The sequence below is a fragment of the Fodinibius sp. GM21 genome, assembly GCF_058386955.1.
Genome location: NZ_JBYEIQ010000004.1, coordinates 1 through 57,671 on the forward strand (window position 1 = coordinate 1; position 57,671 = coordinate 57,671).

Annotated in this window: 53 protein-coding genes and 1 pseudogene; 42 read left to right on the forward strand and 12 right to left on the reverse strand. The window is 38.9% G+C overall.

Annotation, left to right across the window (positions count from 1 at the left end; translation table 11 throughout):
- Both ACT3IB_RS10310 and ACT3IB_RS10315 read left to right on the forward strand, forming a co-directional pair.
- Positions 1-4,342: choice-of-anchor D domain-containing protein (locus ACT3IB_RS10310; protein ID WP_491538932.1), on the forward strand; the 4,342-nt coding region annotated here is incomplete at its 5' end.
- A 19-nt stretch (positions 4,343-4,361) separates the two neighbouring features.
- Complete coding sequence (locus ACT3IB_RS10315; RefSeq protein ID WP_491538933.1) at positions 4,362-5,246, forward strand: InlB B-repeat-containing protein; 885 nt, start codon at positions 4,362-4,364, stop codon at positions 5,244-5,246.
- A gap of 186 nt (positions 5,247-5,432) precedes the next feature.
- Here the strand turns inward: ACT3IB_RS10315 and ACT3IB_RS10320 are convergent, their stop codons facing one another.
- The 4 genes from ACT3IB_RS10320 to ACT3IB_RS10335 form a co-directional block, all read right to left on the reverse strand.
- On the reverse strand, positions 5,433-6,305 hold the full coding sequence (locus ACT3IB_RS10320; protein ID WP_491538934.1) for a HipA domain-containing protein: 873 nt from the start codon (positions 6,303-6,305) through the stop codon (positions 5,433-5,435).
- 56 nt (positions 6,306-6,361) lie between these two features.
- Entirely contained in the window at positions 6,362-6,676 is a 315-nt protein-coding gene (locus tag ACT3IB_RS10325; protein ID WP_491538935.1) for a HipA N-terminal domain-containing protein, read from the reverse strand.
- On the reverse strand, positions 6,669-6,896 hold the full coding sequence (locus ACT3IB_RS10330) for a helix-turn-helix domain-containing protein (RefSeq protein WP_491538936.1): 228 nt from the start codon (positions 6,894-6,896) through the stop codon (positions 6,669-6,671). The genes ACT3IB_RS10325 and ACT3IB_RS10330 overlap by 8 nt, the downstream gene beginning before the upstream one ends.
- A 204-nt stretch (positions 6,897-7,100) precedes the next feature.
- Positions 7,101-7,448 (reverse strand): DUF3024 domain-containing protein, encoded by a 348-nt coding sequence (locus ACT3IB_RS10335; protein ID WP_491538937.1) that lies wholly within the window; start codon positions 7,446-7,448, stop codon positions 7,101-7,103.
- A 406-nt stretch (positions 7,449-7,854) separates the two neighbouring features.
- Here ACT3IB_RS10335 and ACT3IB_RS10340 point away from each other — a divergent pair, with 406 nt between their 5' ends.
- The 6 genes from ACT3IB_RS10340 to ACT3IB_RS10365 all read left to right on the forward strand — a co-directional run bounded on the left by ACT3IB_RS10340 (position 7,855) and on the right by ACT3IB_RS10365 (position 13,148).
- Positions 7,855-8,592, forward strand: a complete 738-nt coding sequence (locus ACT3IB_RS10340) for a hypothetical protein (RefSeq protein WP_491538938.1) — start codon at positions 7,855-7,857, stop codon at positions 8,590-8,592.
- Positions 8,593-9,118: 526 nt separating this feature from the next.
- The gene (locus ACT3IB_RS10345; protein ID WP_491538939.1) at positions 9,119-9,376 is read left to right on the forward strand and encodes a hypothetical protein; all 258 of its coding nucleotides are present in this window, start codon (positions 9,119-9,121) and stop codon (positions 9,374-9,376) included.
- A gap of 5 nt (positions 9,377-9,381) precedes the next feature.
- Complete coding sequence (locus ACT3IB_RS10350; RefSeq protein ID WP_491538940.1) at positions 9,382-10,194, forward strand: replication protein; 813 nt, start codon at positions 9,382-9,384, stop codon at positions 10,192-10,194.
- A gap of 503 nt (positions 10,195-10,697) precedes the next feature.
- Positions 10,698-10,961, forward strand: a complete 264-nt coding sequence (locus ACT3IB_RS10355) for a hypothetical protein (protein ID WP_491538941.1) — start codon at positions 10,698-10,700, stop codon at positions 10,959-10,961.
- 680 nt (positions 10,962-11,641) lie between these two features.
- Positions 11,642-12,619 carry a winged helix-turn-helix domain-containing protein gene (locus tag ACT3IB_RS10360; protein WP_491538942.1) on the forward strand — a complete coding sequence of 326 codons (978 nt, stop codon included), beginning with the start codon at positions 11,642-11,644 and terminating at the stop codon, positions 12,617-12,619.
- The gene (locus tag ACT3IB_RS10365; RefSeq protein WP_491538943.1) at positions 12,612-13,148 is read left to right on the forward strand and encodes a DUF6036 family nucleotidyltransferase; all 537 of its coding nucleotides are present in this window, start codon (positions 12,612-12,614) and stop codon (positions 13,146-13,148) included. Before ACT3IB_RS10360 ends, ACT3IB_RS10365 begins: the two co-directional genes overlap by 8 nt.
- Before the next feature lie 234 nt (positions 13,149-13,382).
- Here ACT3IB_RS10365 and ACT3IB_RS10370 read toward each other — a convergent pair whose 3' ends face one another.
- Positions 13,383-14,597 (reverse strand): ScyD/ScyE family protein, encoded by a 1,215-nt coding sequence (locus tag ACT3IB_RS10370; protein ID WP_491538944.1) that lies wholly within the window; start codon positions 14,595-14,597, stop codon positions 13,383-13,385.
- A 437-nt stretch (positions 14,598-15,034) separates the two neighbouring features.
- Positions 15,035-15,247 (reverse strand): hypothetical protein, encoded by a 213-nt coding sequence (locus tag ACT3IB_RS10375; RefSeq protein WP_491538945.1) that lies wholly within the window; start codon positions 15,245-15,247, stop codon positions 15,035-15,037.
- A gap of 1,135 nt (positions 15,248-16,382) precedes the next feature.
- Between ACT3IB_RS10375 and ACT3IB_RS10380 the strand changes: the two genes are divergently transcribed.
- The 9 genes from ACT3IB_RS10380 to ACT3IB_RS10420 all read left to right on the forward strand — a co-directional run bounded on the left by ACT3IB_RS10380 (position 16,383) and on the right by ACT3IB_RS10420 (position 22,959).
- Entirely contained in the window at positions 16,383-17,891 is a 1,509-nt protein-coding gene (locus ACT3IB_RS10380; RefSeq protein WP_491538946.1) for a hypothetical protein, read from the forward strand.
- 327 nt (positions 17,892-18,218) lie between these two features.
- Complete coding sequence (locus tag ACT3IB_RS10385) at positions 18,219-18,593, forward strand: hypothetical protein (RefSeq protein ID WP_491538947.1); 375 nt, start codon at positions 18,219-18,221, stop codon at positions 18,591-18,593.
- 166 nt (positions 18,594-18,759) lie between these two features.
- Entirely contained in the window at positions 18,760-19,164 is a 405-nt protein-coding gene (locus tag ACT3IB_RS10390; protein ID WP_491538948.1) for a hypothetical protein, read from the forward strand.
- 203 nt (positions 19,165-19,367) lie between these two features.
- The gene (locus ACT3IB_RS10395) at positions 19,368-19,694 is read left to right on the forward strand and encodes a hypothetical protein (RefSeq protein WP_491538949.1); all 327 of its coding nucleotides are present in this window, start codon (positions 19,368-19,370) and stop codon (positions 19,692-19,694) included.
- Positions 19,695-19,839: 145 nt separating this feature from the next.
- A complete protein-coding gene (locus tag ACT3IB_RS10400) occupies positions 19,840-20,244 on the forward strand; it encodes a hypothetical protein (RefSeq protein WP_491538950.1) in 405 nt (134 codons plus the stop codon).
- A 53-nt stretch (positions 20,245-20,297) separates the two neighbouring features.
- Positions 20,298-20,591 (forward strand): hypothetical protein, encoded by a 294-nt coding sequence (locus tag ACT3IB_RS10405; protein WP_491538951.1) that lies wholly within the window; start codon positions 20,298-20,300, stop codon positions 20,589-20,591.
- Positions 20,592-20,776: 185 nt separating this feature from the next.
- On the forward strand, positions 20,777-21,292 hold the full coding sequence (locus tag ACT3IB_RS10410) for a hypothetical protein (RefSeq protein WP_491538952.1): 516 nt from the start codon (positions 20,777-20,779) through the stop codon (positions 21,290-21,292).
- A 303-nt stretch (positions 21,293-21,595) separates the two neighbouring features.
- Complete coding sequence (locus ACT3IB_RS10415) at positions 21,596-22,249, forward strand: outer membrane beta-barrel protein (RefSeq protein ID WP_491538953.1); 654 nt, start codon at positions 21,596-21,598, stop codon at positions 22,247-22,249.
- 44 nt (positions 22,250-22,293) lie between these two features.
- A complete protein-coding gene (locus tag ACT3IB_RS10420) occupies positions 22,294-22,959 on the forward strand; it encodes an outer membrane beta-barrel protein (RefSeq protein ID WP_491538954.1) in 666 nt (221 codons plus the stop codon).
- A gap of 88 nt (positions 22,960-23,047) precedes the next feature.
- Here ACT3IB_RS10420 and ACT3IB_RS10425 read toward each other — a convergent pair whose 3' ends face one another.
- Together ACT3IB_RS10425 and ACT3IB_RS10430 are read right to left on the reverse strand one after the other, a co-directional pair.
- Entirely contained in the window at positions 23,048-23,437 is a 390-nt protein-coding gene (locus ACT3IB_RS10425) for a type II toxin-antitoxin system death-on-curing family toxin (RefSeq protein ID WP_491538955.1), read from the reverse strand.
- Complete coding sequence (locus ACT3IB_RS10430) at positions 23,434-23,655, reverse strand: AbrB/MazE/SpoVT family DNA-binding domain-containing protein (protein ID WP_491538956.1); 222 nt, start codon at positions 23,653-23,655, stop codon at positions 23,434-23,436. Before ACT3IB_RS10430 ends, ACT3IB_RS10425 begins: the two co-directional genes overlap by 4 nt.
- Positions 23,656-24,083: 428 nt before the next feature.
- Here ACT3IB_RS10430 and mntA point away from each other — a divergent pair, with 428 nt between their 5' ends.
- From mntA to ACT3IB_RS10445, 3 genes and pseudogenes are all read left to right on the forward strand, one after another.
- On the forward strand, positions 24,084-24,521 hold the full coding sequence (mntA, locus tag ACT3IB_RS10435) for a type VII toxin-antitoxin system MntA family adenylyltransferase antitoxin (protein WP_491538957.1): 438 nt from the start codon (positions 24,084-24,086) through the stop codon (positions 24,519-24,521).
- A pseudogene (gene hepT, locus ACT3IB_RS10440) lies at positions 24,514-24,918 on the forward strand (type VII toxin-antitoxin system HepT family RNase toxin). Before mntA ends, hepT begins: the two are co-directional and overlap by 8 nt.
- 239 nt (positions 24,919-25,157) lie before the next feature.
- Positions 25,158-25,907 (forward strand): aspartyl/asparaginyl beta-hydroxylase domain-containing protein, encoded by a 750-nt coding sequence (locus ACT3IB_RS10445; protein WP_491538958.1) that lies wholly within the window; start codon positions 25,158-25,160, stop codon positions 25,905-25,907.
- A gap of 1,040 nt (positions 25,908-26,947) precedes the next feature.
- Here ACT3IB_RS10445 and ACT3IB_RS10450 read toward each other — a convergent pair.
- From ACT3IB_RS10450 to ACT3IB_RS10465, 4 genes are all read right to left on the reverse strand, one after another.
- Positions 26,948-28,309 (reverse strand): sulfatase-like hydrolase/transferase, encoded by a 1,362-nt coding sequence (locus ACT3IB_RS10450; RefSeq protein ID WP_491538959.1) that lies wholly within the window; start codon positions 28,307-28,309, stop codon positions 26,948-26,950.
- Between the two features lie 120 nt (positions 28,310-28,429).
- On the reverse strand, positions 28,430-29,245 hold the full coding sequence (locus ACT3IB_RS10455; RefSeq protein ID WP_491538960.1) for a hypothetical protein: 816 nt from the start codon (positions 29,243-29,245) through the stop codon (positions 28,430-28,432).
- A 283-nt stretch (positions 29,246-29,528) separates the two neighbouring features.
- Positions 29,529-29,933 carry a type II toxin-antitoxin system VapC family toxin gene (locus ACT3IB_RS10460; protein ID WP_491538961.1) on the reverse strand — a complete coding sequence of 135 codons (405 nt, stop codon included), beginning with the start codon at positions 29,931-29,933 and terminating at the stop codon, positions 29,529-29,531.
- Entirely contained in the window at positions 29,930-30,169 is a 240-nt protein-coding gene (locus tag ACT3IB_RS10465; protein ID WP_395261959.1) for a FitA-like ribbon-helix-helix domain-containing protein, read from the reverse strand. Before ACT3IB_RS10465 ends, ACT3IB_RS10460 begins: the two co-directional genes overlap by 4 nt.
- Before the next feature lie 924 nt (positions 30,170-31,093).
- Here ACT3IB_RS10465 and ACT3IB_RS10470 point away from each other — a divergent pair.
- From ACT3IB_RS10470 to wecB, 22 genes are all read left to right on the forward strand, one after another.
- Entirely contained in the window at positions 31,094-31,633 is a 540-nt protein-coding gene (locus ACT3IB_RS10470; RefSeq protein ID WP_491538962.1) for a hypothetical protein, read from the forward strand.
- Between the two features lie 67 nt (positions 31,634-31,700).
- Complete coding sequence (locus ACT3IB_RS10475) at positions 31,701-32,660, forward strand: GDP-L-fucose synthase family protein (RefSeq protein ID WP_491538963.1); 960 nt, start codon at positions 31,701-31,703, stop codon at positions 32,658-32,660.
- A 561-nt stretch (positions 32,661-33,221) separates the two neighbouring features.
- Positions 33,222-34,367 carry a GDP-mannose 4,6-dehydratase gene (gmd, locus tag ACT3IB_RS10480; protein ID WP_491538964.1) on the forward strand — a complete coding sequence of 382 codons (1,146 nt, stop codon included), beginning with the start codon at positions 33,222-33,224 and terminating at the stop codon, positions 34,365-34,367.
- Between the two features lie 123 nt (positions 34,368-34,490).
- Positions 34,491-35,441, forward strand: a complete 951-nt coding sequence (locus ACT3IB_RS10485) for a UDP-glucuronic acid decarboxylase family protein (RefSeq protein WP_491538965.1) — start codon at positions 34,491-34,493, stop codon at positions 35,439-35,441.
- On the forward strand, positions 35,434-36,879 hold the full coding sequence (locus ACT3IB_RS10490; RefSeq protein WP_491538966.1) for a flippase: 1,446 nt from the start codon (positions 35,434-35,436) through the stop codon (positions 36,877-36,879). The genes ACT3IB_RS10485 and ACT3IB_RS10490 overlap by 8 nt, the downstream gene beginning before the upstream one ends.
- Positions 36,880-37,204: 325 nt before the next feature.
- Positions 37,205-37,711, forward strand: coding sequence for an FkbM family methyltransferase (locus ACT3IB_RS10495; protein ID WP_491539445.1), 507 nt, complete (start codon positions 37,205-37,207; stop codon positions 37,709-37,711).
- A 103-nt stretch (positions 37,712-37,814) separates the two neighbouring features.
- On the forward strand, positions 37,815-38,501 hold the full coding sequence (locus ACT3IB_RS10500) for a sulfotransferase (RefSeq protein ID WP_491538967.1): 687 nt from the start codon (positions 37,815-37,817) through the stop codon (positions 38,499-38,501).
- 229 nt (positions 38,502-38,730) lie between these two features.
- Positions 38,731-39,657 carry an FkbM family methyltransferase gene (locus ACT3IB_RS10505; protein WP_491538968.1) on the forward strand — a complete coding sequence of 309 codons (927 nt, stop codon included), beginning with the start codon at positions 38,731-38,733 and terminating at the stop codon, positions 39,655-39,657.
- Between the two features lies 1 nt (position 39,658).
- Complete coding sequence (locus ACT3IB_RS10510; protein WP_491538969.1) at positions 39,659-40,762, forward strand: glycosyltransferase family 4 protein; 1,104 nt, start codon at positions 39,659-39,661, stop codon at positions 40,760-40,762.
- 61 nt (positions 40,763-40,823) lie between these two features.
- Positions 40,824-42,218, forward strand: coding sequence for a hypothetical protein (locus tag ACT3IB_RS10515; protein ID WP_491538970.1), 1,395 nt, complete (start codon positions 40,824-40,826; stop codon positions 42,216-42,218).
- A 10-nt stretch (positions 42,219-42,228) separates the two neighbouring features.
- Positions 42,229-42,939: a glycosyltransferase gene (locus ACT3IB_RS10520; RefSeq protein ID WP_491538971.1), complete on the forward strand. Its 711-nt coding sequence runs from the start codon at positions 42,229-42,231 to the stop codon at positions 42,937-42,939.
- Positions 42,936-43,985: a glycosyltransferase family 4 protein gene (locus ACT3IB_RS10525; RefSeq protein ID WP_491538972.1), complete on the forward strand. Its 1,050-nt coding sequence runs from the start codon at positions 42,936-42,938 to the stop codon at positions 43,983-43,985. The genes ACT3IB_RS10520 and ACT3IB_RS10525 overlap by 4 nt, the downstream gene beginning before the upstream one ends.
- Positions 43,986-44,016: 31 nt before the next feature.
- Entirely contained in the window at positions 44,017-45,135 is a 1,119-nt protein-coding gene (locus ACT3IB_RS10530) for a glycosyltransferase family 4 protein (RefSeq protein WP_491538973.1), read from the forward strand.
- A 58-nt stretch (positions 45,136-45,193) separates the two neighbouring features.
- A complete protein-coding gene (locus ACT3IB_RS10535) occupies positions 45,194-46,189 on the forward strand; it encodes a sulfotransferase family protein (RefSeq protein ID WP_491538974.1) in 996 nt (331 codons plus the stop codon).
- A gap of 84 nt (positions 46,190-46,273) precedes the next feature.
- The gene (locus tag ACT3IB_RS10540) at positions 46,274-47,965 is read left to right on the forward strand and encodes a glucosamine inositolphosphorylceramide transferase family protein (RefSeq protein WP_491538975.1); all 1,692 of its coding nucleotides are present in this window, start codon (positions 46,274-46,276) and stop codon (positions 47,963-47,965) included.
- A gap of 36 nt (positions 47,966-48,001) precedes the next feature.
- On the forward strand, positions 48,002-50,170 hold the full coding sequence (locus ACT3IB_RS10545; RefSeq protein WP_491538976.1) for a bi-domain-containing oxidoreductase: 2,169 nt from the start codon (positions 48,002-48,004) through the stop codon (positions 50,168-50,170).
- A gap of 17 nt (positions 50,171-50,187) precedes the next feature.
- Positions 50,188-50,826, forward strand: coding sequence for a class I SAM-dependent methyltransferase (locus ACT3IB_RS10550; protein ID WP_491538977.1), 639 nt, complete (start codon positions 50,188-50,190; stop codon positions 50,824-50,826).
- 131 nt (positions 50,827-50,957) lie between these two features.
- Positions 50,958-52,058 (forward strand): hypothetical protein, encoded by a 1,101-nt coding sequence (locus ACT3IB_RS10555; RefSeq protein WP_491538978.1) that lies wholly within the window; start codon positions 50,958-50,960, stop codon positions 52,056-52,058.
- Positions 52,034-52,837 carry a formyltransferase family protein gene (locus ACT3IB_RS10560; protein ID WP_491538979.1) on the forward strand — a complete coding sequence of 268 codons (804 nt, stop codon included), beginning with the start codon at positions 52,034-52,036 and terminating at the stop codon, positions 52,835-52,837. The genes ACT3IB_RS10555 and ACT3IB_RS10560 overlap by 25 nt, the downstream gene beginning before the upstream one ends.
- Positions 52,838-52,905: 68 nt before the next feature.
- Positions 52,906-54,522, forward strand: a complete 1,617-nt coding sequence (locus tag ACT3IB_RS10565) for a heparinase II/III domain-containing protein (RefSeq protein ID WP_491538980.1) — start codon at positions 52,906-52,908, stop codon at positions 54,520-54,522.
- 9 nt (positions 54,523-54,531) lie between these two features.
- Complete coding sequence (locus ACT3IB_RS10570) at positions 54,532-55,743, forward strand: glycosyltransferase family 4 protein (RefSeq protein ID WP_491538981.1); 1,212 nt, start codon at positions 54,532-54,534, stop codon at positions 55,741-55,743.
- Positions 55,744-55,962: 219 nt separating this feature from the next.
- A complete protein-coding gene (wecB, locus tag ACT3IB_RS10575) occupies positions 55,963-57,066 on the forward strand; it encodes a non-hydrolyzing UDP-N-acetylglucosamine 2-epimerase (RefSeq protein ID WP_491538982.1) in 1,104 nt (367 codons plus the stop codon).
- Positions 57,067-57,671 lie beyond the last annotated feature (605 nt).

Consider the following 57,671-nt stretch of genomic DNA (forward strand, 5'->3'; position numbering starts at 1 on the left):
CAGTGCTGCCCTTCGGTTTGTCCATAACGGGACGAATACGGGCAGCCCACTTGATATTCCATTGGATGGTAGCGGAGCCAAAGCTGAGGCAAAGATAAGTGTTAGTGATCAGTCATTTGATTACGGAGAGGTTACCCTGGGTGAGACCAGCACTAAAACATTTACGGTTACCAACTACGGAGATGGAGTCCTGGAATTTGATCCATCGCTGGCAGGAACTGACAGTGATCAATTTGTGCTACTGGATTCGCAGTCGATGCAGCTGCAACCCAATGAGGATACCACAATCCGGGTACGGTATGCTCCGACGGGTACCGGCAGCCACAGTGCTGCCCTTCGGTTTGTCCATAACGGGACGAATACGGGCAGCCCACTTGATATTCCATTGGATGGTAGCGGAGTAAGAGGACAAATTACTTCTCATCCGATTAAGATTAAGAGGTTCTATCAAAATAATGATAGAACTATAAGTGTGTTTGTAAAGGTAAATAATACTAATCTTGATGAAACAAATCTCCGACTAATTTATAGAACAGTTGCCAATGATTATTTTGAGTATCCTGAAGCAAGTTTTCAATTAGTACCTAATACTTCGAATACATATGAAGCAAAAATAATAAATCCCAATGGTTCATTTGAGGAAGGTTTTAATACTGGTGATGAAATATTGTGGAAATTGTTAGTAAGTGATGAGAATGGTATTCAGTATATTTACCCTCGTGATTACAATGACGGATATTTAATTGATGATGAATTCAAGGATAATGGGTGGGGATATAGAATACGTATACTGAGTAATCAAGAACTTGAATCAGGAAAGTTCTTCTACTTAGAAAATAATCCGAGTGGAGCTATTAGTTATAGCATAGATGACAATTCTATTTCCTTAAGAAATAATACTGCAATTTGGTACTCAGTTAACCTAGACAATAATGTCAGTGGTAGGATAAATAATGAAAAGGCTTATACATTTTTAGATGAGATTTTAATTAAACCAAAAGATGGGTTAATTCCTCTAAGTTTGAAGGCGTTACTGGAAAATAGGGAATTAGTCATTTCAGATCTTTCTAATCTTGAGTCATTTTCAATAACGTTTGATCGCAAGAGCAAAGCTGCTATGATAAGAAATGCCTGGGATATGGTAATAGCAGTCATTGAACCAGTTTTACCGGCAATAACTGGTGAGGAATTAGATAATATTATTAAAGCAGTTTCAACGACTATTTCAGCAGCTGATGCAGGATATCAAATTGGAACTGGAGATTGGAAAACGGGAGTTAGAGATGCACTGGATTATGTTTTTAGTGATGCCGTTCAGCAAGCATTTACTAATCAACTGCAATCAACATTAGAAAAGAAGGGGGTTTCAAATGCTGCTGAGGTAGCCTCGGCACAAGTCGGGAAAGCATGGTCAATTGTAAATGGTATAAATGAAAGAGCAAAGTTTGCAATTGACACGTTTTTGTATCCGCGCGAAAGTGTTACATTTGATTTCTCTAAAAGCTCAGAATTAGTACTGAATAAAAATTCATTACCATTTAAAAATGGGGAGGTAGGTTTTACTGATGGTGAGCAAGTTTCATTTCGGCCTGAAGCTAATATGCCTTCAAGGTTACCAAAACCTTATTTTGGAACTTTTGCTGATGTTAGGATTTATGACTATCAAGATAATCTAATTGAAACAACTAATTTTACCAATTGGTCATCTTATACAGATGGTAGTTTAGATGTTGCTATCAGAAGCGACAAAAATAATACAACAGGTGGGTTTTTTGCCCAAGACAATTATTTAGTTCCTACCTACGGTGGTAGTCCACATATTGCGTATTTAGAAATAGGATATGAGTTTAGTACATCTTCAACTGGACATCAATATGAGGCCTCTGTACTTCCTTATTACTTTACTTTTGATATGTTTGAAGGAGGTCTTCCGGGGACAGGTTATTTACCAAACAATCCGCGAACTATACTAAAAACTGATAAGATTCCTTTTACTCTTACTGATAATATTGCTCCAAGTGCACCACTACTGACAAATGACGATTCGTACATTCATTTAGAGAAGGAAAATATTTACTTTTACATTCCAACGTCAGACGAAAAGGATGTTGTAGAATTAGAAGTTTACAAAAGTAAAGATGGCGGTTCATATCAGTTTGAGGATAAAATTGGATATTCATATAAAACTGAGAAAGTTTTATATGGAGTTAATTATTCTGGGACAACCGGGAAATTAGGTTACAAATTTCGTTTCATTGACAATGGTGGAAATGTCGGAGCATTTAGTTCTCCTATAGAAATTAATCTTGATGAAATTTCTCCATTTGTAAGACTACTTAAACCAAATATAACAAAAGAGTATCAAATTGGTGATAACCTAATAATAGAGTGGGATAGTAGAAATATTTACGGGACTGTAAAGATAGAATTATTAAAAAATGGTTCTGTAGTAAAAGTTTTAGATTCATCCGCAGATATTTTTGATGGACGTTTAGTAGTTCCAATTGATAATTCTTTTACAATATCTGATAGTTATCAAATACGAATTACAAGCAATGAAGCTGAAGAGTATAATGATATCTCAGATGAATATTTCTCAATATTGCCACCAGAGGCTACCTTAACAGTAACGGCGCCACCGTCGGGAGCAGTATGGGGCGTTGGGACTGAGCAACTCATTGAATGGAGCAGCCAGAATGTGAGTGGATCGTTGGATATTGCGTTGCTCAACAGCGCCGGAAAAGTGTCTGATATTGCGACGGGTACGACCAATGATGGCAGTGAGCCGTGGACAGTGGGTTCCAGCCTTTCGGCGGGCACCGACTATCGGGTAGCAATTACGTCCAGTTCGGATCCTTCGGTGGGCGATACCAGTGGCACCTTTGAAATTACCGCTGAGCCGACCCCGGTCCTGAGCGTATCTCCGATGGAGTTGGCGTTTGGAGATGTCGAAGTTGGAACTAGTAGTACCAGTCAATATACGTTAAGCGGTAGTAATCTGACGGGAAATGTTACGGTGAGTGCCCCCTCCGGATTTGCTATTGCCACTAGCAGCGGCGGAGTTTTTAGTTCAAACCTGACGGTACCCCTGACCGATGCCGAGGCGGGACAAGCCATTTACGTACGATTTAGTCCGACGGCGGCTCAGAGTTATACTGGAGCAATTAGTCAAAGTAGCCAAGGCGCCACGGATAAGAGTGTAACAGTAGCGGGGAATGGGGTGCAGCCACCGGCAGATCCTTCATTAACAGTAACGGCCCCACCGTCGGGAGCAGTATGGGGCGTTGGGACTGAGCAACTCATTGAATGGAGCAGCCAGAATGTGAGTGGATCGTTGGATATTGCGTTGCTCAACAGCGCCGGAAAAGTGTCTGATATTGCGACAGGTACAACCAATGATGGCAGTGAGCCGTGGACATTGAGTTCCAGCCTTTCGGCCGGCAGCGACTACCGGGTAACAATTACGTCCAGTTCGGATCCTGCGGTGGGCGATACCAGTGGCACTTTTGAAATAACGGAACAGCCAACACCAGTCCTGAGCGTATCTCCGATGGAGTTGGCGTTTGGAGAAGTCGAAGTTGGAACTAGTAGTACCAGTCAATACACGTTAAGCGGTAGTAATCTGATCGGAAATGTTACGGTGAGTGCCCCCTCCGGATTTGGGATTGCCAACAGCAGCGGCGGAGCTTTTAGTTCAAACCTTACGGTACCCCTGGCCGATGCCGAGGCGGGACAGACTATTTACGTACGATTTAGTCCAACGGCGACACAGAGCTACGATGGGTCTGTAATACAAAGTAGCCAAGGCGCCACGGATAAAACAGTAGATGTAAATGGGACTGGAGTGGTTAACCCACCACCAGGTCCTGAGACAATAATTTCAGAGTATTCGAATGGGTGGAATCTGGTAAGTATTCCAGTTGAAGTTAATAGTAACGGATTAAGTTATTTCTTTAATTCAATTGTCTCTGCTGATCATTCCTTCGCCTTCGATAAGAAGTACAGTAATGTCTCATTGTCCTCATCCATATCCAATGGGAAAGGATATTGGGTAAAGCTTGAAGATGCTGAAACTGTAGAATTTGATGGCACAAATGTTCAAAGCTTAACCGTAAGCTTAGATCAAGGATGGAATCTTGTAGGGGCAACTGCAGATACCCTTAGTGTACCTGTGGGTATTCAGGATCCAGGAAATATCATCGAAAATTCAACAGTTTGGGAAAATAGTTTTAACAGTTCGACCGGAGAGTATGAGCTTATCGAGGCCAGTGAAATGGTACCTGGCAAAGGGTACTTTATTAAGGCCACGCAAAGCGGACAAATTACATTATCAAAGCAATAACTTGTATAGGGATTTTATTATGCGTTTTTATGTAACAGTATTATTTACTTTTTTCATTTTATTTGTTGGAGTGTCTGCTTGTAATAATGGTCCAACCGATCCGCCTCCACCGCCAAATCAGGTGGAATTAGATATTTTGATAAATCCTAATGGATCAGGAACTGTATCTCCCAATGGGGGTGAGTTTGATGAGGATGAAACTGTGACATTAACAGCTACCGCTGAAAGTGGGTGGCGGTTTTCTAATTGGGACGGGGATCGTTCTTCTACAAGCAATCCGTTTGAATTTACGATTTCTGAAGATATGACTATCATAGCAAATTTTGCTGAAGGATCCGCCTCTGATGCATTTGAAAGTGAAATGACTGTATCAAATGGCAGTGTTTCCAGACCAATTGATTTTGGTTTATTAGATCAGAATGATGTGCAGGACGGGATTGATGGAAATGATTTTGAAAGTCCGCCTATCGCGCCATCTGGTTCGTTTTTTACGGGTTTTATACACGATGGTATGAATCTTTATCAAGATTATCGTCCGCTGTCGGAAGAGGCTACCTGGGAGTTACGACTCAATCGGAATACAAATAGCAATATGAATCTCAGCTGGAGTTTTAGTGATGATATTGAGAATGGAGAACTTAAGCTTGTAAGTGATCCGAATGTTTCTAATCCATCTCTTGAAATCGATATGCTAACCCAGTCTTCCTATACCGTATCGGATCCCAGTATTAAAAGTTTATTTATCGTATATACCGTTTCTCAAGCGAAGAGTATAATCACAGAAGTGGATGATTCGGGCACCTCTAATGTTGGGGAGAATAATCCAAAAAACTTAGAAGATAAAAAATCGGTTAAAGGGAATAACAAAGCTGAGCAAGGGATTGGTCTTGAGAATAGAAAGTGAAAATTTAGCCTTGAATTTAAACAAGAAAGATAAGCCCGTTTTGTTGACAAATTTCATTCAGAAGCCGGTAAGAATTATTTTAAACATCGGATTATATTTGAAGAATAGTTTGTCGGATTAGGTGAGTGAATGTAAGCTAAAACTTTATCCGGGGTCTTCTTTTGGTTACGGTTTAAGCTTAATAGATTAGATCCATCCAATATCCCTCTTACGTTGACTTAAAACATCGAAGTAAGCCTCTTTTTTTTCATCAGTTAGAAAACTGATCTCAATAAGACGAGTCCATTCAGGAAAAGAAGATTGAATTTCTTCTCTAATATTAGCCAATACCTTCTCATTAAGACCCAATCGATCTACACCAAAGTACTTAAAAAAGATATCTTCATTAAAATTGGACTTTTTCCCCTGGAGTGGAAGTGCCATTTCCTCAGTTGGATTTGCTAAAACTATAGAACTATTCAAAAGATCGTAGGCCGGGGAAAGCGCTATTTTATCATCCTGATAAATAAGCGAAAAGTTTTTGAGGTGCATATCCTCATTGCCACAAAGCCAACAAAACAATACCCTTCGAAATAACTTCATCTTCTCAATCATTGGAAAAGTGCAATAATCATCAATAAGCGAAACAACCTTTTCCATGGAATAATCATATTTCGTATCTCGACTCATCCCAGCTACCTGGGCAAAATCCTCTACATGTTTTTTTCCCGTTCTACCTATACGATCAAAACGCCGAATAAAATAAAGCATCGAATGGTCTTTGGCATAAATCAGACCGTGTAAAGGAGTTTCAATTCCACATGCTGCTGCCATTCGCATTGTCACATCTTCATTTTCAGGTACATTCTCATAATCGTTCAATGGAGGTTTTAAGATATAGCTCCCATGTTTATCAACGACTTTAAAAACCTCCCCTTTAACACTAAGCTGGGCACTGAGCTTTGGCTGCACGCCGGCAATAGACATTTTGGTCATCCGCTTTTGGGCTTCTCGGATCTGTTCTTTTCGAGAAAAAGGAAAGGGCCTAAGATTCTTTAATGACGGATTTAATCTGTTCAATCCTGTTTTACTATAAAAACCCTCTGATATCTCTTGGTACGTTATGGGACAGCGCTTCACTCTTCCACCTCCTGAACGGTAACCGCGCCCACAGTATCTTCACCCACAGCCATCAATTGTGAAAAAGGATCATCTCGATCGATTTTTTTTGTTCTGAGAAGCATCTCCAGGTTTACCCCCTCCGGAAGTAATCCCTCAAAAAATGGGGGAAAGTGATCATACTTAAATTCTTGTTTTTCTACTGGCATGGTTACCGATATCGGCTGACCATCATAATCCTCATCATAGATAAAACGATACTTTTCCTTCTTTTTATCTTCAATGAGTACACCTGCTTTTTCTCCATGCATATAAACATTTGCTTTATGCATTGATCTCCTCCGTACATTGATCCATAATAGGACTATCCAATTGGATTGAAATATTTAAAACCTGACAAACATTTTGCAATGAATTAAATTGAACCGTCTCTTTGCCGTGTTCAATATCAAAGACAACCGTCTTTCCTACTCCGGCTAAATCAGCCAGCTGTTTTTGAGTTAATCCGCTTTTATTTCGATGACACCGAATAAGGGCTGCTATCTTTTTCATAATATATAAATTTACTGCTAAAACGGTACTTAATAGTATTATAATCATAATTATAGAAAATACAATATAATAATATTACTATTTACCGTTTTAGCAGTAAAACAGTTGTAAATGATGGTATTGACTGATGAATAGGAAAATATAAGCTATTTTTACTGTTATAGCAGTAAATAAAGATTTGTTAGTTATATATTATAAGTTCAGTTATCCCCAGAAGCAGGCATTCGGATCTTCTCTTAATTCCTCGAAAAAATCATCAAGAGAATTTACCTCTGGCATGGGATTATAACTATGCCAATTCATATTTGCTCTTTGCCAATAGACCTTCCATAATTGTTGGTTTCTAACCCACGTGATTTTTGCGGCCGGTGTTTTCATTTTCTCTTCGGGCTGTTTCCACTTGGGACGTATGGTATATATGATAATGCTCTGATCCTCAATCGTATAGCCGATATCTAACTGTGATCGAACTTCAGTAGGTGGTCTTTGTTTTTCAATGGCAGAAGCAATGATGGGCTGCCAGTGTTCTAATTCTTGTTTTGTAAATGCCATATTTTAGAGATGATTTGATAAAATTAGCCCTAATTAGGGGTAATTAGGGCGTAAATGCAATTAAACTGGTTGGTCTAGCATTGAACGTATTGATGAAGTTGAGAGATTGACTTGATTCGTCATACAAAATAGGTTTTTAGCAGACATTATTTCCCTAAAAGCATATAGATAGATGACCCTTTGTACATTAAGTAGATCTAAAACTTTCAAAACGTCAAACCTATTCGTGATGTCAATATATTTTTTGGTCATGTGGCTTGAAAAATGCGTGGAATAACAGATTCTTTTGTCGTACATTTTGCAAGTTTTTTTTAAAAAATGACAACTAAGAATTTATCGAGGGCAAACCATTTCTCAATAAGTTCCTATTATTCCCAAGCTACCATCATCCCAGAAACTAAGCAATATGACCAAAGAGATAATTGATCTATTAACTATTTTATCCAGTTCTAACTATATAAGTAAATATCCAGGCCAGACCCTTTCCATATCAGAGGCATCTATTGATCTACATAAGCTGATGAAGAGTTATCAGGATGAAAGAGACAAAGTGTTACAATCGTTTGACAGTTTTGATATTGATGACATTGAAGATCCAAAGTTTTTAAGACGATTAGATCAATCGAAAAAGAAGCGGTTCGAATATCAAAACATATTCAACCTGAAGGTGCCTTTCCCATTACTTGAAGCGAATCCAGCACAGGGAGAAGGACGATTCCAAGTTGATGAACAATTTGCCGATAAAATCGCTCATCCCATTGTGGCAAAATGGTATGACAAATACGCAGACTTTGGAGGAAAAAACTGCTTTTTGTTCAAGAAAGATGAACTTTTCAATAGCATGTTCAAACTAAAGAAAATTGGGCAATATGAAATCAGAATAAATGCCATGGAAAAGGTCATTGATGAGGTATCATTGGAAGGAAGCTATACTTTCTATCGTGAATTTAATAGTGTGCCTGATGCTTGTCGGTACTACATGGGACAAAATGGGAAAGATTACAACCGGGAGAAACTAAAAGAACAGATTGGGAAATATGCTCGAATAAGTGAAAAAGGCGATCCTATTTTAGACTGGTCCGTTATTAATGCTCGAATAAATTCCTGGTGGTATCACGAAGAGAATAAGTATAAGAGGGTATAACAGACTTACTATCCTGTGTTTGTCCAAGATCGGAATCCCTGGTTCTGTCGGTATATTCATAGCATTAGTTTGGTCATGTGTTTCTACTACCAAAAACGTGATCCCTTCATTACTAGAGAGGAGATCGGAATTTTCCTAAGAACCGGTAAGAATATTCCATTACAGCAAGAAGAAATCCGAAGATGCTGGTGGTCAGTTTAATCCGATACATGATGGAAGCTTCTTATTTAGCACTTTTATAAAGCTAACCTACCTCGAATTAAAGGTATCATCCAGAAAGCTTTATTCATTACTGCCTTTATTTAGATAAAATGAATGGTTTTTTCGTGGACAAAAATTTTAATGAGTTTTTTGTATAGCATTTCTAGGATTTTTCAACCAGTACCTATAGAAAAACTCCGTTTTTGTATAGCAAATACTGTTATTATATAAAATAGCTATAGATGAAATATTGCTAACTTATTGGTCTGTAATGGTTTACGTAGTATAATTTGTGAACTCAAATCACTAATTAAACCCCTTATCCATGAGCGAAGTTACCCTACAACGAATCGAACAAAAACTTGATCTCCTTCTTGAAACCAAAAGGCACCAGATTACCAAAAAGAAATATATCACGGCTAGAGATGTCGAAGATCTGACGGGTCTCAATTATCGCACTATCCTGAACCGCTCCAATATGGATCGCGATAATCATCTCTACATTCCATCGGTGCAGCTTGGCCAGAGCAACCGAAAGTACTTCGAGCGGAAAGTCATCGAACGTCTCTTTCACCTAAGCTAAGTGTAATGGCTGGATTACCGAAAGAGATTACCTATACGAAGGTACCGAACTTTATTTTGGAGTACCTGATGTCCGAATTAAAAGGCAGTGAACTGAAAGTGGCGTTGGCGATCTGTAGAAAGACCTACGGGTTTCAGCAGCAGTCCGACCGTATTCCTCTTTCTCAGATCCGAAAGCTCACCGGACTGGGAAAGAATACCATCATCAAAGCCATCAGGCAGCTGGTAGATAAAAAGATCATACATAAAAAAACCGATGATATCCCACATGAGTATCAAATAGTTATCCCAGAAAAAGGTTCAAAAAATGCACCCGGCAGTTCAATAATTGAACCTCCAATAGTTCAAATAATGAACCTCGAGCAGGTTCAAAAAGTGAACACTCAAAAGAAACCGATAAATAAAGCAGAAATAAATACTACTAGTATAGATGTTTCTGATGATGTGATGGATATAGCCCAATTCTGGAAAGAGTTATTTCACACAAAAATTAATCTTTCTAATAAAGAGATCGTTTATGCTATTCAGAAACGGATTTACTCATTTGGAGTAGATAATATCAAAAAAGCGATGATCAATAGAAGTAAATCGCCCTATTATAAAGAGCAAAAGCCCTATTTACGAGCTAGTGCAACCGCCTTTTTCCCTTATCCCGATACTATTAATAATGACTTACATAGAGAATCTAACGATCTACTTACCTATGATGAACGAAATGATCGAATTTATAAGGGATTGAATATAGATGAAGACTTTGAGATGGTTCCTGATCAGCGAGATAAGCAGGGAAGATCTAAATGGAAATGTAAGCTTACCTAAAAGTTAATTGTTTCAAATGTATCAGATATATAGTGCCACTTTTTTCAGATAGTGGGACCCCAATTTCCAACGCCTAATTTTTCGATAAACTACTTTCTACTGAAGTCCCCTTAAGTAAAAACCATATAGATAATCTTCACCACTTCATTTGTGTCAGGATCTAAATGAATGGATAGAGATTCTGAATCATTTTTTTTAAAGCTAAATGAGACATCAAACCCATAGTGGTACTGTACCTTTAAATCATCACCGAACTTCTCCTTTAATTCAGAAAGAGTATCTCTAACATTATATTAATTTTTCAATAGATATGAATAAAGGCTCTAAAAAATAAATTTAACCAGTTATCTATTGTATTAATCCTTAGCCCCCTACTATTTCCTGCTGATTTTTGGCTTTTAAGCTTAACGTTCATTATTTAAAACTTAATATTTATTCGCTGTAGCTTATTCGCAATGTCTTTATGATCCAATAGTGATCATTAATTTTAAAAGGAGAGAATTATGAAACAATCAAATATATTCACAATCGTAATCCTATTCATTGCAATTTTCCTTGTTGGTGCTATCTCTTATTCATCTTTCGAAGAAGAAAAACAGTCAGATACAGCAAACTTTGAAATTTCAATCCAAAAAACAGACGATGGAATAAAATTGAAATGCTCGGAAGGGTGTTCCTGGAAAGAACTTTCATATAGCCACTCAGACAAAAGCCATATTCAAAAAATAAATGAGCATGGAATGGTAACAGCATCTTCTGAAAATTAATTAACTATTGAAAAATAAATTCTCCGCTGTTTTGCGCACCCTTATGTGTAATATCGTTAGCTATCCGATAACTGTTAAACTTCAACTAATTCTCGAGAGATTATGAAATATTTATCAATTATTGTCGTCATGGGAAGCTTTTTTTCGGTGCTTGTGAAACCAATACCAAGGGGAAAAAATTAGGGACTTTTGATGCTATTGTTGAGGGAACAGTAACCAGTTCAAATGGAAATGCCGCCAGTGGCGCTGATGTTCTTATTACCAGTCACTCAATAGAGTGCAGTGATACTCAAGAAGACGGGATCTCGCATGGCGTTACCAGCACAGATTCTGAGGGCACATTTCGTAAGAAAATTCAAAAACCAACAAAGGATCTCATTCGCTGTTTAAACATAGATATTAATGCTGGGACATATTCTGGCATAGAGGATACCACAGTTTCAATATCTACAATGCTTGAATTGAAAAACAGTACTCCCCTTAACAAAGAGAACATAAATATTGCTTATTAATTTACAGTTAGCCTGAGTTCCCAATAGTTTGGGCGCGACTGTACCCGTAAATTCGTCATAGTCGCTTACCAAACATATCATCGTATGTGTAATTGACCTGTCAAGTACTATTGATAAAAATCATCTAAACTTGACATTAGTCAAGTAATATTGATAAATTGATCTGTTATGACTAGATCAAATAATCAAAATAGCGCCATTAAATTTCCCTTAAATGATATTTTGGGTTCGAAAGGACATGTGAAGGTTCTTCGGAGGCTGGCGGAATCTGAACATCCTATAAGTCCTTCAGAACTTATTAACAAGACGAGTTTATCCAGGCAAGGTGTATATGATGTAGTCCAACGATTAGTGGAAAATGGAATCGTTAAATATGTTGGCAGTGGAAAACAGCAGCAGATTATATTAAGGGAGGACTACCCGTTGACTGATATCATATCGAAATTATTCAAGAAAGAGAGAGAACGATATAATGATCTGATTGAACATATCAAGGGGCTAATTGATAGCTTAAATATAAAACCTAAATCGGCTTGGATTTTTGGGAAGCTTGCTCAAGGATCAGATGCATACGGGGATCCCGTTCGAATAGCGTTATTGGGGGGAGCTAAAACTATTGATGAGATTACGGAGAGTTTTAGAGATGGTATCTACGATAATAACATTGAAAATGAATTTGATATCACTATCGACATAAGTGGAATGACAATAGCTGATCTCGAATCAAAGCCAATGTTAAATGTTGAGAATGTAATCTTGCTTTGGGGGATGCATCCTCAACACTATTTAGCACGTTGGAAAGATGAAAGAAGTAGAAATAAGACGCATCAGGATTTGGACCGGAAATCTCTACATGACTCGGGGATATGGATTGAATTGCTCAAAATACATCCTGACATTATTAAACGAACTATTAATGATCTCGAAGATCGAATTAAGCAAACCCGTTCTGGTGAGAAAAAAGAGCTGCAGGAATGGAAACATATTCTTGAGAGCATGTCATTTCAGCGTCTCAAAAAGTTTTTAGAGTCAGATTCTGAACGATCTACCCGTTTGCGTCAGTCACTACCATTTTGGCCTGTGTTAACTAATAATGAGCGAAAAAAGCTGACGAAGATTAAATCAAAACGAGAAGAATATGAATAGGGAACAGTTAGAACATGCTATTCGTGCTGCTTGTGAGGTTTCCGGGGATAATGAAGTGTTCGTGTTTGGTTCCCAGGCAATATTAGGTCAGTTTCCAGAAGCCGATGAACAACTGCGCCGTTCGATTGAGGTGGATTTAAGTCCTAAGAATAAACCTGATTCCGTTGTTAAAATTGACGGGGCATTAGGAGAGAATTCTCCATTCCACCAAACTCATGGCTTTTATGTGCATGGAGTCTCTCTTAAGACTGCCGCATTACCTCAGGGATGGAGAAAGAGGACGAATAAGGTGCAGGATTACATGGATGAAAGTAAAATCGGGTGGTGTATTGAGGTACATGATTTAGCAGCCAGTAAACTTATAGCATTCCGAGAAAAGGATACGCAATTTGTGAGGAGACTCATTCTGGAGGATATGATCGAAATTGAAGAGCTACTAAATCGGCTACAATTAATTGAAACTGATAAAGAGTTAAAGCAGAGGGCAAAAAATTGGGTAGAACGAATGGCCGAAGAAATGGATAGTTAAAGATTTTATTTTTCTTGTGAACTCTCAGAGTTAGATCCCGAGGGATAGTTGGTTACCATATCCGAAGCTTAGGTTCTACTGTTTTTATTACCCTAAAATGCGGCTTATATTGTTTAAGAAAATATGTTGCATCTGCCGCTATTTGATAAGAAAACTGATAGATTTATATAAAAAAATATCGACCTCCTTCTACAGGAGGTCGATATTACAGTGTAAGCTATTTACGATTACAGATTAGTTAACTGCTATCACCTCTGAAGAACCTGTATTTAGGGCATTCTTCGTTGCCCAAAGAGTCCCATTATTTCCAAATGTAATAGCCGTTAATACAGGGATCCCCGTGGCTACCTCAGTGCATGAAAGTGCATCAAGATCGCAGGAGTTGATTGTTCCTCCAATTAAGTCTGCAGGGGCTAATTCTTCAACCGCGAACCAACTCTGCTCATCGATCTCGGCAACATGGAGGTTCCCGTTGGAATCAAATGCCAGGTCCATGATCGAGGTAAATCCTCCGTCAAACACCTTCTGGCAATCCGGGCTGGATCCGCATTGTGCCCAAGAGGCATCCGGTGCTATTTTCCAAATATTTGATGCGTCGGCAGGAGCCGGAAAGCCTTTAAGCTCTCCAACATAGTAGTATCCGTCCGGACCTACTGCAACGCTGGTCGGCACGGGTTGAGCGGGCATCATATCAAGTGCGCAAATACCAGCTCCTGATACAGGGCATCCCGAAAGCTCCTGCATATTTGCGGTGGATACTACTTCATCTGGAAAGACGGCCAGCACCTCAATATTTCCCTGATTATCAATGCGGAGCAAATCATTCCCTCCGGCATCCACCACCAAGGCGGCTTGGCCTCCCAGGGATTGCACGCTGAACGGGTTGGAATCGATGTTATCTGCACCATCAGGACTATACGTCTCTTCAAATGCAAACAGATCAGCTATCATAGTCGTATGCCCTTTTGATACCCTATAAAGGGCCTGACCGGTATCATCGCCAGGGTTTCCCATGAGCCCTTCAATAGCCCACATTGCACGACGTCCAATGGGACTCATGTTGGAGATACCCGGTAACGGGATCTCCGTAGCACCATCAATGGTAGCTATGCCAGCCCCCGCATCCGCCACAAGGATATCCCCGTTAGGGGCCGTGGCCAGATCAAAAAGGGGACCGACAAATCCATTACCATTCATCCCCTGTGCAAGAGTCGGCTGAGAATTGGGTGCTTTATTCCGTATCGCACTAATATCCCCACTGTTAAGGATGCTATGTGTGGTAACTTCTGTTGAAAATATCTTATCCTGATCAGCAGAAGTTTCAGTCGTACTGGTACTGTTATCAGAACACGCTACAACAAATAGAACAAGGCAGACAATCAAAACGTGTATCATCCCTCCCTTGGTTATTTGGCTATATGCATCATTGGATAGAGTTGCATTTTCCATATGTGACCTCTCATATTTGATTGGTAGTTAATTATGTGCAGGGGTAGGCACCAATCTGAGTAGATGAATAGATAAACGACAACATCTGTTATGTAAGAAAAATGCAGCTGATGCTCAAGTACTACTGCTGGGAGGTAAGGAGAGATCCTTATTTATTGACACGGTAGAAGTACCTTTTGTGCCTATATTATTTAACTTATCAGCAAAATCTCTGCTATCATATGTATAGTCATTTCCCGAGTCCGACATCGTGAAAGCCATTACCGGTAATATTGAAGATACCTTCTCGGATGTGGATGTAACCATTGAAGAAACCAATAGCATTGGAACGGTGGAGTTGTCCCAAAACTAATAAGTATAATTTCCTTTAGAGAGAGGGGATGTACCCCTATACTTCAGATCGATGAAACCTCACATCTTAACCGGTGCGGGGTTTCTTAATTACTGTGGAAATCATCAATCTTATCAAAGATATTTTTAAGGGCCTCTTCCTTGAAATGACCGGAGGCAAAGATCTGTCTTTGTCCGTTTGAAAAGGTCAAATGCGTGGACGTCAATAATAGCTTGTAGTTGTTGTCTCTTACTTTCTGGAAGCCCTTATAGGTATCTGTGATATAATACTCCAAGAAACGCTGATCTTTATCTGTCATATGCCCTGTTTATTTCTATTTGATAATTTTTTCAGGGCAAATATAGCAGATGAATGGCTGTTTATTGTAGTGTTGCCTTATCAACAACTGTGGTATGATTCCCTACAATGTAGGTGAATAAGCCTACGGGAAATCTGTATTCGAATAGGTATATTCTGTTATTTTGATCAAAGAATCCGGAAATGATAGGAATATATTTCGGATGACAGTATATTACGTTACGCCTATTTCAGGCGTCTCTCTTGATGAATAGTTAGGGCCTCGCGACGGATAATCGTGAGGCCTTATTTTTTTATAGCTCATTAATTACGTTTACTCGTTATCCTATCACATTAGGGTTTTTCTATAATTGGATGCAGGATTTCGTCTTAAAAAACTCTATACATCGGCCATTTAAAAAAGAGATGTCTTTGCTACTATTGGCAATAAAAGCTAAAAAAATTGGCATATATAAGAATATCGAAGTACATTTTGTATGTGGTTAGTTAAAATATGAGATGTATTAAAGAGCCTTCGTAACTGGTACTTGCGAGGGCTTTTTAAATAGGTCGGTGGTACCGGTAGTTTGAAAACCTCACAGCAAGGATTTGTAGAAAGGAAGGGGATGAATCAACTGGCCATCTCTTTTTCTTTATTTGAATAGGAGTGGCAGTCTTTAATGCAAGACTTACATCCATTGGAAAAAGTGAACCCCTTACTTTTTGCTTTTAAAACAGCACTTGTGCATGTAAGGTGAAGTCCTAAGTCATATAATTGATCTTTGCTCGGCAATTTTTTGCACTCAGATTTGTGTACAACACTATGGCCGTTGATGTTTTGTTCGGTATTTACGTAGTATTTTTTCATACCCCCCTTGGTTAAGAAATAATCGCTAAATATATATGAATGATCGAATCACTATTTCATAAAAAGCATATTTAGCAGATGATATTTTTAAAAGAAGAAACAGGTAGGGCCAACCATGATGGTTGGCCTTAACCTGTTTTGCGTCTCTCCAAATTGGACAACAACGATGTTGACCAATTATAAACCCTAAAAGTCTGTTTGATTTATCATGAAATTTGATAAGCTTTAACTGACCAATTCATCATACGGATTTTATAAAATGAACTACAGGAAAAATCTGAACCAGTTCATGAACAATGGGTTACAAGGATATTTGGTACGTATACTATTACTGCTTTGCTTCGTCCTTTTGAAATTTCATGTTGCCGAAGCCCAGAAACATGTTCATGAAAATCCTCCAACACTCAATCACGGAGGAAGTATTTATGCTGATATTGATACGACCAATCAGCGTTTGTTTTTAGTGCTTAAAAGAGGAGTCTGGCAGTATGATCTAAAAACAGAAGCATGGAAATTTATTGATTCATTGGGAACCATCTCTGATAGTATTGATGAATATGAGTTTGGGTACAATCCTCAAAAAAAGAAACTACAGTTATGGTCTCGTGGAGTAGGGAAGGTCTATGAGTCAGGGGTAGACACTATAGATTTTAAGCGAGTTGATAACTCTCATGATCACAAAAATCAATTCGGACATTTTCCTTTCTTCAGAGATGGCAGGCTATACACCTTTGGCGGATATGGATACTGGGAGTGGCATAACATCCTTACCTTTTATAATGATGATACAAGAGAATGGAATATCCAAAATATTAACTCACGAACCCCTCAAAAAAGAGTTCCATACTCCGGCATCTATATAGCTAAAAAAGACGAAGTATTTATCTTTGGCGGTGATGCCACAGAATACCAACATCCCGATGATGAAATGGCATCTCGAATTGATCTTAATGACATCTGGAAGTTTTCATTTGAAAATTTGCAGTGGCAGAACGTTTTAACATTGGATTTATCTGGCAATGAATTCTTTAAAACTTCGGATTTAGCAAAAGTTGGAAGAAAAAATGCAGGCACGTCTTCTTTTTACATCCCGGAAAAAAGTATGTGGTTTTTGCCCGTATCTCCCAATAATAAAGCCGATCGAACATGCTTGCTGAAGCCCATCAATTTAGAAAGTATGGTGTCCTATCCTGTCATGCAGGCGCCCATTGACAATAGCGGCCAGGTAATACCCACAAATTTACTGTATGATCCTAAAGGAAAGTCGGTAGTACTTGTTGGTATACCCAATCTGTCAAACACTGAGGAATATCCTGTGAGGGTAGTGAAGATTGCACGTGATTCACTGATGGCAAATATCAATCATAAATCAAGTTTCGGTTCCTTGCCGATTTACTATATCCTGTTTGGCGGGGTATCGATTGTTTTAATAATTCTCGGGTATATCTTTATAAAAAGAAGCGGCAATATTACGGATAAAGAAGAACAGATAAAACCACCTGTAACCAAAGAGAAGTTATTGCATTTAGCTTCATTGAAAGACGATGAAAAGAAGCTCATAGAATTTCTTCTGCAGGAAAATAAATTACAGGAAGCCCAGGCATTAGAAGAGTACCTTTGGGAAGATATCGAGAGTTTTGATTATCGGAGACGATTACGAAATGACACCATTAAGTCTATTAATGGGAAAGTTCGGGAGAAATTGGCTACTGATAAAAAATTGATCATTCGAAAAAAAGATCCCAATGATAATCGGAGATATCTCTACGGTATTAATAATGAATTGATTGCTGTTTGATAGTTAGGCCTAACGTCTACTTGGCAATCTTTCAAAATTATTTCGCATCACTTCGATTACTATCCGAGTAAACTAAATAGAAATTATTCTAGTTGGTCTGTTAGGTGTTTATTGAGTTCTGCGAGAATATCCTCTCTGAGTGATTTGTCGGGTATGGTATTGAAAATTTCCAAGAATTAGGGTGCCCAGAATAGAGCAAATCCGCGTCCCCGGAAGGGGAAATGGGAATCGTATTTGAGCGTTGCGATTATATTATATAAAATAGAAATGTGTTATAATTTTGTCTGAATTATTTCTACGAATATCTGAGAGACAGGACACATTGTTATGAAAAAATTCAGTCTTGGTTTTATCCCAATAATACTGCTGTTCCTTTTTTCATTCGGTTGTCAGAACACGATTGATCCCAATGTTACGGAAGAAACAAAACAAGTATCGATCAACAGCTCTGAAATATATCAATACCACACTGGTATATCTGGGGATGAAGAAGTAGCCACAATTGTCCGGCAACCAAAAAATTATGAGACCAGCACCATAGTACGTGATGCAACAACGGATTGGGAAGCCGTCTATCACTATAAACCTGAGAGTGGGTTTCAAGGTACCGATCATGTAGAGGTTAAACTTGTAACAGGATCAGAGGCGGCAAGCTCGGATAGAAATATAAAACTGATTAACCTTGAAATTACTGTTAATTAAAGAATTGTTGAGCAGACCACATCAAGCGGACACATCTCACCTATCTTTTTACGTCTGGCTTTTTAGCTCTCCGTTCATTATTTATCAACTAAATGATTTTTTGTGGACGTTATGAGCAATGTTATTAAGTACATATACTGAATAAAATTTGAACTTACCTATTATCATGAAAACTATTCATCACTCGATTACTACTCTTATCATATTATGCACATTTCTTGCTTGCTCAAATACGTCCGAACAAGGGAATGACCAAACCCCATTTAAAGAAGTAAATGTGACCCTCAGTATTTCCTCTTCTAATCCAGATAGTACCGTAATATTTGAAGCCATCAATAATGGGGAATGGAATGGGTCGGCTCCTGCTGATTCACAAGCAACCCCATTCGAGTTTACCGTAAGTACAACTAACTTTTATGGTACTTTTCACAAATTGCAAGGCAATAGCACAATGGTTGTTAGACTAATGGCTAAAGAGAATGGAGAAACTACGTGGGAGATAAACAAAGAATTTAACCAAATTGCCCAAGTTATACTTGACGAAAACTTTACATCAATTAATGGGAAATAAATCCATTTGATGTGACTAACCCAGATAATAAATGATAAGCTGATCAAGTGAGAAAATTATATAATTTTTTACTCCTAATATTATCCTTGGCATTTCTACAAACGGGCTGTGTACTTCCAACTGGGTGCGGTTTATTTGGGTATTCCTCATCGTACCGAGGTGAATTAATCATTGATGATCCCTTTGAACCTATACGGTTAAATGTGAAGGACACTCTAATTATTCGCCCCTCAAACCATCTCCATATCGATTACACCTATACGGGAAATCCAGATTGTGAGAATGCACAAGACTATGTTAGTGGCCCTGATATGGTTACCGCCAACGTCCAAGAGGATTCATTAGCTACAGTTAATGTCATAACCGAAGGCCGAGATCAGTGGGGTGGAAATGAGGAAAAAGTTCAAATTATTGGGAATGAGGTGGGAAAGACATCCTTGTCATTAACGATCCACTGGACCGTAGAGGGCAATACATACTATCAAGATATTGATTCCACTTTTACCATTGGGCTTACAATTCAAGATTAAATATAATTTTGCTCATTTGACTGATATTTAACAGCTCTGCTTAAGTGTCTCCCTCTCTTAACCAATACGAGGAGCTTAACGTATTGCCCGTAACCAATAACTTACGTAGCTTGAATGACGTTACCATCATCAAATTGCTTTCATCATGTACAAATATTTTATCGCCTCGCTTGTGTTCCTATTTGTATTCGTAATTAGTTGTGACACTACTGATTCCCATAATACCAATTTAGATTTAAGGGAAGCCATCACGAACAAAACGTGGTACGAGCTAAATATCGAGCAAGATCTTTTCACAGGAGAAGTGTTAATGAAATATTCATTCGCGGAAACGGACGTAACCATTGATCTTTTTCCAATGCCTTGTGGGTTAGGTACCTCTGTGGAACCAATTGTTACTTTTTACGAAGAATATTCAATACATGGAGATAAGCAAATCTCAATTGCAGGTATCACGTATGAAGCTTCTTCCGTCTCAAAAGATGAATTATTACTTAAGTTCGAGAATCAAAGCGGAGCGAAAACAAAGAAACTTATCAGCAGGTGTTAGGGATTCTCATCGTCTTGTATCTCCTGCGATGGCTATAATCAAGTATGAATAACATGACCAATTCGGATATTAAAATTGACGAGAGTAACCTTGCTCCTGCCCCTTCTATTATGCAAAGATTAAAAAATACTTTGTTAGGGATCATATTAGGTGCTGTCTTTGTGCAACTATATTTCTTTTATGGAGCTGTAAAGAGTGGCTCATTTGTAACTGGTTCTATTATCATCTACTTCGATAGCTATTACTTCATTGGCTATTTAGCTATTTGTGGAGCATTGGGATGGTTTGCAGGACAAGATTTTTTGGACTGGATGAAAGTTAAAATGAATATGTTGAAATTCTGGTAGTAAGTGCGATAACCAAGTAAAAGAAATAATTTTTCCATTCATTATCTGTTGCAGGCTATTTAGCTTTTGGGGCATGCGTTGCCAACTCAATATTTGACCATCAAGTGCAGTAAGTTACATTTTACTTGATTTATTAACCCCAATATCCCAAATTGCTTTAGTAATACTAATAAAGGGAATACCTCATGAGAGTCTCTATTATAATAATATCCGTACTGATGTTCTCAGTGGTAGGGTGTACCACGAATACTTCATTTGAGGATGAATCACCCCAGAATGGAGACCTTATCCAAGACCAACATTTGATAACTCAAATAAGATCAGCCCCATCTTCTCTGATGGTTAATGGTATAGAATATACCGTAGAATCTTACGCTTGGAGAGATTTTATGCCCAGCGTTGATCCACCAGTAAGATTAAATCTTAATAACACCCTAATTCGTACGGATGGCGATTCTATTCAAAGTGACATCGAAATTGTACAGCATTATATTGTCCATGAAGGTAAGATCTGGCGTCCCACTGAAATTGAAGTTCGGCTAAATCAAAGCAGTCCAAATCAACTGAATATTATATCAAGAGAGGGTCCAATTTGGGAAGTCGGCTCGAAGGTAGATATTGGATTAAAAATAAAAAATCAGGACACAGGCAACATTTATTGGTTTTCAGTATCAGAAGTGCAAATTGCGGAAACCCATTAATACAATTGTTCGATGCATTTATATAAGATATTTATACCAAATTTTGGCATTTCAGGTCTCTGATTATTAGTGACAGATTGAATGGGACGAGCATAACTATTCATTGGAGACTTCAATTGGGTCAGTTATTATGACAATACTTTTTTATACACTTCTGATTCACAATGCCAGTAGCTTTTTTAAGCCTTAGAGGAGTCAAAATTTACATTTTGATAATTATTTGTAAATTGAATAATAAAGATGCCAGTAATACTTGGTGCTAAAAGAAGAAACATTGTTACTTACAAATAAACCAGGAGAGCTATGTATAAACGATTATTGTTAAGTGTTTTATTTCTATTTGGACTTTACTCAATATCTGAAGCCCAAATAATAAATCGAGGCGGTTTAACCCTATCTGGAAACTATTCAAATATCATATCTTCAGCTTCCGCAAGCGACATGGACAGAAATTTTTTGCCTGGCTATGGAATAGGATTCTTTATAGAATCAGAGATATCTAAAACACTCTCGATTCAAACTAACGTTGAATTTTCTTCACGTCGATATGAATACTCAACTAATTTTGAACCGAATCAAAAAGCTACCCACAATTTATTTCACGTGTCTGTGCCGGTAATGGCTAAATTTCAGAGTGCACGTTTTCTTCCTAATTTCTATGGGAAACTTGGTCCGAGAGTCGATTTTTATCTGGATTCAAATGACGAGATGATCACAACTTGTTCAGGGTGGGAATGTGGCCAAATCGAAGACAAAGAGGTAATGGCAAATTCAAAAACGGCTGCCCCTGGCTGGTCAGCTGCATTGGGTCGTGATGTTAATGCATTCGGCAAAAGATTTAGCGTTGAAATAAGATATAATGATGACTTCGGAACAATCAACAAAGATAGTAGCTCAGAACCTATCCAGAAAAAATCGATAGATCTTTGGATAAATATTCCTATCTCATTCAAATAAGACTTGGCGGTTCTACTTTGCCAACTTAAAAATTGAACCAGTTCATGAAAAAATGTACTGTACTTACTTTTGTTTTTTTATTTATCCTCTCCTTTAAGAATAATGCCCAGGACCTTAATGAATATGGAATAAGTTTTGGAGGAAATGCTTCGTGGATTTCAGTTGAATCAATCACTTATGATAAAAGAATTGGATTTATTGTAGGTGTTTTTGGAGAATGGAATACCACTAATCTCGGTACTATAAAGACGAGATTGGAATTTGCCAACAGAGGGTTCGTTAACAATACAACGCTTGATGCTTATTTGGAAAATTCTGGGCTTCAGTATACCAATGAGGAAATTACATTAACTACACGTCTAAGTTATTTCTCTTTGTTTGCTGGACCGAAATTCTCTCTTCTTTCACTGGATTTGAACAATTTTTATATATCTATTGGACCAAGGTTTAATTATCTCATTGACTATAAAGAAGGTGAATACAACACCCAGATAAACAACACAGAAGTAACTCTTGGTGATGGTACAGCAAGTTCAATGGATGATTTTTCAATAGATGGCTCAATTGAAACAGGATTAAAACTTTTCAATTTGAAAGAACACGAAGTCAATTTCGGGGTCAGATTTAATCACGAACTAACAAATTCATCTCCAAGTGCCTTTATGTTGAGAAACAAATCAATTGAATTGTTGTTAGGTCTTAATTTGTAAAGTTATTGTGACGTGAAATGTATTAGTCATGAACTCATAACAACCATCTTTTTTTGCTGGCAAAAAAGCCCCAAAATATTGTATCGAACTACACTTTCTTTTTACTATTCTCTTCCAGAAAGTTAGCTAACTCTTCTTTTTCGACTTTCCCATTTGCTAAGTCGATCATTACAGCGTATAAACTTTTTTTATCAGCTTCCAATCGGTAACCATTTACATAAAGAAAGGTATAAATTGCTACCAACGCTGTTCGCTTATTACCGCCAAGAAATGGGTGGTTTTTAGCAAGATAAAATCCATAGGCTTCTGCCATATGAAAAATGGTGTTATGCACATACTCCCCTTTAAACGTTGCTCTTGGTTGGGCAAGCGCCGACTCCAACAATCCTTCATCTCGAATTCCTTGTTTACCGCCATAGGTTTTTATTTGATCTCGATGAAAAGCCAGAACTGTCTCCTTATTTAAGAATTTTATCATTTTGCCAATTCTTTCAATACTTCTTTATAATCGGTATTTGCCTGGCGATAGGCTTCTGCCCATTCTTCAAACTCAGGATCCACAGGTTTAAGCTCCAAGTTAGGACCATTTTTTTCGATGGTTAATTTATCTCCACTTTTCAGATGCAATTCATCAATTAATTGCTTTGGTAGCGTTACTCCTAAACTGTTCCCGATTTTTCTAATTTTTGTTTCCATAGCAGCTTATTTATTTAAATGTTGTTATAACAATGTTATAATTATTTGCTGATTATCCAACGGCAAAATTAAAAGAATATTATTTGAACTGGCCTTTTAAAAGGGGAGGGCTAATGGTTTTTTGAAAAAAAAACTACCATTTGCTGACCGAGATTTCTTCTACCATTGCAACAAACTACTCTTGTTTCTTCCAAAAGTTTTCTACTCCTTCATTTTGAGTTGAACAAAACAATGTTGTCTCGAGAGCGTAAGGCTGTTTAGATCAAATTTTGGTCTTCGCCAATAATGTTTTTTATATCTAATAATGAGTTAACAGCATCCATTGTATATGATAAATATACTCATTGTTATTGACTTCGCAGAAGGATCATTATTTTGAAAATTACTGTTGAAGAAAAGTATACGTAGTTTCAATTCGTGGATATCTTATGAAAAGCCACAATAAAACTAATATAAAAGAGAAGCTGAAAAGCTTTTTTTTATCCAAAGAAGAAATCATCTTTGGATATCTCTTTGGGTCTGTTGTAAGCAGTGATGAGTACCGGGATATCGATATTGCTGTTTATATGAAAGCCATTCCTGATCTCATGCGCCAAGGAAAGCTGCAGTCAGAACTGAATAATCTTTTTGAGGATAAGATTGATCTGGTAATACTAAATAAACTCCCCAATAAAAATCCTGCCTTTGCCTATGAGGTAGTGACAAAAGGTGAGCTCTTGTTCAATAAAAACCCAAGTGTTCATACAGTGTATAAAAGCATAGCTCTCCAACACTATTTTGATACTGCTTATTTACGAGATCAGTTTGAAGATGCTTTCTGCCAGCGCATGACAGCTAATAAATTTGGTAAGCGAAATTATGTATAAACGACTTCAGACCTTAGAAAACAATGTGGCTGAACTACGGGAGTTGAAATCTGAGTATTCTGCTTCTGATATAAAACGAGATAAGAAAAAAGAATGGGCCCTCCGGTATGGGTTGCTAGAGTCGATACAAATTGTTATTAATCTTTCTTGTCACTTAGCCGTCCATCATAATTTGGGAAATGCCGAGACCTATTCAGATTGTATTCAGCTATTGGGGCAATATGATATTATTGATAAAGAGCTGGAGGAACGTTTGATTAGCATGGCCTGATTGCGGAATATCTTGGTGCATGAATATGTTGCGGTGGATGTGGATCGGTTGGTATCATTTTTAGATCACCTGGACGATTTTATGGCTTTTGCCAAGTCGATAAATGAGCGATTTTCTACCAAGTGATTGGGCTACTGGGGTTCTAGTAAAAACTCCGAGGTTTTCTCCGGGTAATGTAGTTGCCCATCTCTTAAACATTACTGAATCCATGGGGCTTTTCCCCACAATGCTGTTACACCTTTCACCCTTTCCGCGCATTAGTTTTCCCCGTATTATTTGAATTCATTTATACACAACATCAAGGATGTTAGAGAGATTGAATGAGCAAGTGTAGGTAAGGGATAATAATTAATAAATCACCAGCTATGAATCTGAGAGCAACAAAACGCAAACTTTCGAAAGACCTTGGGGGCAAACTGCTTTGGACCTTGGAAAAACTGATCGCAAAAACTTCCGAGGTGCCCAACACGCCCTATTTTGATTCGGATCTCTTTGACTGGACCACAGAGCTGGAAAACAATCACGCCACCATACGGGCCGAGCTGGATCAGATTCTTGAGCATTTGGATCAGGTCCCCAACTTCCAGCAGATTTCTACGGATCAGAAATCCATTACCACCGACGATAAGTGGAAGACGTATTTTTTGTATGGCTTTGGATACAAGGCCGAACAAAATTGCGCCCGCTGCCCGAAGACCACCAAGCTTATTGAGCAGATACCGGATATGAAAACCGCCTTCTTTTCCATTTTGGCGCCCGGCAAACATATCCCTGAGCATCGAGGATTGTACAAAGGCTTTATCCGTTATCACCTAGGGGTTAAAATTCCGAAGCCTATCAGCCAGTGCGGCATCAAAGTAGATGGGGAAACACGTCATTGGGAAGAGGGCAAAAGCTTGCTGTTTGATGATACTTACCTGCATGAAGCCTGGAATACCTCCGATGAAATTCGCGTCGTCTTGTTTATGGATATTCTTCGCCCGCTTAAATTTCCCGGCAATGTTCTCAATGATGTGTTGTTAAGTTTGATCAAGCGATCCTCATACATTCAGGATGCGAAAAAGAATCAGGAAGCCTGGGAAGGGAAGTATGAGAAAGAGGTTCAAAAGGTTTAATTCTTTCTTTAAGAATGAACAGAAGTGTCACTTTATTCCTCAAATGGAAGTACCCCTTTGATGATTTCTTTGCCTTTTTTGAGCGACCCAAAAAAGCATCCTAGGGTTCCGCCTTTTGGCTTGCTTTTGTGGAATTCTCCAAAATAAATTGGGATGTTCCTTTTACCTTATCCACCTATGGATTTTAAAACAGGACCTAGGAATTGTGAGCGAAGAACAAAGGGGGTTCGGGGCGAATCGCGGGAAAGCCTATAAGAAAGGCAACAACCGATTTAGAGCAATGAATAAGATATCAATTTAAACAAGACCAACATCTACGATTCCCCCGACACTTTTTTCGTCTATTTTTTGGTGACAAAAAATGGACCCTACATTGCAACAAGCCCCCAAAGCTCGGGGCACGGCAAAATGAACCCCAAAAATAGTAGGTCAAAACAATGAATGGGAACGTCACTTTATCCCCAAAATGGAGGTACCTCTTTGATACTTTCTTTACGTTTTTTGAACGACCAAAAAACGTAGTAAAAGTCGCCGCCTGAAAATTGCGAAACTGTTCCAAACCTCAGGCTGGATAATTTTGATGGTCCATCACAGTAGGTATTTGTTATCTTTTACGGCACCGGTACAAAATTATCCTTTACGCCCTCGTTTTCCACCCGCAATTCGTTATGACGGGATAACAAGCAGAATACATATATTACCTTCAGGGTTTTAAAGTACCGGCATTACGAATTTTGCGCATCAGACCAAAAGATACGGTTATGCATTTTATACCGATGACTAATTATTTTCTGTTTTCATCAGAAAAAGGATCATTAAAATGCATGGATCTTGCAGGTCGATGCAACCGCAAAATTACCAGCCGGCGATGTTTTTGGGTTCCGTTTTTGGATCGTTTCAAAAATGGAACATGTTATTTGCTCACAAAAAATGAATATTCATTATTGATTAAGCTCCATCCATTTCAACTAAAGAATACCTAGGGAGCTTCATTCAGAAACGTTACCTCCAATTGTTGAAACCAAATAAATGATCAGTTTCTACTGCTTTTCCGACTGGGCCAACGGCACGCCCACCTCTTTGGCCATCCGTTGCATTCTGCTACGTATTTGCCTGACAATCTTCGGAAAATCTTTGGCCCGATTAAAGCGCTCTTCCGGATCGGTTTTGAGGTTAAAAAGCTGCGTATTTTTAGAAGCGGTCCGCAGTTTCCAGTCTCCTACAACCATAGCCTCTAACTTGCCATACAGAAAATAGGCGTATTGATTGCGAGGCGAGTTTGTGTGTTGCCCGCTCAGCCATGGCATCAGGTCGTACCCATCCAGGGGATAATGGGGGAGCTGAGCACCTCCAATTTCCATAAGGGTTCGGTACATGTCCGGCGTAGCGGCCAATTGTGAGGACACCTGACCCGCCGGAATCTGGTTGGGCCATCGAATGATACCCGGCACGCGCGTCCCACCTTCGTAGGTCGTGCGTTTGGAGCCCCGAAGCGAGCCTGTCGATCCCTGGTGCCGCGGACTAACACCAGCTTTAAGCATACGCCGGGGCAGGGTTTTCCACGGTCCGTTATCGGATGCAAAAAATATGAGCGTATTTTCGGATATGCCCTGCTCGTCAAGCGTTTTAAGAATTTGTCCCACGCTCCAGTCAATAGTTTGAACCACATCCCCGTACAGTCCGGCCTCTGAGCGTCCCCGAAATGCGGACGTGGTACGAATGGGCAGGTGCGGCATATTATACGCCAGGTAAAAGAAAAACGGCTGTTTGTTATTACTATGCTCATTGATAAAGCGCGTGGCTTCCTTGGTGTAGCGGACCGTTAATGAATCGAGGGTAACCGGCCCATCTATCACGTCATCATTTCGGTACATGCGTAAAGGTTCGGTAGTGGGATACCAGGGAGGTTGATAATCGTGGGAATAGGGGAGGCCCAGCCACGAGTCAAATCCCTGCCCGGTGGGTAAGTATTTCTTCTTTTGATATCCGAGGTGCCATTTTCCCGCCATCCCTGTGTGATATCCGGCTTCTTTGAGCCCTTCAGCCAGGGTGATTACACTATCAGGCAAGCCACCTTTTCCTCCGACTCCCGTTCGTCCGCCATACCCAACACGCGGCAAATAAAGTCCGGTCATCAGCTGCGTCCGGGAAGGCACGCATAGCGACCCGGTAAGATATGAGGTGAATCGCATGCCCTGATCCGCAAGCGAATCGATATGTGGGGTGCGGATAGTGGGACTGCCATAACTGCTTAGATCCCCGTAGCCCAAATCATCGGTAAACAGGACAATGATATTTGGTCTTTCGGCATGGGATCGCTCCTCATATCCCAACAACAAAGCTGCCGGGAGGAACAGCAAGATGAGCAAAAACAGGTAATATTTTTTCAGAATATATTTCATTCTTTGGCCACTAATCAGTCATTGGTAATCTTTCATTAAATTATAGTCGGGGCACAAATTCTGCAAGTAGGTTGGTTTATTTTAAGCGGAATGATTTTAGGGAAGAAACAGTATAGTAAGCTATTCTCCCGTATCCGTCCAGGACCGAAATCCCCGGTTCTTCCAGTTGATGATCGATAAGTAGGCGCCTTCCTGTTGGCTTACTACGCTGTCGGAATAAGCTTCCAGCATGTCACCCGCCTTTTGAAAAACTGATTCCTCGGGATAATCGTAATAACTGGCTATATCGTAATCATTTTCTTTGGTGGGATAGGGGATAGCGCCTTCATCGGGAAAGGCAAAAGAGGTAAGGTCCAGCGAATCATTAAGCATCTGCTCAAAATCATTGCACATCCAGCGGGTATCTTCGGTTGACTGACACAGGAAGGCAAACGAATGTTCGGGATACCGCAAGAATGTTTCTATCTCGGGTGATACAAATAAGCTCGTATCACCGGTTACCTGTAGTGAAGACTCATCCACCGCCAGCTGATAGGTGAAACGCTGACTTTGGTACGAAAAGCTAAGGTTATATGTACCGGGTTCTACATCCAGCGTGAACCCATTTTGAGCCGGTCCCAGCGCCGTAAGGCATACCGTTTGATCTTTTATCCCGTCAATAACGATTTGCTTAGCCGAAGAGGTTGAGGAAAGCTCTGAAACGATCCGGTAGTTCATGCATGGATAGATATCCTCGGTTTTCATTTGGAGCTCAACATGGGGCTCTACCGGAGTATTCATGGCATTAGCTTGGTCATGGGTTTCAATTACCGAAAAAGTGATACCCTCATCGATAGAGAGTAGATCCGATTCATTTTCCGGTCCCGAGAGGTTATTGCAACCTGCAATGATGAGAAGAATGGTCCCCAATAGAATGCTTGAGTCAGCCCAATACATGATGACAACAGATTATTTTGTACGCTTTTACAAAATCAACTTACAAATCAAAGGAGATATTGTCCATATCTTTCTAATCAGGAGTTACATAGAAGAAGGAATACCCCATTTTTTATAATTCGAACACAATTCTAAGCCCGTCCAGTGGAATGTCACATTGTGACCCTCCGATAAATCGGAGGATTCCACGGAGGAGCTTGATATTTATGGTTGCATCAAGGTAAAAGGAACATCCTACTTAAGTAATATAAAATGATCTGCGCTAACATAACAGAACCGAAGTTTATGATTCGATTAAATTCTTCGGGTGCTTGGCTAAATCTGGAAACTCTCGGATTAGCTGCTTGTCCAAAGTAATTAAGTCGAGATCAAGATCTTTTGCTAAACTCACAAATTCACAATCATAAGAGGAACAGGCTGATTGGCTTACATGCTGAAGTACTTGTACCGAATTAACCTGAAATTGGTGATCTTTCATTTGAAGTTCAGCCTTTTCCATAATTAGCAAAGCCTCGGACAAGTCAATTAGCTCTTTTCTTAAATATTGTGTTATCACATTTCGAAATTCACTTTGCCAAAGGGTAGGAGCCATCCATTGAGGATCCTTTTGATAGAGCTTGTCACAAAGATCTGTTGCATCTGATGGAAGCCAAAAGTGAGCAAGAATATTCGTATCAACAACGATCATGGACGCCCTTGATTAATGGCAGATTCAATTTCTTCAGAAGACAGACTCCCTTTCGCTTTTTTACGCAATCGACGTGCTTCTTGTAGGATATCGTCAGTAGAAACCTGTTGGGGTTTGACGGTTTGTTCTAAACAGGCAATAATTTCACTGTTGATACTACGATGGTGAGCATTCGCCTGCTCGCGGACGCGATCATAAATTTCTTCCGGAATGTTTTTTACGGTGATACTGGGCATGTGACATTAGTTTCGTTATGGTTTCTATATGAAACTAAAAAGGATGGGCAATTATTGCAAGACAATTGCTACGCCATCTATGCGTAGATCCAGAAGCTATTTAGAGCAGGCGGAGTTTCTTCTCTATAAATATGGAGGGATTTAATACCAGTATCCACGTTACGGTTTTAAACAGGACCTAAGAATTGTAAGCGAAGGCCTGTCAGGGTGCGCAAAAGCATTTCATACCGGTGATATCTTAGAAATAGGTACAATAGAATAAGGACCATTGAAATGGTCGCACCCAAAGGCCAGAGCAGGGTTCACAATTCTCAGTCTTGATTTTTTGGTTCGTTTTGGATCAAGCCCCGTGGAATGCCACGTAGTGGCCCTCCGAATTTCGGAGGATTCCACCAGGGCAAGCCAAAATGAACACCACAACCTTTGGACACAAAAATGAATATTTAATTACTGGCCATCCCGATGGATGGGGGGATTCTACGGAGCAGGGTTAATCCACCCTGGCACCTGTACCTTGAATCTTACCACATGCATCCTGCCACTTGTATCCTATAACTTGCATTCTGAAACCAAAACCACCGTCCTTAGTCCCCGGTCAGCTGTCCCCAATCCAACATTCAACATCTAACCTTCAACATTCAAAACCACAAACTTAGATACCAATCGTAAATCTGAGAAACTTAAAATTTTTAACTTAACACTTAAAACTTATCTAAAACCAACTTGAAACTAACCATTCCAACCATTACCCTTAGTGAGTTGTAAAATCAAGATGATAAGCTATGAGCAAGAATAGTATAGAGACGCTTTGAGAACACCAATACGATTCTCATTTCAGGTTCATAAAACAATACATTTTCATTACCTTGAGGCCTGTTAATCACAGGTCAACATCGTCATCAATTTTTATTCGATTATAGGGATATGGACGCTAAAGCTTTTTTCAGGATTGTAATTGCAGGCATTTTTCTTCTTATAGGATTAGTTATCTCCGATGGTCAAGCCCAAAATCAACAAATACCGGGTCAGCAGTTCCGCTTGGGTGAACGCATTATCCGTGTGGCCGAACCCGGACAACTGGCCGATACCTTAAATGTGTGGGGTGATGTTGGAAGTCCCGGCCGATATTTAGTACCCCGGAATACAACATTGCCCGAACTCATTTCTTACAGTTTTGGCCCTCGTACTATCAGTGATCAGCAAACGCAATTGGATTGGTCCAAAATGAGAATTGAGGTCAATATATCGGAGTACAACGTAAAAACCGGAATGGAAGAGATAACCAGTTTTAAGTATCGATTAAATGAACCTTTACCGGATGGTATGCGGACTTTTAATCTCGAAAATAATCAAGTGGTGGCCTTACAGGTTAAGCGCCGACCTTCCTTTGTGGATTATATGCGTGTTATTGGTCCCATCGTGTCAACGGTGGCAACGAGTATTCTAATTATCGATCGCCTTTAACCTTGTTTAATGTAATAGACTCATCTGTTTAAGAGTATCCATTTTGACCATTTGATATAACCAAGAGATGTTAAATAAAGATTCAAAAATCTATATTGCCGGTCACCGCGGAATGGTGGGATCAGCCGTGAAGCGCAAGCTGGAACAAGAGGGCTATGAAAACCTCATCTATAAAACAAGCTCTGAGCTTGACTTGCGAAATCAGCAGGCAGTAAAACAATTCTTTGAAGCACAACAACCTGATGTAGTTGTCGATGCTGCGGCCCGGGTTGGCGGTATCATGGCTAATAATGAATATCCCTGGCAGTTTTTGTATGAAAACCTGGAGATTCAGAACAACATCATCTCTTCTGCTCACCAGCAGGAAGTAGACAAGCTGATCTTCCTGGGAAGTTCCTGCATTTATCCCAAGCATGCCGATCAGCCGATGAGTGAAGATTCACTACTTGCTGGACCGTTGGAGACAACCAATCAATGGTATGCTATAGCCAAGATTGCCGGAGTGAAGATGGTGGATGCTCTGCGCCGACAGTACGATCGTGACTACGTATCGCTGATGCCCACCAACCTGTATGGACCTAATGACAATTTTGACCTGGAAACTTCCCACGTGTTACCTGCGATGATACGCAAGTTTCATGAAGCGAAACAAAACGGACACAGCCCTGTACCTTTGTGGGGCACGGGCTCACCCATGCGTGAATTTCTGCATGTGGATGATGTAGCCGATGCGGTATTTTTTACCCTTAATAATGAAATGGAGCATGATCTGTATAATGTAGGAACCGGTAAGGATATTACAATTAAAGATCTGGCTTTATTGATACAAGATATTGTAGGACACAATGGTGATATTAACTGGGATACCTCCAAACCCGACGGTACGACCCGAAAGTTGATGGATGTAAGCCGCATGACGGAGGCCGGCTGGACGTACAATATCGAGCTGGAAGATGGTATCAAAGCTACCTACGATTGGTTTTTGGATAATTTGGATAAGATTAAGGAAGTAGAAATAAAATCTTGAATGTCCCCCTTGTGGCAATTTCAGCTTGAAAAGCAGTAAATGAAGTTAGAAGGGGGCTATGGGGGATGATGTCTATCCCTCTAATTTATGAATGTATGTTCTTTTAAAGATTAATGAAGTGTTCATTTTTTCAATCAAGAAAAAATGACCCAAAAGTGTTGGTGATGCACCTTTTTTCTTGATAAAAAAGGGTCTAAAAAATCAAGACTTAGAATTTTGAATTCGGCTTCGGCCTGCAAGATGCATGCATTTAAATGATCCTTGATCTAATGGAATGGATATGAATTTACGCATCGGTATAAAATGCAAAAACGCATCTTTTGGCCTCTGCACAAAATTCTTAGGCCGGTTATTAAACCCTGGGGTCCGGGGCGAATCGCGGGAAAGATAATATTATGATAATGATTAATGTAGAATAGCAATCCCCGGTTTTGTGCTTTAATCAGAACAAAATCTACGATTCCCCCGGGACTTTTTTGGTTCGTTTTTTAGTCATAAAAAATGAACATACAGTAAACCAAAAGGCGGAAAGGAAATAGAATTTTAAATAATATACACATCGTGAGTGCATCAAGACAAAAAACAGCATTAATAACGGGAGTGACCGGACAGGACGGCTCCTACCTGGCAGAGCTATTACTTGACAAAGGCTACGAAGTACACGGCATTAAGCGACGCGCAAGCCTCATCAAGACCGACCGCGTGGATCACCTCTACCACGACCCCCACTATGAGGGATTGCCCTTTTATTTGCACTATGGAGATATGACCGACTCCAGTAACCTGACACGAATCATTCAGGAAACCCAGCCCGATGAAATTTATAATCTTGCCGCCCAGAGTCATGTAGGGGTTTCTTTTGAATCACCGGAATACACCGCCGACGTCGATGCCATGGGAGTACTCAGGATGCTGGAGGCCATTCGCATATTAGGTATGGAAAACAAAACGAAATTTTACCAGGCTTCTACATCTGAATTGTACGGCAAAGTGCAGGAAACACCACAGAATGAAGATACTCCCTTTTATCCTCGATCACCCTATGCCGCTGCCAAGCTTTATGCCTATTGGATTACCCGCAACTACCGCGAAGCGTACGACATGTTTGCTGTCAACGGCATTCTTTTTAACCACGAATCACCCAGACGGGGTGAAACCTTTGTTACGCGAAAAATTACCAGGGCGGCAGTGCGTATTGCAACAGGAGAGCAGGATAAACTGTTTCTTGGGAACTTAAATGCCGAACGCGACTGGGGACATGCTAAAGACTACGTACGTGGTATGTGGCTTATGCTGCAACAGGAAGAACCAGAAGATTTTGTGTTGGCGACCAGTGAAACGACTTCGGTTCGTGCCTTTTGCGAGATGGCTTTTAGTCATCTTGGTATTGAATTGCAATGGGAAGGGGAAGGTCCCAACGAAAAAGGGAAGGTGGTTAAAATTGATAAAGAACAATTTGAAAAAGTGACAAATCTTTCCCCTTCAAACCTACAACTAACAATGGACGAAGTCCTAATTAAAGTTGACCCACAGTATTTTCGCCCGACGGAAGTGGAAACATTGTTGGGGGATGCATCAAAAGCAAAGGAACAGTTAGGTTGGGAGCCTGAATTCTTGATTAATGACTTAGTGAAGGATATGGTTGAAGGTGATTTTAAGAAATTGATGAATGGTCATGGAGTCGTTGATAAAGCAGATATTGAATAACGTTTCCCAATTGTCCCGAGAATGAAAGTATAAACTTTTATGTCATCCTGAACTTGTTTCAGGATCTACTATTAGAAGGATTACTAAAAGAAATTAAATTAATCTTTTAAGCAATAATAGAAAATGAGAGTATTAATTACAGGAGGAGCGGGGTTCCTCGGTTCACATCTCTGTGACCGATACATCGAAGAAGGGTATGAGGTTATATGTATGGATAATCTTAGTACCGGTAATGCCGATAATATTGCTCATCTTTTTGGGAATGAGAATTTTGAATTCATCAACCACGATGTTACCCATTATATTCACGTGGGTGGAGAACTGGATCTGATCCTCCATTTCGCTTCCCCGGCATCGCCCATAGATTACCTGGAAATGCCTATACAAACCCTCAAGGTAGGTTCACTGGGTACGCATAAAGCACTTGGGCTGGCCAAAGAAAAAAACGCCCGCTTTTTGTTGGCATCCACCAGCGAGGTTTATGGCGACCCGGTTACTCATCCCCAGAGCGAAGATTACTGGGGCAACGTCAATCCTATAGGCGACCGCGGGGTGTACGACGAGGCCAAACGCTTTGCAGAGGCGATGGCCATGGCCTATCACCGTTACCACGGGGTAGAGACAAGAATAGTGCGAATTTTTAATACCTATGGGTCACGGATGCGGCTGCATGATGGACGTGCCCTGCCAACCTTTATGCGACAGGCACTGAATGGAAACCCGCTTACGGTCTATGGAGACGGTTCCCAAACACGCTCCTTCATGTATGTGGATGATCTTGTGGAAGGGATTTGGCGACTTTCACAATCGGATTATGTAGAGCCGGTAAATATCGGGAACCCCGATGAAATTACGATCCTGGAGTTTGCGAAAGAGATTATTGAGCTGACTGGTTCTGATAGCGAAATTACTTTTGAAGAGCTGCCAAAGGACGATCCCCAGGTTCGCCAACCGGATATAAGTCGAGCGAAAAAAGTGCTGGGTTGGGAGCCCGAATATGATCGAAAACAAGGACTGAAGAAAACATTGGAATATTTTAAAGCAAAAGTAGATACGGACTTAAAAATTGTCTGACCAAAAAAAGCGTACGTTAAAAGGAGGTGCTGGATTTCTCTTTTCCAATGTGGTTACCCAAGGTTTGGGGTTTCTTTTTATCGTTATTGCCAGTAGAGTCTTGGGCCCAGCTGAGTTTGGTGTATTATCTCTGGGATTATCGGTAATAGGGATAGCTACAAACTTTGGAAAATTTGGTTTGCCCAATACAATACAACGGTATTTATCCGGAGAAGGGGAGAATCGCAGGGAGTATTTGTTTGGCAGTATTCTTCTGTTTGCTACTTTTTTCGCCACACTTTTTTCAGTGCTCTTCTTTACAGCATCGGGATATATCGCAACTGATATATTTGATGAACCCAGATTAGCAGTAGTGTTAAAAGTTTTATCTATCGGTGTAGCATTAAGGATTCTATACAGCATCCTTAATGCTGTATTACAAGCACAAGAGCGCATAAAACAAATTATTATAAGTAGAACGACCCGTAGTGTTTGTAAGATAGGATTCTTGTTACTTGTATTTATCTGGATTCAAAATGCTGTAGTTGCTGCTCTAGCAGGAATATTAGCTACTGTTGTTGCTTTGTTGTATGCACTAAGATGTGTTAAGAAAATTAACATTACACCCAGTTTACCTACAAAAAGTGATGTGAAAAAAGTAGCGGCTTATTCAATCCCCCTTGTTTTTGTTGGTTTTAGCTATTTCTTGAATCAACAAACAGATCGCTTAATGTTGGGATGGTTATCCACAAGTTCAGATGTTGGTATTTATACTGTTGTTTCAACGCTGGCATTAATTATGAGTACCTTTCATGGGTCACTGGTATCCATATTTTTTCCTATTGCATCTCAGGCATATAGAAATAATGAGTTTGATGAATTAAATGATACCTATCTTTTTATCTCAAAATGGGTAGGTGGTGTAAATGCTTTCGTTGCATTGATTTTTGCTGGGTTTGGAGCTTGGATTCTAACATTATTTGGAGCAGAATATTCAAACGAGGTTTCATACCAGGTTCTGATACTTTTATCATTTTTATACTCTTTAGGAACGATAATTGGTCCAACGGGAGCACTTTTACAGATGGCTGATGGACACAAAATTGAACTGTATAATACCTTAGTATATTTCGTTTTAAATATAGTTCTTAACTATTTCTTCATTTTGAGGTATGGATTGGCAGGTGCTGCTATAGGTACCTTAATAGCAGGATTAGTAAGGAATTTAATGCAAATAATAGAGATAAGAAGTTTATACGGTCTCAAGGTATTACGAAAAGAGAATCTCGTTATTCTAATAGTAGTTTTTATAACTTTTTTATTGTGTTTCCCTTTTGAAAATTACAGAATATTCATTTCTCTGCTTTCAATAAGCTTTTTACCTGTATACATGTATTGGCAATTGGATAAATTTGAAATAGAAATGCTGAAAAAAGGTTACAGTAAATATATTGGCTGACAGTTGATAAAAGCATGAAGAGTAAAAAAGCAATCTTATAATGAAAATAATTAAAAAAAATCTTCCTAGGTCTATTTTTAAAATGTTAAAAAAGATTAAGGCCTATATAAATACTTCAAAATAGTTAGAAAGACCATTATATGATCTGAGTAAAAGTAGTCATGAAGATCTGTTAAAATGTGCAATAGCTTATAATCAATACGGGGGTTATTGTGTTCCACTATCATCACGCCATAGGCCAGCGGCCCAAAAGATTTTTAATGGAGAAGTCTTTGAACCAGATACAATTGCATTTATAATTGAAAATTGTAGAGGTGGTGATATTATACATGCTGGAACATTTTTTGGTGATTTTTTGCCTGGATTATCTAAGGGGTGTAAGTCAAAAATATGGGCATTTGAACCAAATCCAGAAAATTATAAATGTGCTAAAATAACTCTCGAAATTAATTCGATTTCCAATGTCAATATCAAAAATGTAGGCTTAGGTAATGAAAAAAGAGATGCCTTTTTGCAAATATATAATGATTCTGGTAAATCACTGGGTGGAGCAAGTAGATTTGTCAATAATAATAAACAGGCAGTTGAAGTACCTATAAAGAAAATAGATGATATTATTCCAGAAGATAGATCAATTTCCGTTTTACATCTAGATGTGGAAGGTTATGAGAAATTTGCATTATTAGGAGGTCTTACTACTATCGAGCGTTGTAAACCAATTTTAATTCTTGAAACAGTTCCTCCAAATAACTGGATGAAGGAGTATCTATATTGTCTCGGTTATAAAAAAGTTGGTAAAGTTCATGCTAATACAATTTTTATAGCAAATTAGATTAAAGTAATAACCTGTTTTTGCTTGCTATTCATATAGTCTAAAGGATGTTATTTACATAATTGGCAAACAGTAGGGAGTCAACAAACTTTCATAGATTTCGATGTCAGATTATATTAAACCTAATTTTTTAGTAGTTGGTACTGCAAAGTCAGGTACAACATCATTGTTTAATTATTTGAAGCAACATCCTGAAATTTTCATACCTGAAAGAAAGGAATGTCGGTTTTTTTCAGAAATGCCGGGTAATTTTAAAGGTGGTCGAAGTGCAGCTTTTCAAAATAATACTATAAATAGCATTGAGGAATATGAAAAACTGTTTGAGGGGCAGAGTGAAAAATTTAAAGGAGATTTATCTACCGACTATCTTTATTATGCTGAAAAGAGCATTCCAAACATCAAGCAATATTTAGATAAAAACGTATTTATATTCATTATCCTAAGAAATCCAGTCGATCGAGCATATTCTCATTATTTGCACAATGTTCGAGTAGGAAGTGAAAATAAAAGTTTTAAACAAGCCATTAAGCTAGAGAAGGATAGAATAAGTGAGGGATATGCTTGGACATTCCATTATATAAGAGCTAGCCTTTATTATAGAAAAGTAAAATCATTCGTAAATAGTTTTGAAAATACTAGTGTATTTATTTTAGAAAAGAGTAATGGAATAAGTAATATTGCAAACAAAATTATTGAAAAAATGGGACTTGATAGTATTACTTTTAAAGAAAAAAACATAATCAAGGATTTTTATATAGTAATAAAATATTTAGGGAGTTTAATTACTTAGAAGTACCAAAGTTCTTGAAACCAGCTCTCAAGAAAATTGGAGTTTTGGAAAATTTACGAAACCTCAAAAAAGAAATTGTAAGAAAAGGAAAGACCTCTACTGAACCGTTAATGTCTAGCTTTAGACAGGAACTTTATGGAAGATTTTTTTCGAAGGATATTGAGAATTTAGAAAAGTTATTGGACAAAGATTTAGAAATATGGAAAGAATCAGAACTTAAGAATTCAATATGATCAAACGTTATTTGAATAAATATTTTAAAAAACTTGTCAAAAAAGATGAGACATGCCAGAAATTGTTGGGTAAGCAGATGAGCTGGATGCAAAGGAAAATCAAAGCTGAAAACTTGTCAGAAATAGGGTACTCAGTTTTTTCTCAATGGGATGAAGATGGGATTATTCAATATCTGATAAAAAAATTACCTATTGAAAATAAATATTTCATAGAATTTGGAGTGGAGGATTATCGGGAGTCGAATACTAGATTCTTAATGATGAATAATAATTGGGGGGGGATAGTCATTGATGGAGATGAAAAGAACGTCAGTACAATCAAAAGCTCAAGATATTATTGGAAATATGACCTCATCGCAATCGAAAAATTTATTACAAAGGAAAATATAGACGACTTCTTAAAAAAGAAGTTGGATGAATTAGGGATAAATAAAGAAATTGGTTTATTGAGCATAGATATTGATGGTGTTGATTATTGGGTGCTGAAACAGATTAAATCCATCGATCCAGCTATAATTATTTGCGAATATAATTCTATTTTTGGCAACAGTATCCCAGTGACTATTCCTTACGAAGAAGATTTCGAAAGGAATAAATACCATTATAGCAATTTGTATTTTGGCGCAAATCTAAAAGCTTTTAATAGATTATTAGTAAATCGAGGATATGTTTACGTAGGTAGTTCATTGAATAGTATCAATGCTTTTTTCGTAAAAAAAGATTTGGCAGAATCTTTAATTCCCAATTTAGTTAAAGATGCAAACAGTAACTTTGATCAGACAAATGTAAGAGAGTCTAGGAATTCGGAAGGAAACTTGAACTTTAAAAGGGGTAAGGAACGCTTAAAAGAAATTAAAGAAATGCCTCTCTATAATTTGGAAACTGGAAACGTTATTAAAGTCCAAGATTTGCCAAATTACTAATATGAAAATTGCTTTTGACCATCAAATATTTACGTTCCAGAAGTATGGGGGTATCTCAAGATATATTACAAGGTTATCAGAGAATCTAAATAGTATTGGTTGGCAAGCACAAATTCTTACAACGTTACATAAAAATTATTATTTACAAGAGATTAACAATGATAATTTCGATTTCGTATGGAATTATCCAGACTATATGAATATAACTATTGGGACAATAAACAAATGGTTTGCAAAATACAAAATGGCTAATTGGCAGCCCGATATTTTGCATGAGACATTTTACCTAAATGATCAGTTTATATCCGATAGTATCCCTGTTGTTACTACAGTTCATGATATGATTCCTGAACTATTTCAGGATGATTCATCTAAAGAGAATAAATATATAGAAAATAAAAAAAGAGCTATTAACAGGGCAGACCACGTAATTTGTGTTTCCCATAATACGAAGGCTGATTTAATTGAGTTATATAATGTGCCCGAAGTAAAAGTCAGTGTTGTTCATCATGGATTTGAGAGATTTTCCTCAAAAACTGATACAGAATTTGACAATACACAGTTTTTTGATTCGCCTTTTTTATTATATGTGGGAAATAGGAAGGGGTACAAAAATTTTGAAAAGTTTGTCAAAGCCTATGCTAGTTCAAGCATGTTAAAAAATGATTTTGAAGTTATTGCATTTGGAGGTAGTAACTTTTCATCAAGAGAAAAAGAATTGTTAAAAGACTTGGACATTCTAGAAAAGGTCAAACAAATGAGTGGAAATGATCAACTGTTAGGAAAACTGTATAGTAATGCGAGCGCGTTTGTATTTCCTTCATTATATGAAGGATTTGGGATGCCAATACTCGAAGCAATGGCGCATAATTGTCCCGTTATAGCTAGTAATAAAAGTTCAATACCCGAAGTTGCAGGTAAAGCTGCCGAACTATTCGAACCTGAAGATTTAGATTCTATTCGTTCTTCCCTTGAGAAGGTTTTATATTCTTTATCCTATAAAAACGAGCTAATAGAAAAAGGTGTTAAGCATCTAAATTGTTTTTCGTGGGTGAAATGTGCCAAGGAGACTATAAATGTTTATGAGGAGGTATTAGCTTGCTAACTAAACTTGTAATAAATAGATAAATTATTTTTTTACTTTCCTCCAAGTTACTCGAAAGATTATGACTTTAAACAAAATCGAAAATTTTTTCCTTTTCTCTTATATATATCTGGCTCCCTTTTATTATTTTCAGATACCCGTTTCTTTGTTTGGCGGAAATTTTAAGAAAATTATTGAACTAATATTATTAGGGCTGTTTGCATTTCGGATACTTATAAAACTGGAGTTACCTTCATTTCCCAAAATTGGTATCGGGAACTTCATCACCTATGTGGCTGTAGCCTCTTTTATATCACTATTTTTTGCCGTGCCATTTGCCAATAGTTTGCCAGATGATTTGGCCCTTATTACTCAGCCTATACCGCGTTTTATTGTTCAGATGGGATCGCTAATTACAATGGTATCCGTTTTTTATTATGCATACCGTTTTGCCAAGAAAAATGGTATAAAATTTCAAAAACATTTATTTATAGTCTTTTCCATCGTAATATGTGCAGGTATTTACCAGTTTATTGCCTTTTATATGGGGTTGCCGTACTGGGGTATTTCTATGAGCCGGGATTTTATAGTGACCTTCAGTTCCGGATTTATTCGTGTTAATTCGCTGGTTGGTGAACCGAAAGGGCTTGCTTCTTTTATCCTTTTATTTGCGATTCCCTTTTTACTATTTAGAAATAACATAACCAGCAGGTGGTTTAAGTTTCTGGGATATAGCTCCTTGGTGTTATTGCTCTTCACCTTCTCAACGAGTGGTTATTTTACCTTTGTATTGGGTTTGTTTGTGTCGGCATATGTCGCTTTTACAAAATATCGGGCTCAAAAAAGTAGATTTTACAGCGTTATCAGTTCCTTTGGGCTAGTTGTAACAATCTTAGTGTTGGTAATTATTCTTGTACCGGCCATAAGAGGCGTATTATTTGAGCGCATTGACAGGCTTGGAGCAATGACGGGATTGAGCCAGGATCCTGGTGCATTTTCCAATCAGGTTTATTTGATGGTACCGATAATAGGCGAGGCGGCTTTTTCGGTCATTGACGCGATGCCCTTAGCTTTTTTATTGGATAACCCTTGGGTAGTGATAACAGGAGTAGGGGATGGAATGATAAGTATTTATGCAAGAGAGTACTTTGGAGCGTACCACGGCTGGTTCGATATAGGGTATGGAGGAGTTATTGGTCCATCAGTGGGTATTATAAAACATTTGGCTGATTGGGGTATAATTGGTATTTCGTTGTTCGGTCTAATTATTTATCGAGTGGTAAAAAGAGCTTCCCGAATTCTTTCCTTTGATGACATTAGCATCAGTGAAAAAAATGCGTTAGAGTTTTGGAGTATTGCAGTTATCGGGATGGCACTTTTTATAATCAATATTGGGAATGGTTATACAGGTCTGTTACTGCCGGGCTTAGTTATAGGATACTCAGATTTTTTAAAGAATAAATATAATCTCAGGTAATACAGACGAAATGCTTAGTATTGTTACGCCTACCCTTGATGCGGCCGGCTTTATTGAAGAAAATATTGAAGCGATTAAAAAGCTTCCTTTCAAGACCGAGCATATTATTGTTGACGGGGGTTCTTCTGATGAGACCCCCCAAATTGTAAAAGAGTATCCGGAATGCACGCTTTTGCATCAACGAGATGACAAGGGCATGTATTCAGCTATTGATCAAGGGTTTCAGGCGGCTGAGGGAGAATATATCTGCTACGTTAATGCAGACGATAAAGTGGTCGTGGACGGCTACAATAAAATGTATGAGGAGATCCAGAGTGGTTCATACGATCTGATCTATTCTGATGGATCTTTTTACTGGCAGCAGGAAGAGCGGTATGAAAAAGTGAAGGGAAAACGTTTTGGGAAATTTCATCTAAAAAATGGGTTTTTGCCCTTTCTGCAGCCAAGTTCTATGTATACCAAGAATATTTATCTAAAAGCTGGAGGCTTGGATTATGAGAACTTCAGAATATGTGGGGATCTGGATCTTTTTCAGCGTATTGCCATGCAAAATGGTGTAAGAATGAAGTATGTCCCTGTTGTTTCAACGATATTTTTAAAATATGGGGGATCACTGGGAGATCGAAATGAAGACATTTATCACGAGGAGAGAAAGCAATTAGCAAAAGACAATACTTCAAATATTTTTAACAAGATACTATTTAAGATTTCATCAATATGAAACATCTTCTATTTCTCTATTCAGAGGTAATGCCTTACACGTTATCAGTCTTTCAATCATTGGCTGATGACCTCAATTGCAAAGTATCCGTCGTCCACTGGGATGAAAAGAAAAGAACTCCTTTTTCGGTTGAGGATAGTGCTAAGATAAACTTTTACAAGCGCAGTGAGCAGGATGCCTCTCAAATTCGAAATCTGCTAAAAGAAATTAACCCGGATCTGCTTTTTCTATCAGGAAGAATGGACAAGGCCTATCTTAAAACCGCAAAATATGCAAAAAAGAATGGATATCCGGTAGTGATGGGCTCTGACAATCAATGGAAGGGAAACCTGAAAGACTGGTTAAAGGTATTGCTAAGCAGGTTTCTATATAAACCTTATTTTACACATATCTGGGTGCCCGGAAATTATCAATATGAGTTAGCGCGAAGAATTGGCTTTTCCCGGGATAATATTATAAGCAATTTTTATTCCGCCGATGTTGATACTTTTCTGAGTGCTGATATCCAGCTGAATGAAGGCCAGCATAAAGACCGGGATTTATTATTTGTAGGAAGATTACGCAAGATTAAAGGTATTGACAACCTTGTTGAGGTTTTGAAAAACTTAAAAAAGGAAGGGGTATTCGAAGGTAAATTGTGGCTGTACGGAAATGGCCCGTTAGAAGATGAAATCCCCGATGCAAATTGGATAAAAAAAATGGGATTCGCCTCACAAGAAGAAATAATAGAGGGCATCGAAAATTGTTCTTTCTTCTGTCTGCCAAGCAGGGGTGAACCGTGGGGAGTAGTCATTCATGAAATGGCTGCTGCGGGCATGCCGATTGTTTGTTCTGATGTGTGTGGTGCAGCTAGCGAGTTTGTGGTTGATGGATATAACGGATTTTTGTTTGATGCCAAATCGAATACTGAATTAGAAAAAAGCATCAAGAGTATGTTAGAATTAAAGGAAGAAGAACTGGTAAAATTTGGCAAGCGCAGCAGGCAACTGGGGCAGCGTATTACCCCAGAGATTTCTGCAGCTTCATTACTGTCAGCTCTTGATTAACTAAATTTTGTAGTTTGTAATTCTATTATTAATGAATGAGCTAATAATTGATGCCTCAAATATAGTTGGTGGCGGGGGATTAACTCATCTGAAAGAACTTATTGAAAATGCCCAACCAGTAGACCATCGGTTTTCAAATGTTATATTATGGGCATCGGATGATGTGTTAGAAAAAATTGATAGTAAATCCTGGCTTACAAAAAAATCTCATCAGCTGTTAAACGGGGGTTACCTGTATCGTTTTTTGTGGAAATATTTGGTGTTTAAACCCTCTCTTGCAGAAAATGCACTCGTTTTTATTCCGGGAGGGGGTTATATATCAGGTGGTTCTAAAGTAGTAACAATGTGTCAGAATTTGTTGCCGCTAGATATAAATGAACTCAATAGATATTTCTTTTCCTTGAAGTGGATGAGATTAATACTTTTGCGATATTTTCATAAAAAAGCATATAGAGAGGCGGACGGGGTGATCTTTTTAAATAATTATTCATGGACTGCTTTGACTTCGAGTACAAGAGATAATGTCAAAAGTTATTGTATTATACCACATGGAATCAATGAATACTTTTTTTCAAAAAGGGAAAGCTACGAAATAGAAAATAAATTTACGTTACTCTATGTGTCTTCTATATGTTTATACAAACATCAATGGGTCTTAGCGGAAGCTGTTTTAAGATTAAGGGAAGAAGGTTATGAAAATATTGAGTTGCAATTCATAGGGAAACCAAAGAAATATGGGATAAAAAAATTAAACAAGCTACTCAGTGATCATAAGAATGAAGCAGATGCCGTTAACTATTTAGGAATTATACCTTACGAAGAATTATCAGAATACTATCAGAAAGCCGATGGCTTTATCTATTCTTCTACTTGTGAGACATTTGGTATGACATTACTGGAAGCTATGGCTAATTCATTGCCTATTGCATGTTCTAACAAAAGCTCAATGCCGGAAATGTTACAGGATGGAGGTATTTACTATGAACCAGAAAGTGTAGAAAGTACTATGAATGCTATTTTAAAGCTTTATAATGATAAAAAACTGCGGAAGGAGAAGGGAGAAAAAGCTTTTAGAATTGCTCAAAATTATTCTTGGTCTAAAACGGCACAAAAGACTTTTAGATATTTTAAAAGCATAGCAGATACTTAGAAGGTGATAATTTTAACCCTCAAACTTGCACTAAATAACATAGTAAGTCATTTGATTTTTGAAGAAGTTACTGAAAGACAAACTGAATTTATTTTACTACCATTGGAAGCGAAGTAACTGGATTGTCGATCCCAAGACTGTAATAGCACATTTAAAAGATATTCAAATAAATCGTCCTATTTTTTTTGTTGGTAACCAGGGCGGGGGACTTACCCTCATATCAAGAATGCTCAGAAGGCATCCCTCTGTAGTGTCTATAACAGGCAATCATACCTACTGGTCGGGGGCAGACGAGATGCAGCGGGTGATGGTGGCTCGATTGCCTGAGTCCCTTCGCCTTTCCGGGAAGGTTATCAACTCTGATCCCAATCATCCTATATTTTCACCACCACGAAGCTGGTCGTATGGTGCAGATGACTTGGTAGATCAGTACCACATGACCGAAGAAGATTTCAACGAAGATGAAAGTAAACAGCTAAAAATAATAATATGGGAAGCCCTATATCGATTTTCAGACGAGCCATCTGAGTCCCGCTTTACCGATAAGAGCCAGTTGTACACATTAAAAATGCGCTATATTGAAGCGTTATTGAAAGATTCAGAACCATATTTTGTACTCATTTCACGTGATCCTGTTGCAGCCTGTTACCGGGCAGCATCTGGGAGGGCGGGAGATATGGAGCGATATTCAAAGCGTTTGAGCTTTGATGAACGGTTGAAAGTTTGTATTCAGCATTGGTACAACTGTATGAGTATTGCCTTGGAGGATGGTAAGTATGTAAAAAACTTTCGGCATTTTCGCTTTGAGGACTTTTTATCCAAGCCTGAAGAATCGGTAAAGTCACTTTGCGATTTTTTAGGCTTGTGCTATAAAGATGATATGATTCCACAAACGCACCACGAAATACCCTTTGGTACCAAATATTCAAAACGCTGGTATCCATTGAAAGAAGACGTGAATAAAAAGTACTTTAATGAGATGTCGGGGACATACAAGGATAGAATAATTGATAAATGTGCAAGTATAGCTAATCAGCTGGGTTATAACTATTAATTTTTATCCTTTTGGTTATATGAGTTCGTTTTAATACTCTTTACGGCTAAATAAATGATTTAAAAAAAATATTTAAGAGAAAGAATGACCCAAGAGAAACTCCGATATGGTATTATGTGCACGGGGGCCACATTTTGTAAATGGCAGGCGGAAGTAATTGAAGAGCTTGCATCTTTGGATAATGTAGAACTTTCGGTGCTTATAATTGATGGCCGAGATAGTAATGTTACTTTTTGGGAGAAAGTGGTTAATAACGCCAAAAAGATTAGTCCGGGAAAGTTCTTATTTCAGATATATAATAAACTGTTTTTTAGTCCTCCCGCTAATGAGAAAGTGGACATGTCGCATACGGTTGAAGGTACAGATACCATTTCTTGCGAAGTGAGGAAGGAGGGACGTTTTTCCGAGTATTTTAAAGAGGATGATATAAAGCAGATTGATAGGTATAACCTTGATTTCATTATTAGGTTCGGTTTTGGGATAATCAGAGGGGAAATGCTCGAGGTACCGAAATATGGGGTTTGGTCTTTTCATCATGACGATGAAAAAAAGTATCGGGGCGGCCCACCCTGTTTTTGGGAAATTTATAAAGATGACGATGTAAACGGAGCCATCTTACAGAGGCTAACTGATCGATTGGATGGTGGGATTGTTCTAAGAAAAGGATTTTTTAAAACAAAAAGTTTTTCCTATTCCAAAAATCTAAGTAATGTTTATATGGAGAGTGCTAAATGGCCTACTCAGATATGTAAAGACATTTTAAACGGTAATGCTGAGTATTTTCGGAACTCTCCCAGTAAGACCAATGCTCCAGTCTATCACCAGCCTAATAACTTTCAGTTTATTTTTTTCATCGTTAAACTATTTATAAACTATCTGAAACGATGGTATAGAAGGCTTTTTACTCCAATATGGAATGTGGGTGTGTTAGATAAACCCATACAATTTTTTCTTAATACAGAGAATTCGAAAAATTTCGGTCAAGTTGAGTGGTTCCCTGAATCCAAAAATATGAGTAAATACAGGGCGGACCCTTTTGGAATTATAAAAGGTGGCAAACTAACAATAGCTTTTGAAGAATATGAGTATAAGGCTGGTAAGGGTTATATTTCAGGTGTACAATTGGATAATGAGCAAAACATAAACTCTTCGTTGGTATCTGATGTGTATATCAAGCAGCCATTTCATTTATCCTACCCGTATCTGATTGAGCAGAATGGAAATACTTATTGTGTGCCGGAATCTTTTGAGGAGAATAAAATAAGTCTTTATAAAGCAATCGATTTTCCCTTAGAATGGAAGAAGGCTGAGAACCTTGTAAATAATATTGAAGCTCTTGATACAACCATTTTCCAGTACAGAGATAAATGGTGGCTGACTTGTACAAAAAATGGGAGTTCAAGGAACACAAACCTATATATTTATTGGGCAAAAGAATTAATCGGGCCCTGGAAGTCTCACTTTAATAATCCTGTCAAGACAGATATAAGATCTTCACGTCCTGCTGGAACTCCTTTTGTATATAACAAAAGTCTTTACAGACCTGCTCAGGATTGCTCTAAGACTTATGGGGGTAGAGTAGCAATTAATAAGGTCAAGTCTCTTTCAGTAGCAGAGTTTGAAGAGGAGACGGTGAAATATATTAATCCATTGCCACCTTATATTGAAGGGATTCATACCCTCTCGGCTGTAGGAGATAAGACAATTGTTGATGGGAAAAAAAGTAGGTTAAGTTTAGGAGGGCTTTGGAGGAAACTCAAAAAGTATCAGAATTAAGGAATTAATAGCAATCAATAAATATTGGATATAGTTTTGCAACAAATAATACAAGATTTAAAATCAGGAGATACAATCTTAGAAGAAGTCCCAACACCTCGTGTGGGAGCAGGAAAAGTATTAATAAAAACCCATCGCAGCCTTGTGTCATTGGGCACTGAGAAAATGCTCGTCAATTTTGGTCAGGCAAATTTGTTAGAAAAAGCTCGCCAGCAGCCCGAGCGAGTTAAAGAGGTGATTGACAAGATGAAAACAGACGGTATTATGCCTACCGTTGAGGCTGTCTTTCGCAAACTCGATACACCACTGCCGCTTGGGTACAGCCAAGCCGGGGAAGTAATCGCCGTAGGCAAAGACGTAACCGAATTTCAGGTAGGTGATCGGGTAATCACCAACGGCAACCATGCGGAGGTGGTAGCCGTTCCCAAAAATCTGGTAGCCAAAATTCCCGAAGGCGTTTCCTACGAAGAGGCAGCATTTACCGTAGTAGGTTCGATTGGCCTGCAGGGTATTCGACTGATTAAGCCAACCTTTGGCGAAACCGTAGTAGTGTTGGGACTGGGACTGATAGGCTTAATAGTGATCCAGCTTTTAAAAGCCAATGGGTGCAATGTGATTGGGCTGGATCTTGATCAGAATAAGGTAGAGCGAGCTCGTTCATTTGGTGTTACAGCTATTAATTCCGGTAAACAGGACCCGGTAAAATTTGTGAAAGAGCAGACAGGGGAGGTAGGAGCCGATGCGGTGCTGATTACCGCCAGTACGAAGTCCAATGCGGTGATCAAACAGGCGGCGAATATGAGCCGTAAGCGCGGTCGTATTGTATTGGTGGGAGTTGTGGGATTGGATATTGACCGCTCGGATTTTTATGAAAAGGAGTTGAGTTTTCAAGTGAGCTGTTCTTATGGACCTGGCCGCTATGACGATGAGTACGAGCAGAAGGGGAATGACTATCCACTGCCGTATGTGCGATGGACCGAAAAGAGGAATTTCCAGGCTGTGCTGAAAGCAATGGAGAATGGTCAGCTGGATGTGAAATCGCTGATCACGGAGCGGGTGCCACTGAAGGATTATGAGGAGATTTATGGAGATATGGATGGAAGCGATAGCATTGCTTCAATCCTGGAATATAATGTTGATGGATTGAACGCGGAGGGCGCGGAGGAAGACGCAGAGTTCACAGTGGATAGGACGATAAAAGTTAGTAATACTACTATTAAAGGCGGTTCGGGTGTAATGGCGGTTGTCGGTGCGGGAAATTTTACGCAGTCAACGCTTATGCCTGCTCTGGAGAATACCGGTGCAGATGTGAAGTATATTGTGAGTTCGGGTGGGCTTTCTTCAACGACTTTGGCCAAGAAATATGATATTCCCAATAGTACGACAGATCTGGATGCTGTTTTGAATGATCAGAAGGTAAAAGGAATATTAATTACGACTCCCCACAACTTGCATGCGGGTATGACAACTAAAGCACTGAAAGCCGGCAAGCAGGTGTTTGTTGAGAAGCCGTTGGCAATAAAAGAAGAGGGATTAAATTCGGTTATTGAAGCCGTCAATGAAACAGGAAATACGGTAACAGTAGGCTTTAATCGCCGTTTTTCCCCCCACGCCAAAAAGATGAAGGAATTGCTGGGAAAGGAAACGGGTCCCATGAATGTGGTGGCTACTATGAATGCCGGTAATCTCCCCCCGGCTATGTGGCATCACGACATGGAAGTAGGGGGTGGACGGATTATCGGTGAAGCCTGTCACTATGTAGATCTGATTACGTATCTGACTGGCTCCAAGGTAAAAGAAGTAAGCATGCAGGCTATGGGTAAAAATCCAAAAGAGAATACCGACAACGCCTCTATCCATCTAAAGTATGAAAACGGTTCGCTGGGGGTGATTAACTATTTTGCCAACGGCAACAAATCTTATTCCAAGGAACGAGTGGAGGTCTATCACCAAGGCCGAAACCTGATTATGGATAACTTTCGCAAGCTTTACGGCTACGGGTTTGATGATAGTTTGTTTAGTATTAGCAATAAGATATTAAGTACCAAACAGGATAAGGGTCACGACAGGCAGTTTAAGCTACTGACCAACCGCTGGAAAGAGGGCGGTGAGCCGTTGATTCCCTTTGATGAGATTGTGAATACCACCCGGGCCTCTTTTGCTGCTATAGAAAGTTTAAAACTGGGAAAATGGATAAATTTTTAATCAAAAATATATAAAATATGGGTGACTTGTATGTAAATTATGGTTGTGGGCTAACAGCACCGGAAGAATGGATTAATTTTGATGCTTCACCTACGCTTAGAATCCAAAAATTACCATTAATAGGACATCTGCTGAAAGATCAATTGAATGTTAATTTCCCACAAAATGTCAAATATGGTGATATTGTAGGAGGCCTTCCAATTAAGGATGGTTGCTGTGATGGAATATATTGTTCCCACATACTAGAACATTTGGCTCTGGATGAATTTAGAGCTGCCCTCCAAAATACACATGATATGTTGAAGCCTGGTGGAATTTTTAGATGTGTAGTACCAGATTTAGAATTTATGGCTAAGACATATATTAATTCTCTTAGCAAGGGGAAAAGAGATGCAAGTAAGAAATTTATGCGGGATACAGGACTGGGAACAGAAAAAGGACCTACGGGTATTAAGGAATTTTTAAAATCTTGGTTTGGTTCTGCCCATCAACATTTATGGATGTGGGATAGTCAATCATTTTCTAAAGAACTTGAAGATATAGGATTTAAAAAAATCCGAAATTGTGAATTTAATGATTCTGAAGATGATATGTTTAATCTTGTCGAAGACGAATATAGATTTCAAAATGCTGTTGCAATCGAATGTAAAAAGTAAATCTTATCTAAAACTTAGAAAAGTAGCGAATATTTTGACATTACTTGAAAGTTTTTTCGTATTGACTAGAATCTAGTCGGTTACATCAAATAGTAATAACTTGTGGAAATTATAATGGTTGTAAAATGGAAATGGCTAATTTTAAAAAATATTTAGCAGAAACTATTAGTTGGCTCCAAACTTCAATTGGAAAAGGGAACGGTGGTTCCTGCGCTTACTTCAGAATTCCTGACGGGTGGTCAAAAGACTATCCCGAGACAACCGGATATATTATTCCCACTTTAATTGATTATGGGCACTATACTGAGAAAGGGGAGTACATAAATAAGGCAGAAAGCTTGGGGCAATGGCTGTTATCTATACAGGATGAAGAAGGCTATTGGAATGGGGGAACCCATCCACCCAGTCAAAAAAATCCCAGCGTCTTTAATACAGCCCAAATACTGCTGGGTCTTTGTGCTTTATATGATCAGTCGGAAAATGAAAAATGGTTAAATAAGGCTGATAGGGCAGCAACCTGGTTAGTAAAGGGAGTGAATCAAGAAGGAGTTTGGGAAGAAGGAAACTACACTGATTTTAATCCTTCTTACTATACACGAGTAGCCTGGCCGATGCTTCTTACGGCAATGAAGTCCGATAACAGAGTTGTAAAAGAAGCTTCAGTTAAAGTACTGGATAGAATTAAAAAAGACAGATTAGAAAATGGTACCTTCGCAGCGTGGGGCTTTTTTGAAGATAAGCCGGCTTTTACCCATACGATGGCCTATACATTGCGGGGATTTATTGAATCTGCTTTTTTATTGGATGATTGGGAAACCTTTGGTAATGTTGTGGAACCGACTCTTAATAGAATTTATAAACTGGCAGAACTAAATAATGGTAGGTTGGCTGGGGCATATGATAACGACTGGAATCCAGTGAACTATTATTCCTGTCTTACCGGCAACGTTCAGATGGCAATTTGTTTAATGCGCTGGTATGAGTTTTCTGAGGATTTAAGATTATTGAATGCTGCTTCAAAACTTATTGAATATGTAAATGATTCGCAGAGTTTAAACCATCCGTTTAAATCCTTCCGAGGAGCAATAGCGGGATCCAAACCGATTTGGGGACGATATATGTTTTTACGATATCCCAACTGGGCTGCTAAATTTCATGCCGATGCGCTAATGTTATTTTTGAAACTTTCAGAACAGAAAGAAAAGGAATGGAGCATCGCGGAGTCGTCATAACAGCCGGTTTTGATAAGTCCAGGAGCGCTATAACTGTTGCGGAGTTATTGAAACGTCAAGGGGTGGAAGTAAAAGGATTTATTATTGTAAGTCCATATTCCTTTAAACGTCTTCGTTCCTACATCAGGAAAAGAGGATTTTCATTCTTGTGGGAAGCCATTCCACGGTTACTGGGATTTACTAATAGGAAGTCCGAAAATACGGTCGATTATTTCAGAAACTTTTTACGAGAAAATGATATTAAAGCCAGTTCTATAAAAAAGTGGGCGTCGCAAAATGATGTAGATTATAGAAGTGTTTCTTCTATCAATGAAAATAAAGCCCGAGAGTATGTCCGGGAAAGTAATCCCCAGTGGTTAATATACAGCGGCGGTGGAATAATAGGCGAACAGTTAGTTGATATTATGAAAGGCAATATTTTAAATGCTCACCAAGGACCGTTGCCAGAGATCAGAGGCATGAATGCGGCTGAGTGGTCTATCTTATTGGACGAAGATCAAGAGGTTACAATACATTTAATTGATCAGGGCATTGATACTGGAAAAATAATTACCACTTTGCCCTTTGAGGTTGATCAGGGGGATACAATCGAAAGCATAAGGGATAAAGCCAAAGTCAAAGGTATTGAAGGATTAGTGGAGGTGGCTTGTAAATCTGATTTAAACCAATATGAGCTTAGAAAGAATAATGCAGATTATCGCCAGTGTTTTATATTGTCTTCGGCAATGAAAGAGCTACTGCGAAAAAAGTTAAACAATTTTCAGACCATCACAGAGTGAATTTACGGAAGCTTTATCATTCGGTGAAACATACGCATCAGGCCCAGCTTTTGGCCAGAATAAGATTGATGGCCAAGCGAAAATTTATCGAAAATAATGCTGATACTTTTAACAAGCGGTTCAAAAAAGAAAGCGTTGATGCTAAGATAAATTCCGATCCTCCTGATCCTATTTTCAAAACCAGAGACGGGAAATTTACTGAAAAGAATAAAGATTCAAAGTCATTCGTACTCACGTTTTTGAATAAGGATCGATCATACCAACTGCCGGTAAGCTGGCATGAAAAGGAACTTGAGCATGGCACTAGGTTATGGAAGCTGAACCTCCATTATATGGAGTTTCTGGAAGAAGTGGACAACGATTGGTTTCAGTGGGTTGTAACAGATTGGATTGGGCAAAATCCACCCTACAAAGAAGGATATTGGTTGGACAGCTGGAATTCATTCGCCCTTTCAATCCGGGTAGTAGTTTGGATGCAGCAAATAGCCAGAAGAAAAAATGAATTGGATGCTGAATTTGTAGAAAAAGCTAAGATGTCTGTCTATAAACAGCTTCTTTTTCTGGAAAAAAATATTGAAGAGGATGTGAGAGGCAACCATATTATTAAAAATACAAAAGCGCTACTGTGGGGAGCTGCCTTTTTCCAAAAAGATGTGAATGTGGAAAGATGGTTAGAGCTGGGGAGAAATCTACTTCAAAGAGAGCTTGACCGACAGATACTACCCGACGGAATGCATTTTGAGCGATCTCCTGCTTATCATATCCAGGTATTTGCGGATCTTTTGGAATGTTATCATGTTGTAGATAAGACTAAAATAAAGGATGAACTGTCCAGAATCTTACCCTCTATGGCACAGGTAGTTGCTGATTTACAACATCCGGATGGACTAGTAGCTCAATTCAACGACGGGGGATTGAACATGGCCTATGAACCTCAGGAAGTGCTTAATGTTAATAAAAAAAATGTTGACAAAGAAGTTGAAAGTCAGAGTAACTTTGAATATCCAAAGGCAGGTTATTATGGTCTTAGAAATGAAAGTGATTACATCGTTTATGATGCCGGCAAAATAGGTCCGGATGAATTGCCGGGTCACGGCCACGGGGATATTTTTTCTTTTGAGTGGTCGGTAGATGGGAAGAGAGTTATTATTGACAAGGGAGTGTATGAATATAATGAAGGGACTAAACGTCAGGAATCCAGGAGTACATTATCTCATAATACCGTAAATATAAACCATGAGGACCAATGCGAATTCTGGAAAGCTTTTCGTGTTGCGCGAAGAGCTAATGTAAATATAATAGACTATAATCGTTCTAATAGCCAATTTAGTGTCGTTGCTGAGCATGATGGTTATAACAGGTTAGAAGGGAAGCCTCTTCACAAAAGAGAATTTATTGCCGATGCAAAAGAAATCAATATCACAGATACAATTATGGGTGGGGATGGGCAGTATGCAGAAGTAAGACTACTATTTCATCCAGATTGTACAGTTTTAGTTAATGATGGGAACTGTAAGGTGAAAAATGGAAATATTGAGATTCAAGTAAAATCAAATAAGGATATGCAATTGGTTGATAGCAGTTGGTACCCAAATTTTGGGGAGGAGATTTCTACTAAACAATTAATCATTAATTATGGATCTATACCTGTTGAGGGAAACATAGGGTTAACAAAAATAAAATAAATCTATATTTTGAAGATATTAGCAATAAGCCAGTTCTATACCCCAGATATAACTGCTGCGGCCTTTCGGATAGCGGAGACCGTTGCTCACCTGAAAAAGCTGGGAAATGATGTAAAAGTGGTAACCACCTTTCCCCACAAAAGCGATAAGGGAAAAGATATATCAGCTTCAACGAATGGCGTGCACCGGGTACAATTACCCGATACTGAAAACAAAGGGTTTTTAGGATACATATACCTGTACGTGTCCTTTATGATTAAAAGCGTAATAAAGGGATACAGGGTAGGACAAAAACAAAAGCCGGATCTAGTTTGGGCCAGTTCTCCTCCGATCTTCGTGGGTCTGTCGGGATGGATGCTTTCAAAACTATTGGGATGCGGATTTGCACTGGATATTCGAGACATCTGGCCGGATTCGGCCGTAGCGGCAGGACAGCTTCCCGCTTCCGGTTTTTCTTATAAAATAGGACTATGGATGGAGAAATTTTTATACCGCCATTCCAATGTGATAACCTGTGTCGCTAAGCCGATGAAAGAATATATCGAGCAATTTACCCATACCGAAGTGGAGGTGATTTATAACGGGGTGGAAGTATCCGCTGATGATAACGAAAGTAGTGATGGTTTAAGTAATAGTTTAGAAAAATTAGCTTTCTCTGATGATTCCAAAAAGATCTTGTATGCCGGCAACTTTGGACATGTACAGCAGCTCGATTTACTAATTGAAGCTTTTGCCGAAATGAAGGAGGAAGATCTTAATCAGGAATGGGAGATATTTTTTGTTGGAGGAGGTGCTCAAGAAGAAAATTTAACTGAACTGGTCCGTACTTTTGGTTTGACTGACAGAGTTCACTTTTTGGGTTTTGTCCCCAAAAAAGAAGTGTTTAGCTATCTCAAAAGTGCTGATGTATTGTTTATTCATTTACAGGACAGTGAGGTCTTGAGGCTTACAATTCCGTCTAAAGTATTTGATTATATGCTAGCAGATCGTCCTTTACTTGCCGGAATTCATGGAGAGGGAAAAAAGATTATTGATTCTGTTGATGGGAATGCGATATTTAAGTCGGGTAATAAGCAGAGTTTAATCAAAGCCTGGAAGGAACTTGATCAGGTGATAGCACAAAACAGGTCACCTAAAAATGCTTTTAAGGTGCGAAAGAAGTTTAGCCGCGAAAGCCAGTCAAGGAAGCTAAACAGAATCTTTGAAGAGGAGTTTAATTGAACAGAGAAATTCACGTGCTTTCAATCCTCCTGACCTTGTGGAATGGAGCTCAATTCCACAGGTCCTGACCTCCTTCTCCAAGGAGGGACTCTCGGATCCATATGAACAGCAAGAATTATGTTATTGTGCAGAATCAAAGTCCCTCTTAGAAAAGAGGGATTTAGGGAGATTGATAAAATAGAATTAAAAATGTTAATCTTATAATCATTTAAGTTATTAATGAAGATAATAAACGTTGCAAGTGCCCGGCCAAACTTCATGAAGGTGGCACCCTTACTGGTAGAATATCAGAATCATCAAGAGATTGAGGCTCAATTGTTGCATACCGGTCAGCATTACGACTACGAGATGTCCAAAATATTTTTTGACGAACTTGGTATTCCAGAGCCTGATCATCACTTGGGAGTAGGCAGTGGTACCCATGCTGAGCAGACAGCAAAAGTAATAATTGAATTTGAAAAGGTGTTGGAGGAGGAGCACCCAGATTGGGTGGTTGTTGTCGGAGATGTAAATCCAACCATGGCCTGCACCATTGTGGCCAACAAGATGGGTATTAAGGTAGCACACGTTGAAGCGGGACTGCGAAGCTACGATCGAAACATGCCCGAGGAAATTAACCGTGTACTAACAGACAGCATTGCCGATCTGCTATTGACGCCTTCCATTGATGGAAATGTGAACCTAATTAAGGAGGGTATTCCAGAGGAAAAGATTCGTTTTGTGGGTAATATTATGATTGATACCCTCTTTAACATGCGGGAGCGGTCCGATCAGTCTACCATTTTAAGAGACTTGGGAATCACCGAAAAAGAGTATATGCTGGTTACGTTGCACCGTCCGTCCAACGTTGATCAGGAAGAAATGCTGAGCAATTTTGTAGATATACTTGAGAAAACTTCTCAGGAATTATCGTTGGTTTGGCCGGTGCATCCCCGTTCCAGAAATAGGGCAGAGGAGTTTGAGTTGTGGAGTTGTTTGGAGTCTATAAATAATCTTCATTTGCTTGAGCCGGTGGGATATCTGGATAATGTATGCCTGATGAATAACGCCCGGCTGGTATTGACTGATTCCGGCGGTATCCAAGAAGAGACTACGGCGTTGGGCGTGCCCTGTTTGACAGCCAGAGAAAATACAGAGCGTCCCATTACCATAACCGAGGGGACGAATACCTTGGTTGGGACCGATCCAGAAGTGATTTTGGATCACATCGATAAGCACTTGCAAAATGGGGTGGCCGATAACAAAGACCTGCCCAAACCGCTCTACTGGGATGGGAATACCGCGAAGCGTATTGTAAAAGCTATTTTAGAGGCTTCTAACTGATTTATGCTGTTATCACACGTGTCATCCTGAACCACTGTGCTGAGCTTGTCTCAGTATCTCTTTAAGGATCTATTATCACAATGGATCTTGTTACTGTTTTTGAATGAACAAAAAAGTAACCAAAAAACTCACCGGCTGAGAACTCTGAAAACGCTCCGGCACATCGGCTGGAGTATTTCAATGGTCCTTTTTCTAGTGATAGTAGATTATATTTTTAGACCGGTATGAAATACTCCTTATCGCCTCAGCACCTTCGCTCAGAATTCTTTATGCCGGGTGTCTTTAGACCGTAAAGTTGACTTGTATACGATTTATGATAGGAATAATTGAAAACACAGGGGGGGCTGGGGGAATCGCGGGAAGATTAGCTCAAAAGCATAAAGCGATTAAGAGCAATATTTGTCCCAAAAATTTTAATAAGATAAATATCTACGATTCCCACAGCACTTTTTTCGTCCCAGCTTTGCTGGTCCCGAAGCCTATCGGGATTTGGTGACAAAAAATGGACGTACCATAATAGATGTTGGCTATTAATGTCAGCACCGAGTAGTTACATTTCTATAGTCCTTTTACGAGCCTTTTGGATCAAGCCCCGTGGAATGCCA

Excerpts from the sequence above, each read along its gene's own strand:
- ACT3IB_RS10315 (WP_491538933.1), top strand. The coding sequence starts at position 4,362 with ATGCGTTTTTATGTAACAGTATTATTTACTTTTTTCATTTTATTTGTT.
- ACT3IB_RS10325 (WP_491538935.1), bottom strand. The coding sequence starts at position 6,676 with ATGCATAAAGCAAATGTTTATATGCATGGAGAAAAAGCAGGTGTACTC.
- ACT3IB_RS10330 (WP_491538936.1), bottom strand. The coding sequence starts at position 6,896 with ATGAAAAAGATAGCAGCCCTTATTCGGTGTCATCGAAATAAAAGCGGA.
- ACT3IB_RS10335 (WP_491538937.1), bottom strand. The coding sequence starts at position 7,448 with ATGGCATTTACAAAACAAGAATTAGAACACTGGCAGCCCATCATTGCT.
- ACT3IB_RS10340 (WP_491538938.1), top strand. The coding sequence starts at position 7,855 with ATGACCAAAGAGATAATTGATCTATTAACTATTTTATCCAGTTCTAAC.
- ACT3IB_RS10345 (WP_491538939.1), top strand. The coding sequence starts at position 9,119 with ATGAGCGAAGTTACCCTACAACGAATCGAACAAAAACTTGATCTCCTT.
- ACT3IB_RS10350 (WP_491538940.1), top strand. The coding sequence starts at position 9,382 with ATGGCTGGATTACCGAAAGAGATTACCTATACGAAGGTACCGAACTTT.
- ACT3IB_RS10355 (WP_491538941.1), top strand. The coding sequence starts at position 10,698 with ATGAAACAATCAAATATATTCACAATCGTAATCCTATTCATTGCAATT.
- ACT3IB_RS10360 (WP_491538942.1), top strand. The coding sequence starts at position 11,642 with ATGACTAGATCAAATAATCAAAATAGCGCCATTAAATTTCCCTTAAAT.
- ACT3IB_RS10365 (WP_491538943.1), top strand. The coding sequence starts at position 12,612 with ATGAATAGGGAACAGTTAGAACATGCTATTCGTGCTGCTTGTGAGGTT.
- ACT3IB_RS10370 (WP_491538944.1), bottom strand. The coding sequence starts at position 14,597 with ATGGAAAATGCAACTCTATCCAATGATGCATATAGCCAAATAACCAAG.
- ACT3IB_RS10375 (WP_491538945.1), bottom strand. The coding sequence starts at position 15,247 with ATGACAGATAAAGATCAGCGTTTCTTGGAGTATTATATCACAGATACC.
- ACT3IB_RS10380 (WP_491538946.1), top strand. The coding sequence starts at position 16,383 with ATGAACAATGGGTTACAAGGATATTTGGTACGTATACTATTACTGCTT.
- ACT3IB_RS10385 (WP_491538947.1), top strand. The coding sequence starts at position 18,219 with ATGAAAAAATTCAGTCTTGGTTTTATCCCAATAATACTGCTGTTCCTT.
- ACT3IB_RS10390 (WP_491538948.1), top strand. The coding sequence starts at position 18,760 with ATGAAAACTATTCATCACTCGATTACTACTCTTATCATATTATGCACA.
- ACT3IB_RS10400 (WP_491538950.1), top strand. The coding sequence starts at position 19,840 with ATGTACAAATATTTTATCGCCTCGCTTGTGTTCCTATTTGTATTCGTA.
- ACT3IB_RS10405 (WP_491538951.1), top strand. The coding sequence starts at position 20,298 with ATGACCAATTCGGATATTAAAATTGACGAGAGTAACCTTGCTCCTGCC.
- ACT3IB_RS10410 (WP_491538952.1), top strand. The coding sequence starts at position 20,777 with ATGAGAGTCTCTATTATAATAATATCCGTACTGATGTTCTCAGTGGTA.
- ACT3IB_RS10415 (WP_491538953.1), top strand. The coding sequence starts at position 21,596 with ATGTATAAACGATTATTGTTAAGTGTTTTATTTCTATTTGGACTTTAC.
- ACT3IB_RS10420 (WP_491538954.1), top strand. The coding sequence starts at position 22,294 with ATGAAAAAATGTACTGTACTTACTTTTGTTTTTTTATTTATCCTCTCC.
- ACT3IB_RS10425 (WP_491538955.1), bottom strand. The coding sequence starts at position 23,437 with ATGATAAAATTCTTAAATAAGGAGACAGTTCTGGCTTTTCATCGAGAT.
- ACT3IB_RS10430 (WP_491538956.1), bottom strand. The coding sequence starts at position 23,655 with ATGGAAACAAAAATTAGAAAAATCGGGAACAGTTTAGGAGTAACGCTA.
- mntA (WP_491538957.1), top strand. The coding sequence starts at position 24,084 with ATGAAAAGCCACAATAAAACTAATATAAAAGAGAAGCTGAAAAGCTTT.
- ACT3IB_RS10445 (WP_491538958.1), top strand. The coding sequence starts at position 25,158 with ATGAATCTGAGAGCAACAAAACGCAAACTTTCGAAAGACCTTGGGGGC.
- ACT3IB_RS10450 (WP_491538959.1), bottom strand. The coding sequence starts at position 28,309 with ATGAAATATATTCTGAAAAAATATTACCTGTTTTTGCTCATCTTGCTG.
- ACT3IB_RS10455 (WP_491538960.1), bottom strand. The coding sequence starts at position 29,245 with ATGTATTGGGCTGACTCAAGCATTCTATTGGGGACCATTCTTCTCATC.
- ACT3IB_RS10460 (WP_491538961.1), bottom strand. The coding sequence starts at position 29,933 with ATGATCGTTGTTGATACGAATATTCTTGCTCACTTTTGGCTTCCATCA.
- ACT3IB_RS10465 (WP_395261959.1), bottom strand. The coding sequence starts at position 30,169 with ATGCCCAGTATCACCGTAAAAAACATTCCGGAAGAAATTTATGATCGC.
- ACT3IB_RS10470 (WP_491538962.1), top strand. The coding sequence starts at position 31,094 with ATGGACGCTAAAGCTTTTTTCAGGATTGTAATTGCAGGCATTTTTCTT.
- ACT3IB_RS10475 (WP_491538963.1), top strand. The coding sequence starts at position 31,701 with ATGTTAAATAAAGATTCAAAAATCTATATTGCCGGTCACCGCGGAATG.
- ACT3IB_RS10485 (WP_491538965.1), top strand. The coding sequence starts at position 34,491 with ATGAGAGTATTAATTACAGGAGGAGCGGGGTTCCTCGGTTCACATCTC.
- ACT3IB_RS10500 (WP_491538967.1), top strand. The coding sequence starts at position 37,815 with ATGTCAGATTATATTAAACCTAATTTTTTAGTAGTTGGTACTGCAAAG.
- ACT3IB_RS10505 (WP_491538968.1), top strand. The coding sequence starts at position 38,731 with ATGATCAAACGTTATTTGAATAAATATTTTAAAAAACTTGTCAAAAAA.
- ACT3IB_RS10510 (WP_491538969.1), top strand. The coding sequence starts at position 39,659 with ATGAAAATTGCTTTTGACCATCAAATATTTACGTTCCAGAAGTATGGG.
- ACT3IB_RS10515 (WP_491538970.1), top strand. The coding sequence starts at position 40,824 with ATGACTTTAAACAAAATCGAAAATTTTTTCCTTTTCTCTTATATATAT.
- ACT3IB_RS10520 (WP_491538971.1), top strand. The coding sequence starts at position 42,229 with ATGCTTAGTATTGTTACGCCTACCCTTGATGCGGCCGGCTTTATTGAA.
- ACT3IB_RS10525 (WP_491538972.1), top strand. The coding sequence starts at position 42,936 with ATGAAACATCTTCTATTTCTCTATTCAGAGGTAATGCCTTACACGTTA.
- ACT3IB_RS10530 (WP_491538973.1), top strand. The coding sequence starts at position 44,017 with ATGAATGAGCTAATAATTGATGCCTCAAATATAGTTGGTGGCGGGGGA.
- ACT3IB_RS10540 (WP_491538975.1), top strand. The coding sequence starts at position 46,274 with ATGACCCAAGAGAAACTCCGATATGGTATTATGTGCACGGGGGCCACA.
- ACT3IB_RS10550 (WP_491538977.1), top strand. The coding sequence starts at position 50,188 with ATGGGTGACTTGTATGTAAATTATGGTTGTGGGCTAACAGCACCGGAA.
- ACT3IB_RS10555 (WP_491538978.1), top strand. The coding sequence starts at position 50,958 with ATGGCTAATTTTAAAAAATATTTAGCAGAAACTATTAGTTGGCTCCAA.
- ACT3IB_RS10560 (WP_491538979.1), top strand. The coding sequence starts at position 52,034 with ATGGAGCATCGCGGAGTCGTCATAACAGCCGGTTTTGATAAGTCCAGG.
- ACT3IB_RS10565 (WP_491538980.1), top strand. The coding sequence starts at position 52,906 with ATGGCCAAGCGAAAATTTATCGAAAATAATGCTGATACTTTTAACAAG.
- wecB (WP_491538982.1), top strand. The coding sequence starts at position 55,963 with ATGAAGATAATAAACGTTGCAAGTGCCCGGCCAAACTTCATGAAGGTG.